The organism is Mesorhizobium sp. L103C119B0 (assembly GCF_000502235.1).
Lineage (GTDB): Bacteria > Pseudomonadota > Alphaproteobacteria > Rhizobiales > Rhizobiaceae > Mesorhizobium.
In genome coordinates this window covers 1-57,671 of the sequence record NZ_AYXE01000007.1, presented here as the reverse complement: position 1 = coordinate 57,671, position 57,671 = coordinate 1, and the positions used below count along the sequence as shown (strand labels likewise).

49 protein-coding genes and 3 pseudogenes (1 of these 52 running past the window's edge) are annotated in these 57,671 nt (G+C 63.1%); 27 read left to right on the top strand and 25 right to left on the bottom strand.

Annotated features, from left to right (window positions below; translation table 11 throughout):
- A protein-coding gene (locus X728_RS153230; protein ID WP_023682885.1) for an HlyD family type I secretion periplasmic adaptor subunit crosses the window boundary here: on the top strand, nucleotides 1–130 show its end. The gene continues 1,181 nt to the left of window position 1, outside the view; only the last 130 of its 1,311 coding nucleotides appear in the window; its start codon lies off the left edge, out of view; it ends in the stop codon at nucleotides 128–130.
- A 62-nt stretch (nucleotides 131–192) separates the two neighbouring features.
- On the opposite strand, the gene X728_RS153235 is transcribed toward X728_RS153230, so the two are convergent.
- From X728_RS153235 to X728_RS0135120, 3 genes are all read right to left on the bottom strand, one after another.
- Nucleotides 193–1,626, bottom strand: a complete 1,434-nt coding sequence (locus tag X728_RS153235; RefSeq protein ID WP_023682886.1) for an aldehyde dehydrogenase family protein — start codon at nucleotides 1,624–1,626, stop codon at nucleotides 193–195.
- A gap of 122 nt (nucleotides 1,627–1,748) precedes the next feature.
- Nucleotides 1,749–2,132 carry an ACT domain-containing protein gene (locus tag X728_RS153240; protein ID WP_023682887.1) on the bottom strand — a complete coding sequence of 128 codons (384 nt, stop codon included), beginning with the start codon at nucleotides 2,130–2,132 and terminating at the stop codon, nucleotides 1,749–1,751.
- Nucleotides 2,133–2,155: 23 nt separating this feature from the next.
- Nucleotides 2,156–2,551: a GNAT family N-acetyltransferase gene (locus X728_RS0135120; RefSeq protein WP_023682888.1), complete on the bottom strand. Its 396-nt coding sequence runs from the start codon at nucleotides 2,549–2,551 to the stop codon at nucleotides 2,156–2,158.
- A gap of 805 nt (nucleotides 2,552–3,356) precedes the next feature.
- Here X728_RS0135120 and X728_RS0135105 point away from each other — a divergent pair.
- Both X728_RS0135105 and X728_RS153245 read left to right on the top strand, forming a co-directional pair.
- The gene (locus X728_RS0135105) at nucleotides 3,357–6,083 is read left to right on the top strand and encodes an autotransporter domain-containing protein (protein ID WP_023831567.1); all 2,727 of its coding nucleotides are present in this window, start codon (nucleotides 3,357–3,359) and stop codon (nucleotides 6,081–6,083) included.
- Between the two features lie 205 nt (nucleotides 6,084–6,288).
- Nucleotides 6,289–7,365: a YeiH family protein gene (locus tag X728_RS153245; RefSeq protein WP_023698046.1), complete on the top strand. Its 1,077-nt coding sequence runs from the start codon at nucleotides 6,289–6,291 to the stop codon at nucleotides 7,363–7,365.
- On the opposite strand, the gene X728_RS153250 is transcribed toward X728_RS153245, so the two are convergent.
- Complete coding sequence (locus X728_RS153250; RefSeq protein ID WP_023698045.1) at nucleotides 7,362–7,859, bottom strand: GAF domain-containing protein; 498 nt, start codon at nucleotides 7,857–7,859, stop codon at nucleotides 7,362–7,364. The genes X728_RS153245 and X728_RS153250 overlap by 4 nt on opposite strands.
- A gap of 183 nt (nucleotides 7,860–8,042) precedes the next feature.
- Here X728_RS153250 and X728_RS01000000166740 point away from each other — a divergent pair.
- The 8 genes and pseudogenes from X728_RS01000000166740 to X728_RS153275 form a co-directional block, all read left to right on the top strand.
- Nucleotides 8,043–8,949, top strand: a pseudogene (locus X728_RS01000000166740) (GlxA family transcriptional regulator).
- Nucleotides 8,950–9,272: 323 nt separating this feature from the next.
- Nucleotides 9,273–10,577, top strand: a complete 1,305-nt coding sequence (locus tag X728_RS153255; RefSeq protein ID WP_023702277.1) for a Xaa-Pro peptidase family protein — start codon at nucleotides 9,273–9,275, stop codon at nucleotides 10,575–10,577.
- Nucleotides 10,578–10,959: 382 nt separating this feature from the next.
- Nucleotides 10,960–11,637 (top strand): isochorismatase family protein, encoded by a 678-nt coding sequence (locus X728_RS153260; protein ID WP_023682892.1) that lies wholly within the window; start codon nucleotides 10,960–10,962, stop codon nucleotides 11,635–11,637.
- A 3-nt stretch (nucleotides 11,638–11,640) separates the two neighbouring features.
- Nucleotides 11,641–12,699, top strand: a complete 1,059-nt coding sequence (locus tag X728_RS153265) for an alpha/beta hydrolase (protein WP_081732401.1) — start codon at nucleotides 11,641–11,643, stop codon at nucleotides 12,697–12,699.
- A 271-nt stretch (nucleotides 12,700–12,970) separates the two neighbouring features.
- The gene (locus X728_RS153270) at nucleotides 12,971–14,611 is read left to right on the top strand and encodes an ABC transporter substrate-binding protein (RefSeq protein WP_023831565.1); all 1,641 of its coding nucleotides are present in this window, start codon (nucleotides 12,971–12,973) and stop codon (nucleotides 14,609–14,611) included.
- A 129-nt stretch (nucleotides 14,612–14,740) separates the two neighbouring features.
- A complete protein-coding gene (locus X728_RS1000000171005) occupies nucleotides 14,741–15,013 on the top strand; it encodes a hypothetical protein (RefSeq protein WP_031195464.1) in 273 nt (90 codons plus the stop codon).
- Nucleotides 15,014–15,111: 98 nt separating this feature from the next.
- On the top strand, nucleotides 15,112–15,684 hold the full coding sequence (locus tag X728_RS1000000171000; RefSeq protein ID WP_050589903.1) for a hypothetical protein: 573 nt from the start codon (nucleotides 15,112–15,114) through the stop codon (nucleotides 15,682–15,684).
- Between the two features lie 53 nt (nucleotides 15,685–15,737).
- Nucleotides 15,738–16,022 (top strand): annotated as a pseudogene (locus X728_RS153275) (hypothetical protein); the annotation flags it as partial.
- Between the two features lie 107 nt (nucleotides 16,023–16,129).
- Here X728_RS153275 and X728_RS1000000171565 read toward each other — a convergent pair.
- From X728_RS1000000171565 to X728_RS0135070, 3 genes are all read right to left on the bottom strand, one after another.
- Nucleotides 16,130–16,573, bottom strand: a complete 444-nt coding sequence (locus X728_RS1000000171565) for a hypothetical protein (protein WP_245266140.1) — start codon at nucleotides 16,571–16,573, stop codon at nucleotides 16,130–16,132.
- A gap of 32 nt (nucleotides 16,574–16,605) precedes the next feature.
- Nucleotides 16,606–16,782: a hypothetical protein gene (locus tag X728_RS1000000171560; protein ID WP_245266139.1), complete on the bottom strand. Its 177-nt coding sequence runs from the start codon at nucleotides 16,780–16,782 to the stop codon at nucleotides 16,606–16,608.
- 277 nt (nucleotides 16,783–17,059) lie between these two features.
- Nucleotides 17,060–17,917, bottom strand: a complete 858-nt coding sequence (locus X728_RS0135070; RefSeq protein WP_031195461.1) for a hypothetical protein — start codon at nucleotides 17,915–17,917, stop codon at nucleotides 17,060–17,062.
- Nucleotides 17,918–17,986: 69 nt separating this feature from the next.
- Between X728_RS0135070 and X728_RS153280 the strand changes: the two genes are divergently transcribed.
- From X728_RS153280 to X728_RS1000000170310, 7 genes are read left to right on the top strand one after another with little or no spacing between them, the layout of a single operon-like run.
- Nucleotides 17,987–18,694 (top strand): DUF4129 domain-containing protein, encoded by a 708-nt coding sequence (locus X728_RS153280; RefSeq protein WP_245266138.1) that lies wholly within the window; start codon nucleotides 17,987–17,989, stop codon nucleotides 18,692–18,694.
- Nucleotides 18,691–19,896 (top strand): hypothetical protein, encoded by a 1,206-nt coding sequence (locus X728_RS153285; RefSeq protein ID WP_023831561.1) that lies wholly within the window; start codon nucleotides 18,691–18,693, stop codon nucleotides 19,894–19,896. Before X728_RS153280 ends, X728_RS153285 begins: the two co-directional genes overlap by 4 nt.
- Nucleotides 19,883–20,839 (top strand): MoxR family ATPase, encoded by a 957-nt coding sequence (locus X728_RS153290; RefSeq protein ID WP_023826104.1) that lies wholly within the window; start codon nucleotides 19,883–19,885, stop codon nucleotides 20,837–20,839. Before X728_RS153285 ends, X728_RS153290 begins: the two co-directional genes overlap by 14 nt.
- The gene (locus X728_RS153295; RefSeq protein ID WP_023826105.1) at nucleotides 20,836–22,146 is read left to right on the top strand and encodes a DUF58 domain-containing protein; all 1,311 of its coding nucleotides are present in this window, start codon (nucleotides 20,836–20,838) and stop codon (nucleotides 22,144–22,146) included. Before X728_RS153290 ends, X728_RS153295 begins: the two co-directional genes overlap by 4 nt.
- Complete coding sequence (locus X728_RS153300) at nucleotides 22,143–23,162, top strand: stage II sporulation protein M (RefSeq protein WP_023831560.1); 1,020 nt, start codon at nucleotides 22,143–22,145, stop codon at nucleotides 23,160–23,162. Before X728_RS153295 ends, X728_RS153300 begins: the two co-directional genes overlap by 4 nt.
- Entirely contained in the window at nucleotides 23,149–24,015 is an 867-nt protein-coding gene (locus X728_RS153305; protein WP_023831559.1) for an RDD family protein, read from the top strand. Before X728_RS153300 ends, X728_RS153305 begins: the two co-directional genes overlap by 14 nt.
- A 13-nt stretch (nucleotides 24,016–24,028) precedes the next feature.
- Nucleotides 24,029–24,382, top strand: a complete 354-nt coding sequence (locus X728_RS1000000170310; RefSeq protein ID WP_023702292.1) for a hypothetical protein — start codon at nucleotides 24,029–24,031, stop codon at nucleotides 24,380–24,382.
- 7 nt (nucleotides 24,383–24,389) lie between these two features.
- On the opposite strand, the gene X728_RS153310 is transcribed toward X728_RS1000000170310, so the two are convergent.
- Nucleotides 24,390–25,076: a D-lyxose/D-mannose family sugar isomerase gene (locus X728_RS153310; RefSeq protein ID WP_023694398.1), complete on the bottom strand. Its 687-nt coding sequence runs from the start codon at nucleotides 25,074–25,076 to the stop codon at nucleotides 24,390–24,392.
- A gap of 150 nt (nucleotides 25,077–25,226) precedes the next feature.
- On the opposite strand from X728_RS153310, the gene X728_RS153315 reads away from it, so the two are divergent.
- The 3 genes and pseudogenes from X728_RS153315 to X728_RS153320 all read left to right on the top strand — a co-directional run bounded on the left by X728_RS153315 (nucleotide 25,227) and on the right by X728_RS153320 (nucleotide 26,948).
- Nucleotides 25,227–26,285 (top strand): D-TA family PLP-dependent enzyme, encoded by a 1,059-nt coding sequence (locus tag X728_RS153315; protein WP_023831558.1) that lies wholly within the window; start codon nucleotides 25,227–25,229, stop codon nucleotides 26,283–26,285.
- 69 nt (nucleotides 26,286–26,354) lie between these two features.
- A pseudogene (locus tag X728_RS1000000168805) lies at nucleotides 26,355–26,659 on the top strand (type II toxin-antitoxin system RelE/ParE family toxin).
- The gene (locus X728_RS153320) at nucleotides 26,652–26,948 is read left to right on the top strand and encodes an addiction module antidote protein (RefSeq protein ID WP_023672893.1); all 297 of its coding nucleotides are present in this window, start codon (nucleotides 26,652–26,654) and stop codon (nucleotides 26,946–26,948) included. Before X728_RS1000000168805 ends, X728_RS153320 begins: the two are co-directional and overlap by 8 nt.
- 47 nt (nucleotides 26,949–26,995) lie before the next feature.
- Here the strand turns inward: X728_RS153320 and X728_RS153325 are convergent, their stop codons facing one another.
- From X728_RS153325 to hutI, 10 genes are all read right to left on the bottom strand, one after another.
- Nucleotides 26,996–28,627 carry a sulfotransferase gene (locus X728_RS153325; protein WP_031195458.1) on the bottom strand — a complete coding sequence of 544 codons (1,632 nt, stop codon included), beginning with the start codon at nucleotides 28,625–28,627 and terminating at the stop codon, nucleotides 26,996–26,998.
- A 35-nt stretch (nucleotides 28,628–28,662) separates the two neighbouring features.
- Nucleotides 28,663–29,334 (bottom strand): outer membrane beta-barrel protein, encoded by a 672-nt coding sequence (locus X728_RS153330; RefSeq protein WP_023742739.1) that lies wholly within the window; start codon nucleotides 29,332–29,334, stop codon nucleotides 28,663–28,665.
- 194 nt (nucleotides 29,335–29,528) lie between these two features.
- Nucleotides 29,529–30,281, bottom strand: a complete 753-nt coding sequence (locus tag X728_RS153335) for a heme ABC transporter permease (RefSeq protein ID WP_023682911.1) — start codon at nucleotides 30,279–30,281, stop codon at nucleotides 29,529–29,531.
- A 166-nt stretch (nucleotides 30,282–30,447) separates the two neighbouring features.
- A complete protein-coding gene (locus X728_RS153340; RefSeq protein WP_023672897.1) occupies nucleotides 30,448–32,220 on the bottom strand; it encodes a glucan ABC transporter ATP-binding protein/ permease in 1,773 nt (590 codons plus the stop codon).
- Between the two features lie 343 nt (nucleotides 32,221–32,563).
- On the bottom strand, nucleotides 32,564–41,131 hold the full coding sequence (locus X728_RS153345; protein ID WP_023831556.1) for a glucoamylase family protein: 8,568 nt from the start codon (nucleotides 41,129–41,131) through the stop codon (nucleotides 32,564–32,566).
- Nucleotides 41,132–41,444: 313 nt separating this feature from the next.
- Nucleotides 41,445–42,023: a HutD family protein gene (locus X728_RS153350; RefSeq protein WP_023831555.1), complete on the bottom strand. Its 579-nt coding sequence runs from the start codon at nucleotides 42,021–42,023 to the stop codon at nucleotides 41,445–41,447.
- A gap of 12 nt (nucleotides 42,024–42,035) precedes the next feature.
- Nucleotides 42,036–43,709 (bottom strand): urocanate hydratase, encoded by a 1,674-nt coding sequence (gene hutU / locus X728_RS153355; RefSeq protein ID WP_196815078.1) that lies wholly within the window; start codon nucleotides 43,707–43,709, stop codon nucleotides 42,036–42,038.
- Between the two features lie 25 nt (nucleotides 43,710–43,734).
- Nucleotides 43,735–44,547 carry an N-formylglutamate deformylase gene (gene hutG / locus X728_RS153360; RefSeq protein ID WP_023831554.1) on the bottom strand — a complete coding sequence of 271 codons (813 nt, stop codon included), beginning with the start codon at nucleotides 44,545–44,547 and terminating at the stop codon, nucleotides 43,735–43,737.
- A 1-nt stretch (nucleotide 44,548) separates the two neighbouring features.
- The gene (gene hutH, locus X728_RS153365; RefSeq protein WP_023689633.1) at nucleotides 44,549–46,087 is read right to left on the bottom strand and encodes a histidine ammonia-lyase; all 1,539 of its coding nucleotides are present in this window, start codon (nucleotides 46,085–46,087) and stop codon (nucleotides 44,549–44,551) included.
- Nucleotides 46,084–47,319, bottom strand: a complete 1,236-nt coding sequence (gene hutI, locus X728_RS153370) for an imidazolonepropionase (protein WP_023831553.1) — start codon at nucleotides 47,317–47,319, stop codon at nucleotides 46,084–46,086. Before hutI ends, hutH begins: the two co-directional genes overlap by 4 nt.
- Before the next feature lie 88 nt (nucleotides 47,320–47,407).
- On the opposite strand from hutI, the gene X728_RS153375 reads away from it, so the two are divergent.
- Nucleotides 47,408–48,760 carry a formimidoylglutamate deiminase gene (locus X728_RS153375; RefSeq protein ID WP_023831552.1) on the top strand — a complete coding sequence of 451 codons (1,353 nt, stop codon included), beginning with the start codon at nucleotides 47,408–47,410 and terminating at the stop codon, nucleotides 48,758–48,760.
- On the top strand, nucleotides 48,757–49,497 hold the full coding sequence (gene hutC / locus X728_RS153380) for a histidine utilization repressor (RefSeq protein WP_023831551.1): 741 nt from the start codon (nucleotides 48,757–48,759) through the stop codon (nucleotides 49,495–49,497). Before X728_RS153375 ends, hutC begins: the two co-directional genes overlap by 4 nt.
- A gap of 111 nt (nucleotides 49,498–49,608) precedes the next feature.
- Here the strand turns inward: hutC and X728_RS153385 are convergent, their stop codons facing one another.
- On the bottom strand, nucleotides 49,609–49,953 hold the full coding sequence (locus X728_RS153385) for a RidA family protein (protein WP_023682919.1): 345 nt from the start codon (nucleotides 49,951–49,953) through the stop codon (nucleotides 49,609–49,611).
- A gap of 207 nt (nucleotides 49,954–50,160) precedes the next feature.
- On the opposite strand from X728_RS153385, the gene X728_RS153390 reads away from it, so the two are divergent.
- On the top strand, nucleotides 50,161–50,499 hold the full coding sequence (locus X728_RS153390; RefSeq protein ID WP_023831550.1) for a TIGR01244 family sulfur transferase: 339 nt from the start codon (nucleotides 50,161–50,163) through the stop codon (nucleotides 50,497–50,499).
- Between the two features lie 221 nt (nucleotides 50,500–50,720).
- Here X728_RS153390 and X728_RS153395 read toward each other — a convergent pair whose 3' ends face one another.
- The gene (locus X728_RS153395; protein ID WP_023689628.1) at nucleotides 50,721–51,188 is read right to left on the bottom strand and encodes an Lrp/AsnC family transcriptional regulator; all 468 of its coding nucleotides are present in this window, start codon (nucleotides 51,186–51,188) and stop codon (nucleotides 50,721–50,723) included.
- Between the two features lie 135 nt (nucleotides 51,189–51,323).
- Between X728_RS153395 and hppD the strand changes: the two genes are divergently transcribed.
- Both hppD and X728_RS153405 read left to right on the top strand, forming a co-directional pair.
- The gene (hppD, locus tag X728_RS153400) at nucleotides 51,324–52,439 is read left to right on the top strand and encodes a 4-hydroxyphenylpyruvate dioxygenase (protein ID WP_023694412.1); all 1,116 of its coding nucleotides are present in this window, start codon (nucleotides 51,324–51,326) and stop codon (nucleotides 52,437–52,439) included.
- Nucleotides 52,440–52,496: 57 nt separating this feature from the next.
- Nucleotides 52,497–52,721: a type II toxin-antitoxin system prevent-host-death family antitoxin gene (locus X728_RS153405; RefSeq protein ID WP_023831549.1), complete on the top strand. Its 225-nt coding sequence runs from the start codon at nucleotides 52,497–52,499 to the stop codon at nucleotides 52,719–52,721.
- Between the two features lie 3 nt (nucleotides 52,722–52,724).
- On the opposite strand, the gene X728_RS153410 is transcribed toward X728_RS153405, so the two are convergent.
- Genes X728_RS153410 through hmgA form a run of 5 tightly spaced genes read right to left on the bottom strand, consistent with a single transcriptional unit; the run spans nucleotide 52,725 to nucleotide 56,789 of the window.
- Nucleotides 52,725–53,261, bottom strand: coding sequence for a DinB family protein (locus X728_RS153410; protein ID WP_023831548.1), 537 nt, complete (start codon nucleotides 53,259–53,261; stop codon nucleotides 52,725–52,727).
- Between the two features lie 4 nt (nucleotides 53,262–53,265).
- A complete protein-coding gene (locus X728_RS153415) occupies nucleotides 53,266–53,553 on the bottom strand; it encodes a hypothetical protein (protein WP_023831547.1) in 288 nt (95 codons plus the stop codon).
- Between the two features lie 14 nt (nucleotides 53,554–53,567).
- On the bottom strand, nucleotides 53,568–54,581 hold the full coding sequence (locus X728_RS153420; protein ID WP_023831546.1) for a fumarylacetoacetate hydrolase family protein: 1,014 nt from the start codon (nucleotides 54,579–54,581) through the stop codon (nucleotides 53,568–53,570).
- Nucleotides 54,578–55,465 (bottom strand): MBL fold metallo-hydrolase, encoded by an 888-nt coding sequence (locus X728_RS153425; protein ID WP_023831545.1) that lies wholly within the window; start codon nucleotides 55,463–55,465, stop codon nucleotides 54,578–54,580. Before X728_RS153425 ends, X728_RS153420 begins: the two co-directional genes overlap by 4 nt.
- Before the next feature lie 10 nt (nucleotides 55,466–55,475).
- Nucleotides 55,476–56,789, bottom strand: a complete 1,314-nt coding sequence (gene hmgA, locus X728_RS153430; protein WP_023831544.1) for a homogentisate 1,2-dioxygenase — start codon at nucleotides 56,787–56,789, stop codon at nucleotides 55,476–55,478.
- Nucleotides 56,790–56,913: 124 nt separating this feature from the next.
- Between hmgA and X728_RS153435 the strand changes: the two genes are divergently transcribed.
- A complete protein-coding gene (locus tag X728_RS153435) occupies nucleotides 56,914–57,348 on the top strand; it encodes a MarR family transcriptional regulator (protein ID WP_023831543.1) in 435 nt (144 codons plus the stop codon).
- Nucleotides 57,349–57,671: the final 323 nt, after the last annotated feature.

The following is a 57,671-nucleotide window of genomic DNA, read 5'->3' as shown; positions in this document are numbered from 1 at the left end:
GCTGCGGGGGCTGGCGCTGGCGCCGGGCATGCCGGCCGAGGTGTTCTTCCCGACGGGCGACCGGACGATGCTTTCCTATCTGGTGAAGCCGCTGTCGGATCAGATCCAGAAAGCCTTCCGCGAAGAATGAAGCCGCACCTTTAAGAGCTGAAGCCTCGAGACCGGCTGGTTGCCGGTCCCCAAGGGTTAGGCCTACTCCGCCGCCTCATAGCCGGCGATGCCCTTGATCTCGAGGAAATCCTCCAGCCCGTATTCGGCGTATTCGCGGCCGTTGCCGGATTGCTTGTAGCCGCCGAATGGCAGGCCGGCGTCCCATTGCGGATAGTTGATGTAGACATTGCCGGTGCGCATGCGGGCGGCGACTTCGCGGGCCTTCTCGATATCCTTGGCCTGGATGTAGGACGCCAGCCCATAGACAGTGTCGTTGGCGGTGCCGATCGCCTCTTCCACGGTGTCGTAAGGCATGATCGCCAGCACCGGCCCGAAGATTTCCTCGCGCGCGATGCGCATATCTGATGTGACGTCGGCGAACACGGTGGGGCGGACATAGTAGCCGCGGTTGAGCTCGGCCGGACGCCCCGGTCCACCCGCGACCAGCGTGGCGCCTTCATCTATGCCGGCCTGGATCAGGTCCTGGATCTTGTCGAACTGGATCTGGCTGACCACCGGGCCGAGCTTGGTGCCGGCCGCATCGGCCGGGCCGACGGTCAATTTTTCGGCCGCCGTCTTGGCGTAGCCGGTCGCCTCGTCGTGGCGGTCGCGCGGCACGAACATACGAGTCGGCGCATTGCAGGACTGGCCCGAGTTGCTGAAGCAGCCGGCGACGCCCTTGCTGACGGCCTTTTCGAGATCGACATCGGGAAACAGGATGTTGGCCGACTTGCCGCCAAGCTCCTGATGCACGCGCTTGACCGTGTCGGCGGCCGCCTTGGCGACCAGGATGCCGGCGCGGGTCGAACCGGTGAACGACATCATGTCGACATCGGGATGGCTGGACAGCGCCTGGCCGACGCCCGGGCCGTCGCCATTGACGAGGTTGAAGACGCCCTTGGGAACGCCGGCCTCGTCGATGATTTCGGCAAAGATGATGGCGTCGAGCGGCGCGATTTCCGAGGGCTTCAGCACCATGGTGCAGCCGGCGGCGAGCGCAGGACCGACCTTGCAGGTGATCTGGTTCAGCGGCCAGTTCCACGGCGTGATCAGGCCGACGACGCCGATCGGCTCCTTGACGATGAGCGACGAGCCCTTGACGTGGCGGAATTCGAACGACTTCAGCACCTCGGCCATCTTCTGCAGATGTGCCAGGCCAATGCCGACCTGGCTGTCGAGTGCCATCTGACGCGGCGCGCCCATCTCGCGCGATACGGCCAGCGCCAGATCGGCGCTGCGCTTCTTGTAGATCTCGATGACGCGCTTGAGGATATCGAGCCGCTCTTCGGCCGAGGTGAAGCCGAACGTGCCGAAGGCGCGCCTGGCGGCGGCGACCGCCTTGTCGACATCGGCCTTGGAGCCGAGCGAAATCTGCGCGAAGGCATCTTCGTTGGACGGGTCGATGACGTCGAGTGTGCTGGGCACGACAGGATCGACCCACACGCCGTCGATATAGAACTGCAGATTGTGTGACATGGGCTTCTCCTCGGGGGATTTCTGAATTGATGGGGGGCGATCGCCAGATCGTCGTATCGGTTCAGGGATAACGATGGGGCAAGAGCGATGTCAAACGCAAGGGCGGGCGATTGAGCCGACGGCTACAGAAGCGTGTGCCCCGCCGCGACCAGAAGCCCCCTTGCCGCGGCTTCATCCTTGGCTTTGACGAGCAGATGGTCGCCATCGAAGGTGGATACCAGAAAAATGCCGAGTTCGTTTTCCGACAATGGCTTTATTACCGACAGCACGATGCCGGTTTCGTCGAAGGCAAAGGGACCTTGGAGTTTCAGGGCGACCCAGTCCCTGTCATGCTTCACCCCGTCCGGCACCCGATCCTGCAGGCAGACAACCGAAAGCTCGTCGTCGGTCCTGGTAATGCTGACGAAGCCCGGCCCGTCCGCCCAGCCGGGAATGCTGTCTTTTGCTTCGAGGCGCGAAACCGCATACCGCCCCGTGAGCGGCTTCAACCGGACCCTGACTGCCATCCGATCCTCCCTGTTATCGGCCATCACCCCAGTTTCTTGCTCATATAGACCGTGATGCCGTTCATGAACGGCTCCTCCCGGTCGATCGTATAGCCATGCCGTTTGTACAACAACACATTAGCCATGAAGGCGCCATTGGTCAGCAGGCGCAGTTCGAAGCAGCCGGCCTCCAGCGCCTTCTGCTCCGCCCGTTCCAGCAACAGCCGGCCGATTCCCCTGCCCTGCGCCTGTGGCGCGACGCAGACATTCTCGATCCAGAGATGATCGTCGGCCGGCATGGTCTCGATCATGCCGACGATGCGGCCATTTTCGATGGCGAGATCGAACGGATGTTCGGCGACCGCCTTGTCATAGTCGGCGCGCATCGGCAGCGGCTCGCGGCCGATCAGAGGCACCCATTTGGCATAGGCGGCACGCACAATGTCCTTGATGGCGGCAGCGTCCGCTGATTGGGCCGGTCGAACAGGATGGAAGAATTGACATGGCAAAGGCTCCAGACATGAAAACCCCGCCGGCAGACGTCGCGGGCGGGGCTGGAACGAACGAACCGGAATTTTATTGGGCCGGTCCTTTTCGTCGCGCAAACAGCTTGCCGCGCTGCGTGGTGCAGGAACGGCGTCGCTTGGCGATGGCGAACGAGAAAACGAACATGACGCCACGCTGGAGCAGGAAGCGCGGCGCTGTCAAGATTTTGGCGTTGGCCCAGCCTCCGAGTTGACCCGCGCGGCTAGAGCGGGCGGCGCCGGCAAGGCCATAAGTGTACTGCCAGGCAACGCCAGTCTTCACCTTGCGCGGTGGTTGCTCGCCTAAACTGCTGCGCCGTCGAGTAGGGCTCTCGTACGCGTACAAAAAAACAGCAACAGCTAATATTGTTGGACATTCAACCTACCATTGTTTCAAATTTCTATTTGATCTAATCTTGGCATCATAATATAAGCGGAGAAGCACTGGACGGGCTGACGGGGGGGCGCCATGCATCGAGGGCTGGCAAAGCGTACAATCTCACGTTTGTTAGGCGCGATGACGGTCGTCTACGCGCTCGCGGGCACGACGTCAGCGCTCGGGCAGTCTTGTAGTCCCACACAGACAGCTCATGCTTTTAGCTTTACTGGCGGCGACCAGTCCATCTCGGTTCCTGGCAACACCCATTCCGCCACAGTATACCTCAAGGGAGCGCAAGGCGGGGTTGGCAAGAGCGGCGCCGGCACCATCGGGGGCAGCCCATTGAGCCCAGGCGGCGCCGGCGGGCTCGGCGGCCAGGTGAGCGGTTCCTTGACTGTCGCGCCGGGTGACATCCTTTCTGTCGGCGTTGGCGGCCGTGGCTCGCTCGCGGTCAATCCCGGTGGCGCGAGCGGTACTCCCGACGGCGGCAATGGTGGCGGGGCGACCGACCTGCGGCTGGGCGGAACCCGCCTGGCAATTGCTGGCGGCGGTGGCGGCGGTGGCAACGGGGGCTGGCACACTACAAATTCGATAGCTGGTGGCGCCGGTGGCAAGAGCGGGGGATCCGGCTCGGCAGGAACCGATGTTTCGGGCGGCCTTGGCCCCTTTGGCGGTGAAGGTGGCACTGTAGGTGCCGGTGGCGCGATCGGCGCTGGGTGCGATAGTTTTCCTGGCACGGCCGGTCAGACAAATGGCCAAGGCGGAACTGCACGAAATTTCTCAGGGTCTTTCCTGGGTGCCGGATATGCTGGTGGCGGCGGTGGCGGGGCTACTGTCGGCGGCGGTGGTGGCGGCGCAGGCGTCGGCACGACCTCGTGCCAGCAGAACTGGAACGGCGCCGGCGGCGGCGGCGGCGGCGGATCATCGGATGCCGGCTCGCTGCAATCGGCTGCGGTGGCGGATGGCGTCAATTCCGGCGATGGGTCCGCATTGATCTGTTTTGATGAGCCGCTCTATGTGATCAGTGGCACAGCGAGCGGTCAGACCGGGACGGTGAGTTTGAAATTGACATCAAGCTCGCCGGCAGGGACGCAAACCAGGGACGTGAATGTCGGCGATATCACCTTTGCCTTTGCGGATGGCCTGCTGACCGGCTCCAACTGGAGCGTTGAGGTTACTGCCAAGCCGGCCGACCAGACATGCACGGTCACGACGGCCTCGGGCACGGTGGCGGGAGCCGACGTGACCAATCTTGTCCTGTCCTGCACCACGGTCACGGTGGAGCTGTCGCCGGCAACATTGCCGAATGCGCATATTGGCACGCCGTACAGCCAGACCATCACGGCAAGCAGCCCCAATGGCGGCGCCGCACCCTATACCTTCACCGTGATTTCCGGCTCAGTGCCTCCCGGCCTCGCGCTCTCGCCTGGAGGTACGCTGGCTGGCACACCCACTGTCGCGGCCAATTACGATTTTACGGTGCGGGCCACGGACAGCAACGGCTTTACCGGCCAACGTGACTACACTGTGGTCGTCGAGATCCACTTGCCGTCGGCACAGGACCACACGCTGGACGTGATGGCCGGAACGACCGGGTCCCTCGACCTGACGCAAGGGGCTACGAATGGGCCGTTTACCAGCGCCACGATTGCCTCGCCGCCGCCGAGCGAAGCGGGCACGGCTTCCATTGTGCCCGATGGCGGCGCTTATATCCTGCAGTTTGCCGCGGCAGCCACCTTTGTCGGCACAACCAGCCTGACCTACACGCTCTCGAATGCCGACGGAACGTCACCTCCTGCAACCGTGACCATCAACGTCACGGCACGGCCCGACCCCTCCCGCGATCCGGAAGTGATCGGCCTGATTCGGGCACAGGTGGAGGCGGCAAAGCACTTCGCCGACATTCAGATCCAGGGATTTGGACAGAGGCTGGAACAGCTCCACAATGAGGGCGACCAGCGCCACAGTTCGATAGGCCTCAGCGTTGCCGTCCAGCAATCGTCGGACAATCCCGACGCATACGCTCAGCAGCAGAATGCGGCGAACGATCCGGCGCTCGCCGCAATCGCCACGGCATCGTCGCAGTCCACTTACGGAGCGCCCAATCCGGAGCGCATTCAGCCCAACGCCAACGCAAAGCAGGACAGGACTTCGACCGGCGCGTCGCCGATCAAGACCGGACAGTCTTCAACTGGCACGGACGTGGACACCCAGACGTCGTCACTGCCGGCCGAGAACCCATTTGGCGAACTGGCCTTCTGGAGCGGCGGCTACGTCAATTTCGGCACCGATGACGATGGAGCCATCAAGCTCGACCATACGCTGGTCGGCGTGAGCGTCGGTGCCGACTACCGCTTTTCCCCGACCTTCACCGCCGGTCTCGGGTTTGGCTATGGCCATGACGTCACCGACGTCGGGAGCAACGGCACCGAAAGCCGCGCCCATGCCATCTCGGTCGCCGCCTATAGCAGCTACCGCCCGGCGCCAAGTTTTTTTGTCGATGGCCTTGCCGGCTATGGCGCCCTCAATTTCGACAGTGAGCGCTATGTGACCGATACCGGCGATTTCGCGTCTGGAACGCGCGACGGAAGCCAGGTCTTCGGGTCGCTGACGGCGGGCTACGAATTTCGCCGGCCGGACTCTCTGATATCACCCTATGGACGTCTGTCGGGGTCCCACTCCACGCTTGACGGCTTCACCGAGACGGGTGGCGACATCTATAATCTGACCTTCGGCAAGCAGACCGTCGACACGCTGTCGGGCACCCTTGGCCTGCGCATCGAGAACAACATTCCTACCAGCTGGGGTCTGCTCACACCGCGCGCGCGCTTTGAGTATACGCACGACTTTGCCGGCTCCAGCCGCGTCAGCCTCGGCTATGCCGATATCGGCACCACGCCCTACGCGCTGGACGCAGATGCCTTTTCCAACGACTATTTGTCAATCGGGCTCGGCGTCGATGCGCAAATCGGCGGTATTGCCTTCGGGCTGAACTACAGCACCGCGGTCGGCAGCAACGGCGACAGCCAGGACCATACGATCGCCGCGCGAATTGGGATGAAATACTAGGGCATGATCCCAAAAAGTGGGGTTAGATCGTGAGGGAATTCATCATGATCTAGGGCGGCTCCAGGTTTCGCCCGGCCGCTCTTTCTCATTCTGACCTCGGCCGCCCTAAACGTTCACAAAAATCGATCATTTCAACAAAAACAATTCGTTGGAAAGATCGATTCTGGAATGACATTCTCCTGAGGTACTTGCGTGGAGAATTGCATTGTCTTCCGCCGCCCAGCTAGCGAACGATATTCCGATCAGCATGATTTCCGCCGATCTGGCCGTGGGCCGGAAGCGGCTCGGTTCCGTGTGGAATGGCGTCATCCCCGGGATCGTGCTGGTGGCGATGATCACGGGGGTGGCCTTCTCGGCCCATAATGTCTCCGGCTTCGCGCTGTTCAGCCCGATGATCCTCGCCGTCGTCGCCGGCATGATCTATTCCAACGTGCTCGGCACGCCCGCCCACGCCAAGGCCGGCATTGCATTCTCGCAGAAGCGCCTGCTGCGCTTTGCCATCGTGCTGCTCGGCTTTCAGCTGACGCTCGGCCAGGTTGTCTCCATCGGCGCCGGCGGCGTCGGCATCGTGGCGCTGACCCTTGGAGCGACCTTCGTCTTCACCATTACGCTTGGCCGGCTGATCGGCGTCGACGCCAAGCTGGCGCAGCTGATTGCCGCCGGCACCTCGATCTGCGGCGCTTCGGCGATCGTTGCCACCAACATCGTCACCGATGCGCGCGACGAGGACGTCACTTATGCCGTCGCCTCGATCACGCTGTTCGGCACCGTCGCCATGCTCGGCTTTCCGCTGCTGGCGCCGGTGCTCGGCCTCGACCAGCACGCATTCGGCCTGTGGGCCGGCGCCTCGATCCACGAGGTGGCACAGGTCATCGGCGCCGGCTTCCAGAACGGCGCCCAGTCCGGCGAGATCGCCACCGTCGCCAAGCTGACCCGCGTCGCCCTGCTGGCGCCGATGGTCATCGCGCTCGGCCTGATGGCGCGCCGCAAGAGCAATGGCGATCGCCCAAGCGACCAATCCGGTGCGCGGCCGCCGATGCCGTGGTTCGTCGCCGCTTTCATCGCCGTCGTGGCGCTGAACAGCCTGGTTGCCGTGCCGGCCGAAGTGAAGTCGGCCATGGCGTTCGCCACCACCATCATGCTGACCATGGGGCTCGCCGCCATGGGTCTGCAGGCCAACATTTCGCAGCTGCGCTCGCGCGGCCTTCGCCCGCTGGCGCTCGCCTCCTGCGCCTTCCTGTTCATCGGCTGCTTCAGCCTGATGCTGGTGAAGTTCGCTTAATCCTCGAACGAACTCGCCGCGACATAGATCGCGGCAAGCGCCTCGATGCCCGCCTGGTCGTCCTTGTCGAAGCGGCCGGGCGCCGGGCTGTCGAGGTCGATCAGGCCGAAGACGCCGTCATTGTCCCTCAGCAGCACGACGAGTTCCGAGCGCGAGTCGGCGTCGCAAGCGATGTGGCCGGCAAATTCATGCACATCCTTGACCAGCATCGACATTTCGAGATCGATGGCGGTGCCGCACACGCCCTTGCCGACGGCGATGCGCACGCAGGCCGGCTTGCCCTGGAACGGTCCGAGCACCAGCTCCTCGTCGGAGGCCAGGAAATAGAAGCCGGCCCAGTTGAGATCGGGCACCATCTGGAAGATCAGCGCCGATGTGTTGGCGGCGTTGGCGACGGAGTCGCTCTCGCCTTCCAGCAGCGCCTTCAACTGGGTGGCCAGTTCGCGGTAGAAGGCCGGCTTGTCGGTGCTGTCGATGGTCTGGGCCGCAAACATGGCGTCGTCTCCATTGCCGGCGGGCCAAAAAGCCCGTTACATTTCCTGTCTGCCACCAATGACGCTCCCAGGAAATACACAATTGTGAATACCGACCGTGCCAGCCAAACACACGACCGGGCGCAACCCGCAGCGAGCGAAGGTCCCCTCACCTTCGCTGTGCTGGTCTTTCCCGGCTTTCCGATGATGGCGTTCAGTTCGGTGATCGAGCCGCTGCGCGCCGCCAATGTGCTGGCCAAGCGCGATTGTTACCGCTGGGTGATCGTCGGCGCCGACCAGGGCACGGTCGAGGCGTCCAATGGGGTTGTCATACAACCGGGATTCTCAGCCTCGAGCGCACCGAAGGTCGACCGCATCGTCGTCTGCTCCGGCGGCAATGCGGACTTGCTTGTCGCGGACGATGCGGTTGCCTGGATCCGCAGGAGCCTGCGCGCCGGCGCCCATATCGGCGCGGTGGCCGACGCCGCCTTCTTCCTCGCCAGGGCCGGCTTGCTCGACGGCCATGCTTGCACCTTGCACTGGACCAGCCAGGCGGCCTTCACGGAGGCCTTCCCGGATATCGAGCTTCGGCGCGATCTCTATGTCATCGACCGCAAACGCTTCACCTCGGCCGGTGGCGTCGGCAGCCTCGACATGATGCTGGAGATCATCACCAACGATTATGGCGGCGAGCTCGCGGCGGGCGTTGCCGAATGGTTCGTGCACAGCCCCTTGCGTTCGAGCGTCGACCGCAAGCTGATGCCGCTCAGGCTGCGCACCGGCGTCCAGAACGAACTGGTGCTGTCGGCCATCGCCATCATGGAGGATGCGGTGGAAGAGCGGCTTGGCANGGCTTGGCATGACGGAGCTGGCGGCAAGGCTCGGTGTCTCCTCCGACAAGCTGGAGCGCAATTTCCGCACCGAGCTCAGCATTTCGCCCAACGGCTATTACCGGCGCCTCAGGCTACGGCGCGCCGCCGACCTGTTGGCCCATTCGACGCTGATGGTGCGAGACGTGGCGCTGGCCTGCGGCTTCGCGTCCATGTCAAGTTTTGCCCGAGCGTTTCGCGAGGAGCATGGGCACGCGCCGAAGGCGATGCGGCGGCATTAGAGGGCGCTGCGCGCTAACGCGGTGAGATGCTGGCGGGACAGCGCCCCCCTCTGTCCTGCCGGACATCTCCCCCACACGGGGGGAGATCAGATGTCGCCTCGGCTTTCGCCAATCACCAACGTTGCAGGGCGAGCGGGACGCGAAAGCTGCTAATCTCCCTCCTTGTGGGGGAGATGTCCGGCAGGACAGAGGGGGCGCGAAGGATCGCAACATTGCCCTTTGTATCCATGCCCTTCTTGCGGCATTTCGCACGACATCTGCGGATTCTCGCACAGACATTTTTCGGCGCATGGCTATGGTCTAGCCCTTCAGGAGGCGCACCCATGAGCATCGTCGTTTTCGACCCGGACAGCACCGAGGATGTGGATTTCAAGGACCGCATGCGCCACCCGGTCGCGGCTGACTCGGGCGGTGGCATGTGGCTGTCGGACACCGAGCCGTCCTTCATCGATGCCGACGCGCTGCGCAAGGGTCGGCTGGCGAAACTGCGCGGCTGGATGCGCGAGGCGGGCTATGGGGGCGTCGTTTTGTTCGACCCCTACAACCAGCGCTATGCCACCGGCTCGCGCAACATGTTCGGCTATTTCCTGCGCAACTCGACGCGGTATTTCTTCATCCCGACCGACGGGCCGATCGTGCTGTTCGAATACCCGCAGAGCTACCATGTCTCGATGGTGCTCGACACGATCGACGAGGCGCGCCCGTCCAAGCTGGTATGGTCTTCGGTGTCGGGCCGCGACGACGAAACCGCCGGCCCCTTCGCCGACGAGATCGCCGAGCTTTTGAAGAAACATGGCGGCGGCTCGATGAAGCTCGGGCTCGACCGCTGCAGCCATTTGCAGGCGCTGGCGCTGGAAAAGCGCGGCTGCGACGTCAGGGATTGTCAGGGCGAAATCCTGGCGGTGCGCGCGGTGAAAACACCCGAGGAAGTCAAATGCCTGCAGGTATCGATGGCTGGCGCGGAAGCCGCTGTTTATGCCGTGCGCGAGGCGATCAAGCCCGGCGTCTCCGAAAACGAGCTGTTCGCCATCATGTATGGCGAGGTGATCCGCCAGGGCGGCGAGTTCATCGAGACGCGGTTGCTCACCTCGGGCCAGCGCACCAATCCGTGGTTCAACGAGGCCAGCGGCCGCAAAATCCGGCCGGGCGAGCTTCTGGCGCTCGATACCGACACGATCGGCTGCTATGGCTATTATTCCGATTTTTCGCGCACCTTCCGCTGCGGGCCGGGCAAGCCGACCGACTATCAGAAATCGCTTTACCGCATGGCGCACGACCAGGTTCAGCACAACATTTCGATCGTCAGGCCGGGCATGGCGTTTCGCGAAATCGCCGAAAAGGCGTGGAAAATCCCGGACCGTTTCGTCGACCAGCGCTATACCTCGGTGATGCACGGCGTCGGCATGCATGGCGAGACGCCGTTCATAGCGCACGCCATGGACTATGAAACCTACGGCCGCGACGGTGTTGTCGTGCCCGGCATGGTGGTGAGCGTGGAAAGCTATATCGGCGAGAAAGGCGGCCGCGAGGGCGTCAAGCTGGAGGACGAGATCCTGATCACCGACACCGGCACCGAACTTCTGTCGCGCTTTCCCTACGAGGATGAGTTTCTGGAGAAGCAGGTTTGATGGTCGTTTCGCATCCCTTGGCAACCAGCGCGAACGCCAATCCCGTCGTCATCCTAGGGCGAAGCAAGGAGCGCAGCGACGCGGCGCAGACCCTAGGATCCATGCCGGGACTCATCCGCGCCGCAACGGTGCAAGTTCTGCTCCGCTGCATTCCTTGGCCAATGTCACGGCATGGACTCCAGAGCGCCGCAACGGTGCAGATCCTGCACAGTTGCACTGCACGGTCGACGTCACGGAATGGATCCCAGGGTCTCCGCGACGCCGCTGCGCGGCTGCTTCGCCCTGGGATGACGAAGTTCGGAGGACGACGACCAATCTCCATCGCTTGCGCTGCCCTTGCGAGAAGAGCGGCGGCGTTGGTCGCGAACCAAGGCCTATCCGCATGAAAAGCCGGATCTCGATCAAACGCGGCACGGTCGCCGCGGCGTTCATCGACCTCCAGGAAGAGCATCGGCAGGACAAGCGCTATCTGGTCGAAGGTTTTGGCGAGGTGCTTGCCAACGTCCAGCGCCTGCAGGCGGCGGCGCGGCGCAACTTCGTGCCGCTGTATCACTGGGCCTATATCGTCGATACCGCCAAGGCGCGTCCGTTCCATCCGCTCGACGCCGACGGCAAGTCCGCCTTTTCCGACAAGACCGATCCGCTGACGGAGATTTGCCATGAGGTGGCGCCCGCGGCCGGCGAGACGATGCTGGTCAAGACGCAGGCCAGCGCCTTCGGCGCCGGACCTGGCGCAACCGAACTCAAGGCGCGCGGCATCGAATGGCTGATCGTCGCCGGCGTCTGGACCGAGGCCTGCATCGACGCCACCGTGAAGGACGCGGTCGCATCCGGCTTTCGTGTGCTTCTGGTCAAGGATGCCTGCGGCAGCGGCAGTGCCGCCATGCACCAGACCGCCATCCTCAACCTTGCCAACCGGCTCTATGGCGGCGCCGTCACCAACACGATAGACGCGTGCCGGCTGATGGCGGGCGACACGGTCAGCGCCTGGCAGGTCGAGGGTTCGGTGCCGCTGCGATTCACCTTTGAAAACGCCGAACGGCTCTACGGCGAGCTCTGAGAGATGGGCACCGCCCACAAGCTCAAGACAGCCAGACGGGGCAAATACGCCACCCTGCTCGACCCGGCGCTGTGGGATTATATCGACCTGGTCAATGACTGGTTCCCGCCCGAAATCGCCGAACTTCCGATCGCCGAGCAAAGGTCGGTCTATGATGCGATGTGCCGCGCCTTCCATCAGGGTTATCCCAACGGGGTTTCGGCCAGCGACGGCATCATCGCCGCCGATGCAGGACACGCCATCCCGATCCGCTATTACCGGATGGCGGGCAAGCCCGTGCGCGCCGTCATCGTCTACTATCATGGCGGCGGCTTTGTCCTTGGCGGGCTCGACAGCCATGACGACATCTGCGCCGAAATCTGCGCCGGCACCGGTTTCGACGTTGTCTCGGCCGACTACCGGTTGGCGCCGGAACATCCCCACCCGGCCGCCTTCGACGACGCGCTGACCGTGTTCGAATGGGCGGCGGTGACAACGGACCTGCCGATCGTGCTCGTTGGCGAAAGCGCCGGCGGCAACCTTGCCGCCGCGGTCGCGCACGCGTCGCGCCGCCACCTGCGCCACGCGGTCGGCCAGGTGCTGATCTATCCCGGCCTCGGCGGCGACGAGAGTGCCGGCTCCTATGTCGAACATGCCGACGCACCGCTGCTGACGCTGCGCGACATCGCGTTCTACCGCACCATTCGCGCTGCCCCGGCACAGTCGCCCGACGACCCGACTTTTTCGCCGCTGAGCGACAATGACTTCTCCGGCCTGCCGCCGACTGTCATCATCACCGCCCAATGCGATCCGCTGTCATCGGACGGCGAGACCTATCGCGACCGCATCGTTGCGGCAGGTGGCCGCGCCTGGTGGTATGAGGAGCCGCGGCTGGTGCACAGTTTTCTGCGCGCCCGCAAAAGTGTTCAGCGCGCCGGCGAGGCGTTCGTGTGCACGCTTGCAGCCATCGCCGCCGTCGCCGTGCTCGGCAAGAACGACGAAGCGCTGATCTCCCCCCTAGTGGGGGAGATGGCCGGCAGGCCAGAGGGGGGTGCGAAGGATCGCGGCCCTTCAATATCCTGAGTTAACGCAACGATTGTCTGCAAGGACACTCCAGTCAACTGAAGGGCCGGCAGGACAGCGCCCCCTCTGTCCTGCCGGACATCTCCCACACAACAAGGGGAGAGATTGGCTAACCGCGACTGCGGAGCAGCGCACAAGAATTGCGGAAAAGCGAACATTTCCCGGTGTCGGCCCGCTTTATCATCACCTGCTCAGGCAACGGCGCCCGATGATCGCATCCGCCCCCAGCGGAGGCGGACCGTCGGGGCGCCCAACAAAAGAGGGAACGACGATGAAATTCATGCTGACCGACCGCAATTTGCACCCGCAGGCCAAACCCGTTGCCGATGATTTCAGGAAAGGCGGCGTCAACCGGCGCGAATATCTCACCATCATGGCTGGCTTCGGCGTCAGCGCGGCCGGAGCACTGGCATTGGGCGGCCTCAGCGCGTCGCCCGCCCGGGCCGAGGAGCCGAAGCGCGGCGGCACCTTGCGCGTCGCCATGAACGTCAAGGGCTTCAAGGATCCACGTACTTTCGACGGCGTCGAAATGTCCAATGTAGCGCGCCATTGCAACGAATATCTGGTGCGCTGGAACCGCGACTTCACCTTCGAGCCGTGGCTGCTCGAAAGCTGGGAAACCAGCGACGACGCCAGGACGCTGACGCTGCATGTGCGCAAGGGCATCGCCTGGTCGAACGGCGACACCTTCAACGCCGACGACGTCATCCACAATCTCACCCGCTGGTGCGATGCTTCCGTCGCCGGCAATTCGGTCGCCGCGCGCATGGGCGCGCTGGTCAATGCCGACACCAAGACGCCGGTCGATGGCGGCATCGAGAAGGTCGACGATTTCACCGTAAAGCTCAATCTGCCGAAACCCGACATTTCGCTGATCGCAGGGATGGCCGACTATCCCGCGCTGATCATGCACCGCTCCTATGAGGGCGGCGACGATCCGATGAAGGCGCTCGCAGTCACCACCGGCCCTTGCGAACTGGTCAGCTGGAATGCCGAGACCAGTGCGGAGGTGAAGCGCAAGGACAAGCCCTGGTGGAAGGGCGACTTCTACCTCGACGGCATCAAATGGGTCGATTACGGCTCCGACCCCAACGCGATGCTGTCGGCGTTCGAATCCGGCGAGATCGACACCGACCATGAGACCGCGTCCGACGCCGTGTCGCAGACCGAGCAGATGGGCTTGTTGAATTCCGAGATCGCCACCGGCTCGACCATCGTTGCCCGCTTCAATGTCGGCAACGCGCCCTATGACGACGTCAAGGTGCGCCGCGCCGCCCAGCTTGCGGTCGACAATTCGGCCGTGCTGGCGCTCGGCCTCGGCGGCCGCGGGAAGCCTGCCGACAATCACCATGTCGGCCCGATGCACCCGGAATTTGCCGATATCGGCCCGGCCAAGCGCGACACGGAACAGGCCAAGAAATTACTCGCCGAGGCCGGCAAGACGGACCACGAATTCGAGCTGATCTCGGTCGACGTCGAATGGCAAAAGAGCACCGGCGATGCGATCGCCGCGCAAATGCGTGAGGCCGGCCTGAAGATCAAGCGAACCGTGCTGCCCGCCGCGACCTTCTGGAACGACTGGAGCAAATACCCCTTCTCCACCACCGAATGGCTGGGACGCCCGCTCGGCGTCCAGGTGCTGGCGCTGGCCTATAAATCGGGCGCCGCCTGGAACGAAAGCGCCTATGCCGACAAGGAATTCGACACGCTTCTCGACAAGGCGCTGGCAACGCCGGACGCCGCCCAGCGCAAGGAGATCATGGCCAGGATCGAGCAGAATCTGCGCGATTCCGGCATCATCATCCAGCCCTATTGGCGCTCCGTCTACCGCACCTACCGCAAGGGCGTGCAAGGCTGCGAGCAGCACCAGTCGCTTGAGCAGCACTTTGAGAAGGTGTGGCTGGAAGCATGATCCGTAAAAGCATTGGATACGATCCCGAAACGAACCAAGAACCAATACCGGTGAATTATTCGCCCCAAGCCTTGTCAGGCCTTCGGAAAATCGGCATTGCCTCTGAGCGGTTGCTAGCGTGGGTGGCACATGGCGATTTTCGACACCTTTTTCAAACGCCAGAAAAAGTTGCGTGGGGACGTTCCAGACGTTTTCACATACGACACTTTGCCCCCCGCCCTGCGCGTCCAGATCGTCCAGATTATGCATGAAATCCTGGGTGACCAATCCGCTTACGACGACTTCTACGGCAGAGGCGATTGGGTTCAAGAATCTTACAAAATTGTCACAACTATACTTAGAAAAGAAATGGGAGTATTTAAACTCCCTGTCAGCGAACAAAAACGACAACAATTACCTTAATGAAGTGACAATCTTTGTATTAAGCGAAACGGACACTGAGCAGTTCTTGAGCGCTATAGAAATAGTCTGTCGTTTGATCGAGAATAGAGCAAGCAAATATGACTATAGACATTTTTCCGAAAGAATTTCTTGCAAAATCGGCCATAGAAGAAATTAACGCCAGATTTAAAGAGCATGGCATTGGCTATGAGTACGATGGCGAGATTTTGCGAATAGACTCGCAACTCATCCATAGCGAAGCTGTCAAACCGGCGCTTTCCCTTTTGCAGGAAGCTCACTACGCAGGAGCCCAAGACGAATTCCTGAAGGCGCATTCGCATTACCGCAAAGGCGCCAGCAAGGAAGCAATGAACGAAGCGCTCAAGGCGCTGGAAAGTGTCATGAAAGCCATCTGTGAAAAGCGCAAATGGGCCTTTCAAAAAACGGACACAGCGGCAAAGCTTTTGCAGGTTCTGCTGGATCAAGGATTGATTCCGGCATTTTGGCAGTCGCATTTCAGTGCGCTGCGAACGACATTGGAAGCTGGCGTGCCGACGGGCAGGAACAAACTTAGCGGTCACGGGCAAGGTACATCGCAAACCGAGGTTCCGGATCACCTCGCCGGATACATTCTGAATATGACTGCGTCAGCGATAGTCTTTCTGGCAAAATCAGAGCAAGCATTGCCCTAATTGAGGACTAGGCTAGCGGCTTGTTGATTACGGCTCGCTATCTAGCATCACACATGGATCATTTCGACCTCGGCACCTATCGCCGCCCTATCTCCACCGCCTCGGCCGAGACGCAGCGCTGGTTCGATATCGGGCTGAACTGGTGCTACGGCTTCAACCATGAGGAAGGCATAAAATGCTTCGAGAAGGCGCTGGAGACCGATCCTGATTGCCCTTTCGTCCATTGGGGCATCGCCTATGCCGCCGGGCCTTTTTACAACCTCACCTGGAACGAGCACGGCAAGGACGAGGCAGACCGTGCGGCCAAACGCTGCTTCGACCATGTCCAGCTCGCGCGGGATGTGGCGATCACCTCGTCGTGCCTGTGTCGGACGAGCGCGGAGGCGGGGCCAAGCTGTTGTCACTGAAATCCCCGCCGCCCGACCAGCCGAGTTGGCTTCGCCTTCTAAGAGAAAATCTCCGCCAGTTCGTCTACGCTGGTGCCTTCCCTAACCTGGCGCAGTTCAACATGGGCGACCGCAATGGCCACCGATGCCACCGTGGACACGACCGTCGCGATAAGGACGCTTCCGATAGCGCCGAAAATCAGGGCGACCGTCGAGAGGCCGCTGAAGAAAGCGAAAATCAGGCCGATCAGCAAGGCAAACATCATCTGGAAGGCAAGCGCCGCCAAAAACAGGATCAGAAAGACACCGAACATCGGCCAGCGGCTGCCCTTTGTCAGAGCACGGCTGCGCGACATCGCGCCAAACATGCCAAGCCGCTCCTGCATCAGCACCGGCACGGAAACCGATATGCCGAGCAGCCACCTGATGCCGGCAACGAGCAACACCACGAAGGCAATGATCGCTCCGAAGATCGGCACCAACATTCCGGCGATGCCCATCACGATGAGGCCAAGGATCATGGCCAAAAAGACAATCAGCCCCACCCCAGCGTCGGGAATATGCTGCGCAAGGCTATCTGGATGCAGTCGCCGATCGCCGGGCGCTTGCCGTTCAGGTCCTCTATCGTCGCTTGCACCAGCGAGGACTGGAACAACAGCGCGCAAACGAAATAGATCAGGCTTAAAACGAGCGATAAGAACGAGCTGCTCATAATGACCCACTTCGCGCCGAGTGGAGGTGTGGCGATGTAGCCGTTGGGGCCGCCATTATTGAGCGCAACTGGGGGAGGACCAGGAAAAGCGCCGCCAAAGCAATCATCAGACCGGGATTGCGGTCGATCACGGCGAAGGTGTTGTTGAAAACCCTGCCGATCTGGAACTTCTCAAGCCGCGCCGACGCCGTCGATGCCACGATTACCCCTTCCGGCCCGAGCTAGATCCCGGCCAATCGCGCCAACATGACTGGCTGTTCTCGGGCCAAAACCTTCGTTACGAGAAGATCTCCGCCAGTTCGTCGACGCTGGTGCCTTCCCTGACCTGGCGCAGCTCGACATAGGTGACGGCAATCGCCACCGAAATCACCGCCGAAACGATTGTCGACAGCAGGCTGCTTCCGATGGCGGCGGCAATGAGTCCGGTCGTGCTGATCCCGCCGCTCGCAATAGCAGCCTGAAACAGCAAGGTGAAAACCACTTGTAGCCCTATCGCAACAATGCCGAGGACCAGAAACAGCGCGAATATCCGCCAGCGGCTTCCCTTCGTCAGCGTCCTGCTTCGCGAAATCGAGGCGAAGACGCCAGGCCTTTCCTGAACTGCGACGGGCACAGCCACCGATATGCTGATCAGCCACATGGCTATGGGGATGAGCGACAGAAGTGCAATCACACCGCCGACGATGGGGATGGCCATGGTGATGACCGTTAATATCATCGCCACCAGAAACATTGCCACGATGATCACAAGACCAATTCCGAGCGTGGGGAGGAAGCTGCGCAGGGCTATCTGAATGCAATCGCCAATCGACGGGCGCTTGCCGTTCAAATCTTCGATTGTCGCTCGTACCAGCGCCGCCTGCGCCAGAAAGGCCAAGATCAGGAGCACCAGGCCGGCAATCATCGAAACGGCACCATAGCCCGCCATAGCCGATTGCTCGAAGCTCGCCCCAGGTACTGCTATCTTTGCAATCTGTCTAAAGCTCCAGATGTTGTACAGCAGCGCAGGCAGCGTCGAAAAAAGGCCGACGATGGCGGCAAGTGGGACGAAGCTGCGTCCGATTACCGAAAACGTATTGCTGAAAGCCCTGCCGACGCTGAACCGTTCCGGCCGCTCGCTCGCGATTGACGTCATGTTACATTCCCCCCGACTAATGGATACCCGAAATCAGAAAGTATAAATCACCGATATTGATACTTGCGGTTGCCGCCGCTTGCAATTGCCTTGGCGTATTGCCAGTGTCGGCCCGCGAACCGCAGGTTGCATGGGGGCGAAAAGGTGACTGCTGCACAGCCGGACGCTGCGCAAGCCGAATGGCTGGCCAAACTGCACAAGCAGTTGCTGTCAGACGATTCGATCCAGTTCGACCTGCCGGCCTACAGACCACCCGAGACACCCGAATGGCTGAAACCGCTGGGCGAGTTCCTGAAATGGCTCGGCCCGTACATGATCTACCTGTTCTGGGGCGCGGTGATCACAGGTGCCGCGATCATTCTGCTGCTGATTGTCCTTGAAGTGAAAGGCGTCGCCTGGCGCCTGCCCTGGTGGCGCAAAAAGAGCGTGACCGAGGCGGAAGGGATATGGCACCCCGACGTTGGCGCCGCGCAGATCCTGTTGTCGGAAGCCGATGCGCTCGCCGCCCGGGGCGAGTATGACGAGGCGGTGCATCTCCTGCTGCGCCGCAGCGTTGCCGACATTGCCGGCCGCCTGCCCGACTTTCTGCGCCCGTCGCTGACCGCGCGCGATATCGCGGGAGCGGCGTCGCTGCCAATGCGGGCGCGTGGCGCCTTTACCCAGATCGCGCGCATCGTCGAGGCCGCTCTGTTCGCGCGCCGGCCGGTCGGGCCCGAGGGCTGGCAGGAGGCGCGCAGCGCCTATGAGCGATTCGTCTTCAGGGATGCCTGGACGTGAGCGACGCGACAGCCGACATCGCCCAGCAGGAACCGTTCAGCCGCAGGACGCTGTTCTGGGGCATTTTTGCCAGCCTGCTCGCGGCGGCGGGCTTCTTCCTTTTGTCCACCTATGCGCCCGACTTCCGCCAGCCGAGCGTCGGCGGCGCAACGCCGTTGTCGAAGAGCGGCATTGGCTATGCCGGTCTGGCGCAATGGCTGAAGCTGACCGGCGAGCCGCCCTTGATGGCGCGGTCCGACAGCGATCTCGAGACCGAGATGCTGCTGATCGTCACCATTTCGCCCGACAGCGACCCGGATGCGCTTGCCAACATCATCAAGCTTCGCAAGGGCATGGATACGCTGTTCGTGCTGCCCAAATGGGCAACCTTGCCGCTGTTCCAGCACGAGGGCTGGGAGATGAAGATCCAGCGGCTGCCGGACGTCGTGGTCAACGACTGGCTCGCCCGGATCGCCAAGGCCAAGCTCGGCGAAGGTGAGACCACGGTCAAGCAACTCGACGTCTCAGGGCAAATGGTCAGCGTTCCCGACCAGTTGCAATGGGTGGCCGACGAACACCCGCTGATTGCCGCCGGCAACGGCAAGGCCGTGCTGACCGAGGTCGAAGACGAGCGGTTCTACATTCTGACGGACCCCGATCTCATCAATAACGCCGGCTTGAAAGATCCCGACAAGGCGGCGGCGGCGCTCAAGCTGATCGAGCTCCTGCAGCCCGAAGAGGGTGCTGTCATGTTCGACCTGACGCTGCATGGCGTCGGGCGAAAATACGATCTCGCCAAGCTTCTGGTCGAGCCGCCCTTCCTGGCGCTGACGCTGACCATCCTGGCGGCGGCGGCACTTGCCTTCCTGCATGGCCTTGGCCGGTTCGGGCCGCCACGGGCCGATCAGCGCGCCATCGCCTTCGGCAAACGCGCGCTGGTCGACACCACGGCGATGCTGTTGCGCCGCGCCGGCCGGCTGGAGGAACTGGGCGACCGCTATGGAGCACTGGCACGCGTACGCGCCGGCGCGCTGCTCGGCGCGCCGCACGGTTTGCAGGGCGAAGCGCTCGACCGCTGGCTCGATTCCCGCGATAAGGACGAAGCCGGCGGGTTCACGACCCGCCTGCAAGCTGCGAACGCGGCAAAGACCCTGACACAAATGCATGATGCAGCCGAAAAGCTGCACGACTGGACGGCAAGGAGGCTCGGTGAACGTCGATGATGTGAAGGCCCTGGCGACACAGATCAGGGAAGAGGTGGCCAAGGCCATCACCGGGCAACACGATACGGTCGATCTGATGCTCACGGCATTGTTCGCCGGCGGGCATATATTGATCGAGGGACCGCCGGGCACGGCCAAGACGATGACGGCGCGCTGCTTTGCCCAGGCGCTGGGCGTCGCCTATGGCCGCATCCAGTTCACACCCGACCTGATGCCCGGCGATATCGTCGGTTCCAACATCTACAATTTCCAGACCGGGCAGTTCACGCTGACGCGCGGCCCGATCTTCTGCGATCTGCTGCTCGCCGACGAGATCAACCGAACGCCGCCGAAGACCCAGGCAGCCCTGCTGGAGGCGATGCAGGAGCATGCCGTCACCTTCGACGGCACCACCCATGCGCTCGGCCCGAACTTCATGGTGGTGGCGACGCAGAACCCAATCGAGCACCAGGGCGTCTATCCTCTGCCCGAAGCCCAGCTCGACCGTTTCCTGTTCAAGCACCGGGTGAGCTACCCCGGCCCGGAAGAGGAAAAGGCGATCATCATCCACCATGGCGGCGGCACCGCCTCGCACGACATCAAGCAGTACGGCATCAAGGCCCAGGCCGACCGCAAGACGCTGGAAAAGGCGTTGGCGACCGTCGGCGGGGTCACGCTTGTCGACGACGTCGTGGACTATATCGCAAGGCTGGTGCGGGCCACGCGCGCCAGCCCCGATCTGGAAGTCGGCGCCAGCCCGCGTGCGGGCGCCATGCTGGCGAGAGCCGCACGCGCCCGGGCAGCGCTCGACGGGCGCGCCTATGTCATCCCCGACGACGTCAAGGCGCTTGCCGTGCCGGCGCTGCGCCATCGCGTTATCCTGTCGCCGGCGGCGCAGATCGACGGCCGCCTGGTCGAGCAGATCGTCACCGACCTTGTCGACCAGACGGAAGCGCCACGTTGATCTATCCGAGCGGCCGGGCAGTTTGGGGAGGTGCGGCAGGTGCAATACCGGCCTTCCTGATCGCGCTCGCACTGCCGTCTCTGTGGTATCTCGGCCTGTTGTGGATTTGCGTGCTGCTTGCTTTCCTGGCCGTGGACGCCGCCGCCGGACGCGGACGGGCTTCGCTGGATGCCAGCATCAATGCCCCGCCACAGGTCAGCGTCGGCGGCCAGTTCACCGTCCATGTCACCGCCGGGCTCAGCGGACGGCCGCGCGCCGTGCAGGCTCGTCTTGGCCATGACGAGCGGCTGGAACCGGTGGGCGGCACCGGCGGCGCATCGACCGCCGAGGCCGGCAGCGCATCGCTCGATCTCAGATTTCAGGCGCTGCGGCGCGGCATTGCCAGGTTCGATCGCCTGTGGGTGCGCTGGCGCGGGCCGTTCGGGCTGGTCTGGAACCAGGTGGTGCTGCCGATGGACGGCAAGGTGGCGGTGCTGCCCAACGTCAGCAGCGCCCGCGACGAGGCAATCACGCTTCTACAGCGCCAGTCGCTGCCCGACGGCCATGCGCAACGCCGCGCCGGCCAGGGCCGCGAGTTCGAGGCGCTGAAGGACTACCAGCCCGGCATGGGCCGGCGGATGATCGACTGGAAGCGCAGCGCCCGCCACGGCAGGCTTCTGGCGCGCGAGTTCCGCATCGAGGAGAACAACAACATCGTGCTGGCCATCGATAGCGGCCGGCTGATGTGCGAGCCCGTCGACGGCGTGCCGAAGGTCGACCGCGCCGTCACCGCCGCCTTGCTGTCGGCGTTCATCGCACTGAAGGGCGGCGACATGGTTTCCCTGTTCGGCTTCGACGCGAGGCCGCGCGTTTCCAGCGGCGCCGTGCGCGGCTCCGCCAGCTTCGCCATGATCCAGAAGCGGGCGGCGGAAATCGACTATTCCACGGAAGAGACCAATTTCACCCTGGCGCTGACGACCCTTGCAGCAAAGCTCGACCGGCGTTCGCTGGTGATCATCTTCACCGACTTCGTCGATCCGATCAGCGCCGAACTGATGCTGCGCACCGTCGGCCGGCTCACCGAACGGCATCTGGTGCTGTTCATGATGATGAAGGATGTCGAACTGGAGACACTGGCCGACATGCCGCCGGACGCACCGGAGGATGTGGCGCGCTCCGTCGTCGCCGGCGGGCTGCTGCGCGAAAGGCAGGTCGTCATCGGCAGGCTCAGGCTGCTCGGCGCGCATGTCATCGAAGCCGACCATCAGAGGCTCGGGCCGGCACTGGTCGAGCGCTATCTCGAGCTCAAGCGAGAGGATCTGTTGTGAACGCGCTGGTCGGCAAGGATGCGGTGCGCCAGTCGCTGGCGAGCTTCCGTTCGGAGCGCGAGGCCGACTGGAAGGCGTTCGAGGCGCTGCTTGCCCGGGTCGAGAAACGTGCGCCACGCACGCTGTCGGAAGACGAACTGCTGTCGCTGCCACTGCTCTACCGCTCGGCGCTGTCCTCGCTTTCGGTGGCGCGGGCGACGTCGCTCGACAATGCGCTGGTCAGCTATCTCGAAGCGCTTTGCCTGCGCGGCTACTTCTACCTCTATGGCGCACGTCGCGGCCTGCGGCAGCGCATCGGCGACTTCTTCCTGCATGACTGGCCACACGCCATTCGCGATTTGTGGCGCGAGACCTTGCTGTCGGTCGTCCTGACCTTTGTCGGCGCCGGCGCCGGCTACTGGCTGGTGGCCAAAGACAAGGGCTGGTTCGACGCCATCATTCCGCCGAGCCTGGCCGGCGGGCGCAACCCGGATGCCTCGGCCGAAGTGCTGCGGCAGGTGCTTTATGACGGCACCGAGAATAATTTCCTGTCGGGCTTCGCCGCCTATCTGTTCACGCACAATGTCCAGGTGGCGATCCTGGCCTTCGCGCTGGGCTTTGCCTTCGCGGTGCCGAGCGTGCTCTTGATCCTGATGAATGGCTGCCTGCTTGGCGCGATGTTCCAGATCTACGTCGCCAAGGATCTCGGCCTGGAGTTGGGCGGATGGCTGTCCATCCATGGCACCACCGAGATGTTCGCGATCGCCTTGGCGGGCGCCGCCGGCATGCGCATCGGCACGCGCTTCGCCTTCCCCGGCGAACTGACGCGGATGACGGCTGCTGCCGATGCCGGGCGCGTGGCCGCCACCACCATGGTCGGCGTGACGATCATGCTTTTGTTTGCCGGCCTGCTCGAAGGCATCGGTCGGCAGGTGATCACCAGCGACGTGACACGCTACGCCATTGGCGGCGGCATGCTGACGCTGTGGCTCTGTTATTTCTATGTGTTCAGGGTGGTGCGGCATGGCGACCGCTAGGCGTGCTACCGTCTCGACGATACGGCCGCTGATCACGCCGGAAGGGGTCGATCTCCGGATCAAGCTCGCCGATGCCGGCACCCGCGCCGCCGCCTTCCTGCTCGACTTTGTCATCATCATCGTCACGGCGATCGTGATCTCGATCATTGCACTGTTCGGGCTGGCCGGCCTCAAAGGCGAAGGCGCGCAGCCGCTGTTCATCGTCTGGATCATCCTGATCTTCTTCCTGCGCAACGCCTATTTCATCGTCTTCGAAGCCGGCCGCCGCGCCGCCACACCCGGCAAACGGATGCTCGGCATCCGGGTGGCATCGCGCAGCGGCGCCGGCCTGTCGATCGATCAGGTCATTGCCCGCAACCTGATGCGCGAGATCGAGATCTTCCTGCCGCTGTCGATCATCCTAGGCCGCAGCCAGATGGGGCTCGCCGACACGCTGTCGACGATCTTCGGGCTGGTGTGGACGCTGCTGTTTGCGCTCTTCCCGCTGTTCAACCGCGACCGCATGCGCATCGGCGACCTGCTGGCCGGAACCTGGGTGGTGGAGGCGCCCAAGCTGGCGCTGGTCGAAGACCTGTCGCAACGCCAGGATACCACCACCCGCGCCTTCCGCTTCACCCAGGCGCAGCTCGATGCCTATGGCATCGCCGAACTGCACAAGCTGGAAGAGGTGCTGCGCCGCGACGACTATTTCGCGCTGAAAGCCGTGGCCGAAACGATCGGGCGCAAGATCGGCATGACGATCGAGCCGGTCGATTCCAGGGCCTTCCTCACCGCCTATTATGGCGAGCTGCGGGCACAGCTTGAGCGCAAGCTTTTGCTGGGGACGCGTAAGGCGGATAAGTACCAGCGGTAGATCGGAGTTCGGGATGCCGGCTCAAGTTAGCGAAGCGGAAAAAGCCAGAATAGAACGCGCCATTCAGGCGGCAGTCTCCGGATCCTGGAAGGAATTTGCAGAACTCACCGACGAACCGTTTCCAAACGATGCATCGATGAGGGAGCAATTCGGAGATACTTCTTCCCGACTTCAGCAAGCCGACGGAAATTGGGAAATGACCTCAGGCATAGGTATCGTGCCTGACGGCAGCGCGCGCCTGATCACAGTCTTGATCAAGGCGCCGCCCACCGTGGATATTGTCCTGACGCTGCACAGCACGAGCGATCGGGATGACAGCACGATCAGCATCTGGACGTTCTTTCAGCAGGTGAATTGGGGCGATTAGGCATCGCCTACCCCACCCACTTCTCATAGTCGGACACCAAAAGGTGCACCGGCGCGACATCCTCGTCGATGTTGGAGAAGCGGCCGATCGGTTCGCGGAAGACGTTGTCGGTGAGATCGTCATTGACGGTCGATACTTCGCCGATCAGCACATCCTTGCCCTCGGCCCAGAAGGCGTGCCAGACGCCGGGCAGCAGGGTCACGCTCTGGCCCGGGTCGAGCTTCAACAGCCCGCCTGCCGGCAGCCTGTGGATGGTGCCGTCGACCGGCACCGTCACTTCGGCCTTCGGATCGATGCCGCCGTCGCGATCATGCATGAACAGTTCCAGCACGAGCTTGCCGCCGCCGCGGTTGATGATGTCCTCGGCCTTGATGTTGTGGCGATGCATCGGCGACAGCTGATCCTTGCGCGAGATCATGATCTTCTCGGCATAAAGCATGCCCATGCCCTTCTTCATGTCGGCATAGACGCCGTTGCGAACGGTGAACAGGAACAGGCCGAGTTCGTCGAATTTTTCCTGGCCGTAATCGGTGATGTCCCAACCGAGCCGCGAGGTGAAAATGGCGGCGGAGTCGGCCTTGCGCGCCTTCATCTCTTCCGGGCTCCAGTAGGCGAAGGGCGGCATGATGTAGCCGAACGAGCGGATGAAGGCGTCTGCATCGCGGATGATGTCGTTGACGGTGGAGCGTTTCATGATCGTGATCCCTTCGCGTCGCGTTCCCTGGAGTTATCTGAAGCGCATAGCCGAACAGCGCTGCGGTGTCGACGCAAACTGCGTGCTGGCCCCATGACATCCGTGCGGATCGGGGCCATAAGTCAGCCAGATTTCCCAGGGTGATATTTCATGCAAGGCATAGACGACCTCGACACGCCGGCGATCCTCATCGACGCAGCCCGCGCCGAAGCCAACATCACACGAGCGCAGGCGCATGCCGACCGCCACGGGCTGAAACTCAGGCCGCACATCAAGACGCACAAGCTGCCTTATTGGGCGAAGAAGCAGGTGGCGGCAGGTGCGGTCGGCATCACCTGCCAGAAGATCGGCGAAGCCGAGGTGATGGCCGATGCCGGGCTGACCGATATTTTTCTGCCCTACAACATCCTTGGCCGCGCCAAGCTGGAGCGCCTCAAGGCGCTGCATGGCCGTGTGACACTGTCAGTGACGGCCGACAGCCGCGAAACGCTGGAAGGGCTCGCCGCCACCTTCACCGATGCAGAGCACCCCCTGCCCGTCCTGGTCGAATGCGACACCGGCATGGGCCGTTGTGGTGTGCAAAGCGCCGCCGAGGCGCTGGCACTGGCGAAGTTGATCGACCAAGCCAAGGGGCTCACCTTCGGCGGGCTGATGACCTACCCCGCGGCCGGCCGCGCCGCCGAGGCTGAATCCTGGCTGGCCGGCGCCAAACAAACGCTCGCGGCCTCGGGTCTCGCCTGTGACCGCATCTCCAGCGGCGGCACGCCTGACATGTGGCGCTCGGGCGAGGACAGCGCGGTGACCGAATACCGCCCCGGCACCTACATCTACCTCGACCGTTACCAGGTCGCCAAAGGCGTCGGCACGCTCGACGATTGTGCGCTGACGGTGCTCGCCACAGTGGTCAGCCATCCGACGCCGGCCCGCGCCATCCTCGACAGCGGCAGCAAGGCGCTGTCCAGCGACACGCTGGGGCTCGCCGATTTTGGCGAGCTGCTCGGCATGCCCGGCGCCCGCGTCACCAGCTTGAGCGAGGAACATGGCACGGTCACGCTTGGAAATGGTGCGAAGCTTCGCATTGGCGAGCGCGTGCGCGTGGTGCCTGATCATTGCTGCGTCGTGACCAACCTGTTCGACCAGGTGCATCTGATCGACGGTGACAAGGTGCTGGAAACGCTGAAGGTGGAAGCGCGTGGGCGGATGGGGTGAGGCTTTTCGTTTTGGAGGCTCGCCCTATTTCGACATTGACGAATTGTAATTTATAACTTACTAGTCACCATGGCAATCCTGAAGCAGACAGCCACCTTTCGGAGGTGGCACCAAAAGCTGAAAGACGGAAGAGCCAAGGCGGCAATTGCCGTTCGGCTGCAACGTTTGATTGTAGGAAATCCCGGCGACGGGCCCCAGTGGGTGAAGGCATCAGTGAATTGCGCATTCACTATGGGCCCGGCTATCGCGTTTATTTTCACAAGCGCGGTGAAACGGTCATCCTGCTCCTGTGCGGCGGGGATAAAAGTTCACAAGAAACCGACATACGGACAGCAAAGCGCCTGGCCGTAGAATGGAGTGACGACAATGGTTGAAAAAATCTATGATTTCGATCCCGCCGAAATGCTCGATTCCGATACGGCAATCGAGGCGTTTCTGGCAGAGGCAATGGAAACCGGAGACGCCAAATTCGTCGCGTCCGCCCTCGGTGTCGTTGCCCGCGCCAAGGGGATGAGCAACATTGCCAGAAAGACCGGCTTGGCTCGCGAGCATCTTTATACCTCGCTCAGCGAAAACGGTAATCCTACGCTGGAAACCACACTGGCGGTCATGAAAGCATTCGGCTTTCATTTGGCCCCAAAGCACGATGCAACTCAGGTCTAATCTACGCCAGCGCGCGTCGAGCGCGAGGTTGTTCGGGCCAACTGAAATCAGGACGGATAAACCGGACCCAGCGCCGCCTTCAGCGGATCCAGCGCGTCGCCATACAGCTTCCAGCGCTCGACCGAGGATGAATAGATCGGCTGGCGCACCTGCCAGCGGCTCGGCGTCCGCACGGTGCGCTCGGTCTCGTTGAAACGCAGGCAGGCATCGTCCCACTCAACGCCGAGGAATCCGATCAATCCACGGGCGCGATTTTCGAAATCGGCGACCGTTTCTTCGTAGGGCATGTCGTGGATATTCAGCGGGATGACCTTGGTCCAATGGCGCATCAGGCGGTCATACTGCCGGTAATACTGCCCAAGCTTGGTAAGATCGGCATTATAGCCGTGCGCCTCGGAAAAATTATGCATGAAACAGGACGCGCAATTGTCCATCGGGTCACGCCGGCAATGGATGATGCGGGCATTCGGCAAGATCAGGCTGATGAAGGCCAGCAGCTCGAAATTGTGCGGCATCTTGTCGACGACAAGCCGCACCGTGTTGTTGCGCTTTTTGAGATCGTCGAGATATTTCGATCCAAGCTCCTTGGCCTTGGCTGCAGTGAGCGCCGCCATGGCCTTGGTGAAAATGGCTGGGTCGAGCTTGTCGAACCCAAGTTCGCCGGCAAGTGAACGAATGGTCGACAACTCCCCGGCGCCATGGATATCGCGATGACTGGCGCATATCTGCTCGGTCAGCGTCGTTCCCGACCGTGGCATGCCGACGATGAAGACCGGGCGTCTGGATGGATTTCCCAAATTGGCTCGCGCCTCGAAGAAGCCGGCGTCGAAAGTGTCGATGAAGCTGTCGTAAAGCTGGGTGTGCCGGTCGATGTCGAAATCATTGCCGGAAATCGCCTTGGCCCTCGCGAAATGGCGGATGGCCGGGCTATACTCGCGCTGATCATTGAGCATCTTGCCGGCGGCGTGGTGCAGCACTACCCGCTCGCGATCGGTGGTTGTCGGCAATTCCAGGCGTTTCAGCACCAAAGGCAACGTCGGATCGTCCTTGACCGCCCGGCGCGCAAGCGCCATTCCAGCCAGCGCCTCGACATGGCCCGGGTCGATGGCAAGGGCCTTGCTGAAGCATTCGACCGCCTCGGCCGGCCGGCCAATGTCGGTGAGCAAATCGCCCATACCGGCAAGTGCCATCACCGACTGGCCGTCGATAGCCAGCGCCTGGCGATAGAACCCTTCGGCAATGTCGCCCTCGAGCTGGCTGCGGTAGGAGCGGCCGAGATTGCACAGCGCTTCGATGAGCCCTCCGTCGAGCTCGATCGCCTTTCTCAGATGTCTGCGCGCCTTGTCGACGTTGCCGGTGACATTGTAGGCATTGCCGAGATTGTTGCGGAAGATGGCGTTGTCCGGTTCGAGCTTGACCGCCCTTTCCATATAGGCAATGGCGGCGTCATGATGCTCGGCCTCGATGGCGAGCGTGCCCATCAGGTTCAGCGCCATGGCATTTTTGGGCTGCGTGCGAAGCACCGTCTGGTAGCAGAACTCGGCCTCGCGAAAACGCTTGCGCCGTTGCAGGTCGATGCCGCGCTGCAATGTCATTTCCGCCGGCTCACCGGCGGTCGGCAGCGAGGCTGGGATCATTGCCGGCAGGCCCAGGGGTTGCCGGCGTGGCAAGAGCGGCATCCGTCAAATCCCGGTCGCGGCCTGCGACGAACCAATCAGAACTTCAGGGTTACGCCAAGCTGGAGATTGTGGGAGTACAATTTGGCGTTCTCGTATGTGCCGCCGCCATCATTGTCGTCTAGATCCACGCTTGTCACGGCCTTAAAGCGGTAACCGAAATCGAGGTCGACATTCTGCGTTACCGCGTAGGTAACACCGGCGCCCACTTGGCCGGCGAAACCCCAGCCGCCAGGCCCGTATCCAAAGGCGTGGCCATCAAAGTGAGTATCGGCGGTAACATAGGCCGCGCCGACACCGCCGCCGACATAGAGTTTGGCATCACCAAAATGCGCAACATCGGCCCAGACGTTGGCGAGAAGATAGGTGGCCGACAGATTGCCGGAAGCCGGATAGTTGCCGACGCCCGTGTAGCTGTATTCGCTTGCCTTGTAGCGCGCGTAGGACAGTTCGCCTTCGACACGAAACACATCGTTGATGCGCCGACCGACAGCGCCGCCGATTACGAACCCGGTATCAAGATCGACTGAATAGCCAGTACCATTGTAGTCCGTTTTCACATGGTTCGGGAAACTGGCGCCGCCGAAGAGCGTGACGTACCAGAGATCCTCCGCCCTCGGAACGTCGACAATCGCGTCGGCGGCGTAGGCCGAACTCCAACCAAGCGCCAATGCAAATGTCGAGACGCCAGCCAACAAGCGCAGTTTCATCGCCGATTCCCTCGCTACAACTAGTGACTGGTATCACTCTTGCTTCGCGGCCGAGCTGTCAAGAAAGCAAACGAGATCAAGGAGCCAAGCGAAGTCGGGAACAATCTTTTGAGAATTCTTGTTGCTGCACCGCAACATAGCAGCACATGCTAATGTTTGGCGGCAGGCGTATGGCTTCGGTTTTGAAAATCGCGCTAGTCGGCCTGCCGTGCTGCCACCCTGCGCATGGCGATCACTCGCCGACGGCGGATCTCGGTGCGCATCGCCGTCAGGTGCAGCGCGAAGAACAGCACGGTGAAGCCGAGCGCCATCACCAGCAGCGGCCATAGCAGGCTGGGATCGATCGTCGGTCCGCCGAGCCGGAACACCGAGGCCGGCTGGTGCAGCGTGTTCCACCAGTCGACCGAGAATTTGATGATCGGGATGTTGATGAAGCCGACGAGCGTGATGATGGCGGCGGCCCAGGCGGCACGGCTGGCGTCGTCGAGCGCACGCGTCAGCGCGATGATGCCGAGATACATAAGAAAGAGGATGAAGACCGAGGTCAGACGCGCGTCCCAGACCCACCAGGTGCCCCACATCGGCTTGCCCCAGATGGAGCCGGTGACCAGCGCAAGCGCGGTGAAGGTGGCGCCGATCGGGGCTGCCGATTTCAGGGCGACATCGGCCAAGGGATGGCGCCAGACCAGCGTACCGAGCGCGGCGACCGCCATCACCGTGTAGCACATCATGGCGAGCCAGGCGAAAGGCACGTGGATATACATGATGCGCACCGTGATGCCTTGCTGGAAATCCTCAGGCGCGGCAAAGCTCATATAGAGACCGATGGCGAGCAGGATCGCGGCGATCGACGCCAGCCACGGCACCAGCCTGTCGGCCAGCCCGACAAAGCGCGTCGGGTTGGCGAGGTCGGTCCAGCCGGCGAGGCGTGAGGAGGTGTCGCTCATAAGGTCTAGATAGACCGGCGGCGCGTTCGGGGCAATCGAGCGGTTGTCGCAGTGCTTACCCTCCCCCTTGTGGGGAGGGTCGCTGCAAAGCAGCGGGGTGGGGTGGCGGGCACTACCCCACCCGGACCTTCGGTCCGACCTCCCCACAAGGGGGAGGTAAAAAAGCTTACGCAGCTTCGATATTCACCGTGCGGCTGAGACGGCGGACTTCCTCGTCGTTGAGCAGGCCGCCGGCGCGCAGCAGGCTGGCGAAACGGCCATTGCGCAGCGACAGTTCGGCGAAGCCGCCCATCTCGACCACCTTGCCCTTGTCCATGAACACGACCAGGTCGGCGTCGCGGACGGTGGTCAGGCGGTGGGCGATGATGAAGGTGGTGCGGTTGCGCCTCAGTTCGTCGATGGCTTCCTTGACGCGGTCCTCGGTCTCGACATCGAGCGCGCTCGTTGCCTCGTCGAGCACCAGGATCGGTGCGTCCTTGAGCACGGCGCGGGCAATGGCGATGCGCTGACGCTCGCCGCCCGAAAGCTGGCCGCCGCGCTCGCCAACGACGGTGTCGTAACCGGCGCTCTTGGCAAGGATGAAATCCTGCGCGGCAGCCGCGTTGGCGGCGGCGTGAACCTCGTCATAAGTCGCCTCGGCACGACCGACGCGGATGTTGTCCTCGATCGAGCGGTTGAGCAGGCCGGCATCCTGGAAGACGGTGGCGATCGAATGACGCAGCGACTTGCGGGTCACCGTGCGGGTGTCGATGCCGTCGATCAGGATACGGCCATGAGACGGCGAGAAGACGCGCTGCAAGAGGTTGATCAGCGTCGTCTTGCCGGCGCCGGTCGGGCCGACGATGGCAACCGTCTGCCCGGCCTGGACCTCGAAGGAGACGTCGTCGACGCCCTGCCGCGAATTGGCAAACTCGAAGCCGACATTCTCGAAGCGGACATGGCCGGTGACGTTGGTGAGGTCGCGCAAGCCGTCCGGCTCGGCGGAGTCGGCGGCCGAATCCTCGAGGTGATAGAAGTCCTCGAGCTTGGCGCGGGCTTCGGAAATCTGGTTGGCGAAAGCCGACATCTGGTCGAGGCGGGCAATCAGCAGCGTGGCAAAGCCGGTGAAGGCGATGACGTCGCCGATCTTGAGCTGGCCATGGGTGACCAGATAGGCGCCGATCAAAAGCACAACCATCATCGAAATGGTCGACGACAGGCGGTGCAGCGCATTGGCCATCGCCCACCAGTCGAGCACCGGGTTCTGCGCGTCGAGCAGGTTCTTGACATAGCGGCGCAGCGTATCGGCCTCGTGGCCGAGACGGTTGTAGCTCTGCAGCACGGCGACATTGCTGACCGAGTCGGTCACATGCGCGAACACCTGATGGTAGTGGCGCTCGACCGCGGCCTGGCCCGCCTTGGTGCGCTTCATCACAAGCCGGCCGATGCCGACATAGAGAACGCCCAGCGCCATCAGCACCAGCGACATGCGAAGATCCATGCTTATCGCGGTCGGAATCAGCAGAGCCAGCGCAACAGCCGTCGACAGATGCTGGCGCATGAATTCAAGCCACAGGCTGAACAGCGTCTCGACGGCGCGCAGCAGCGTGTGCAGCGCGTTGGAGGTGCCGCGCTGGTGGTGCCAGGCGAGCGGCATGGTGATCACGCGCTCGAACGACTGGCACAGCACCTCGCTGCGCCGCTTGTGGGCAAAACGGTCGGCGCCGCGCGCCACCAGCACGAAGGCGACGATGTTAAAGGCGCCGAGACCGGCCCACAGCGCCAGCGTCGAAAACACCGAACCCTTATCGGAGATGGCGTCGATTACCCGGCCGAACATGATCGGCTCGAGGATGGCGATAATGGCGAGCGCGACATTCGCACCGCAGATAAACGCAACGCGCTTCCTGTCGGCTGCGAGATAACCCAGCGCTCTCCAGTAGATTTGCAGAAGTGACACTTCAGCTACTCCGCCCAAAACATTATTGTGCACCGCACCATTTCTTGACACGTACCGGTTAACGGGTCGCAAAACAATGCCCGTCTACCTCTTCCGTTCCCATTCTGCGAACAAAAGATGACGACGTTGCGAAATCTGCCGTGATCACCTAACGGTTTGAGATAAAAGGTGAAATGTCAGTCTTGCGGCAAAATCATGGCAGCAGCTGGCCCTGCCACATTTTTAGTCACTGCACGCTTGGACCGCCGTTATCGGGAAGGCACGCCGTTCTGCGCCAGGAGCATGCCGAAGTAGAAAACGCGCGCCTCGAAAGGCGCGCGTCAATAACCTGAAGCCTTTGATTTTACGAGGGTATCTTGACGACCACCTCGGTCTTGTCGCCGGCTTTCGGCTGAAAACCGGAAGATTTTGTCTTGGTTCCATTGACTTCGAGCGAGATGGATTTGGCCTTTTTGTCGCGGATGACGCGAACCTTGATCTCCGACCCCAGCATCTTCAGCGTGGCAGAATAGCCGTCCCAATGGCTGGGCAGTTTCGGCCGGAACGTGATCTGCTTGCCCCGCCGCTCAATGCCCAGAATGCCTTCGACCGCAGCACGGTAGAGCCATCCCGCTGAGCCCGTATACCAGGTCCAGCCGCCGCGACCGCCCTTGTCCTCACCGGAATAGATGTCGGCGGCGACGACGTACGGCTCGACGCGATAATGCTCGGCCGATGCATCGTCGAGCGCATGGTTGACCGGGTTCAGCATCGAGAAGCAGCGATAGGCATCGTCGGTGCGGCCCATTTCGGCGAGCGCGATCACGAACCAGGTCGCCGCATGGGTGTACTGGCCGCCGTTCTCGCGCACGCCCGGCGGATAACTCTTGATGTAACCAGGGTCCTTTCTCGTGTTCTGGAAGGCCGGGGTAAACAGTTTGACGATCTTGAGCTTGTCGTCGACCAGCAGGTTCGTCGCCTGCTGCATCGCCGTGGTCGAGCGCGCGGGGTCGCCCTCGCCGGAGAGCACGCTCCACGACTGCGCGATGGAGTCGATCTTGCACTCGTCCGAATTGTGCGAGCCAAGCGGCGTGCCGTCATCGTAGCTGCCGCGGCGATACCACTGGCCGTCCCAGGCGGTGCTTTCCAGCGCCCGCTTCAGCACATCGGCGTGTTTTGTCCAGGCCTGCGCCCGCTTGGTGTCGCCCTGCCCCTTGGCCACGGTGGTAAAGTCGCCCAGCGTCTTCAAAAGGAACCAGCCGAGCCAGACACTCTCCCCCTTGCCGGCTTCGCCGACGCGGTTCATGCCGTCGTTCCAGTCGCCGCCGAGGATCAGCGGCAGCCCGGCCGGGCTGCTGCGCTTGACCGCAAGGTCGAGCGCGCGCGCGCAATGGTCGTAAAGCGAAGCGCTCGTCTTGGAGATTTCCGGCGTGAAGAAGGCGTCGTGCTCGCCCTCGCCCAACACCTGCCCGTCGATGAAAGGCAGCTGCTCCTTCAGGATCCCTGTATCGCCGGTCACCTCGATGTAGCGATTGGTGGCATGCGCCAGCCAGACCACATCGTCGGAGATCATGGTGCGCACGCCGGCGTCGGTGCGCGGCAACCACCAATGCTGGACATCGCCTTCGGGGAACTGCCGGCGCGCCGCATTGAGGATCTGGTCGCGCGCCAATTTCGGATCATGCGCAAGCAGGGCCAGCGTGTCCTGCAGCTGGTCGCGGAAGCCGAAGGCGCCGCTTGCCTGATAAAAGGCCGAGCGGGCGCGGATGCGGCAGGCCAGGCTCTGATAGGGCAGCCAGTGATTGACCATGGCGTCGAGCGCCTTGTCGGGCGTCTCGACCTGGATGGTGTCGAGGAAGCCGCGCCAGACGCGTTCATTGTCGGCCAGCCGCTGGTCGAAATCCTTGCCCGAATGGGTCTGCACCAACGCGCTCGCCTCGGCTGATGTGGCGGCGTCGCCAAGCAGCCAGACCAGCGTGACGTCGCCGCCGGCGGGGATGTCGATGTCGCTGGCGACAGCTGCGCACGGATCGTCGCCGGCCTCGACGCGGCCCGACAGGCCGGCGCCGCTGACGACAGCGTGCGGGAAGGCGCTGGTGCCATGCCTACCGATGAACTCGCCACGATCGGCTGTCACCGAATGCACCGGACCGGTGGCGGCCAGGAAGGCCACCCGGTCGCCGAAATCGAGACCGTAGGGGTTTTGCGCCAGAAGCGCGCCGGTCGCTGGATCCCTGGACGGGATGATGGTCGCAGCCGTGCTCGAGCGATGGCTGCCGAGAACCCATTCGGCATAGGCATAGATGCGCAGCCGCGCCGGCGCCGAGCCCGAGTTCTGGATGCGCAGCCGCGTGATCTTCACTGGATCGACGGGATCGACGACGTGCGTCAGATCCATTGACAGCGGGCCGCGTTTGGATCGGAAGGTCGAGAAGCCCTGGCCGTGCCATGTCTCATAGGTCATCGAGGGATCGCGGACCACGGCAGCCAGCGGCGAGAATGCCTTGCCGCTGGCCTGATCGTAGATGTAGATGCCCTCGCCCGGCCGGTTGGTGACCGGATCGTTCGACCATGGCGTCAGTTGGTAATCGCGGCTGTTGCGGCTCCAGGTGAAGGCAGCGCCTTCGGCCGAGACATGGAATCCGAACGAGGCGTTCGAGACGACGTTGATCCAGGGCTGCGGAGTCGTGCGCCGGCCGGTGAGACGCGTGACATAGTGACGGCCATCGCCTTCGAAACCGCCGAAGCCGTTCCACTGGCTGAGGCCGCTGCCGTCGGACGCGGCATGGTATGCAGGCGCCGCCGGCACCGGCAGAGACGGCTCGCGCAGTGACGCGGGGGCCGCCGGCTGCAGGCCATCGCGTGCTTGCAAGGCTGCCGCCTCGGCGCGTTCGATCTGGTCGAAGATGGTGCCGTTGCGCGTGTGCAGAACCACGCGGGCAACCGCCAGCAGCGTCTTGTACGTCGCCTCGTCCATCAGGTCGCGGCGCACGGCGAAGATGTGCTGGCGCGGCCCGAGTTCCTTGCCGCGCAGGCGGCTGTTTTCGCACAGCGTTTCGACCGCGCGCTGCAGGTCCTGGACATAGGACGATGCCTGCTCGTTGACGACCACGAAGTCGATCATCATGCCGCGGGCGCGCATATACTCCTGGAAGCGCAGCGCCTGGGCGACAATTTCGAGGTCGGCCACGTCGCCGATGCGGACCAGGAAGATCGGGAAATCGCCCGAAATGCTGGTCGGCCACAGGCTGGACTGCTTGCCCAGCCCCGAAGCGATGGATTCGCCGGGCAGGCGCAGGAACGGATCGGGATAGATCAGGAAGCGCGCCAGCTTCTGCACGTTGGCGGCGTCGGTCAGGCTGAGACCAAGATGGCGGGTCTGCACCTGCGAACGCGTCCAGGCAAGCATCGCCTGGCGAGCAAAACTTTCGGGATGGTCGAGCCTGGCGATGGCCTCGTCCAGTTCGGCGCGGTTGGCGCCGACGGCGGTCCAGAAGGTCAGCGATATCTTCTTGTTGGCCGGCACCCGCACCTGGCGGCGCAGGGCCGCTACCGGATCGAGGGTGAAGCCGTGGTGACCGCCAAGCTTGGCGCCGGGATCGAAGGCCGCCGCTTCCGCGATGGTACGGCCACGGCCGATGAAGGCACGGCGATCGGTTTCGGCCTCGGCATCGCGCGCCAATCCGGAGGGATCGGTGACGAAATGCACCATGGTGACGTCAGGCTCGTTCTTGTCGCGCTTGCGCCTGGTGGCAAAGATGGCACCGTTGTTGGCAGCGATCTCGGTCTCGATAAACATTTTCGAGAACGCAGGATGGGCATTGTCGGAGGCTTCGTTGCCCAGCACCAGCTCGGCAAAGGAGGTCACCTCGATATGCCGGTCAGTGGCGCCGTCATTGTAGAGCGTGACGCGCCGTCCCTCGCCATTGCCTTCCGAGATGACGATGCATTCGACCTCCGAACGCAGCGAGCCCACTGTTTTGACGAAGCTCGCCTTGTCGTCGGAAAACAGCGTCTGCACTCTCTCGCCGGTCGCCTGCTTCGGCTCCGCGGTGGCCGACCACCAGTCGCCGCTGCCGGCGTCGCGCAGGAAGATGTAGGAGCCGAGCCGGTCTTCGGTCGGGTCGGGCTGCCAACGGGTGACGGCGAGTTCGCCCCAGCGGCTGTAACCGGAACCGGTGGCCGAGACCATGACGGAGTAGCGGCCATTGGACATGACGCTGGTGGCGCGCAACGCCCTCAGCGGGTCGAGGACGATGCGCGAATCCGGGCTCTCGACCTCGGTCTCGTCCTTCGAGCGCTCGTCGGCTTCGGTCCTGACCGTGGCGGTCGGGATGTCGCGCGGCGCCCTCTCCTGCAGCAGGAGTTCGGCAGACTCGATCACCGGATCGCTGTGGAAGCGGTCGCGCAGCCGGCCCTCGAAGATGGCGTCGGCAACGGCGGCGATCGACATGCCGGAGTGATGCGCCATGTAGTTCAGGACAACAGCGTGGTCGGTGCCTTCCGGCACGCGCTGCGGCGTGAAGTCGACGGCGTCGTAAAAGCCATGCCGGCCGAGAGCGCCGATGGAGCGCAGCCTGGCCAGATTCTGGACGGATTCGCGCGGTGTGAACTGCGCCGCGAGGATCGTGGCGTAAGGGGCGATCACCGTGTTCTGGCCAAGGCCGCGCTTGAGGCCAAGTCCGGGCACGCCGAAATTGGTATACTGGTAGGTCAGTTCGCGGTCGCGGGCATTGTAGGCCGCTTCCGAAATGCCCCAGGGCACGTTCTTCGAACGCGCGTACTGGATCTGGCGCTTGATGATCAGCTTGCTGGTCTGGTTGAGGATCGACCCCTGCGGCTCCTTCATTACCAAAGGCGGCATCAGATACTCGAACATCGAGCCCGACCAGGACATCAGCGCACCCTGGAAGCCGATCTCGACGATCGGCCTTCCAAGCCGGAACCAATGCTCCGTCGGCAGGTCACCCTTGGCGATGGCGAACAGGCTGGTCAGCCGCGCCTCGGAGGCGAGCAGATCGTAGCAGCTCTCATCGAGCTGGTGCTCCTCGACCCGGTAGCCGATCGAGAGCAGTTTGCGCTCCTGACGCATCAGGAAAGAGAAATCCATCTCGAAGGCATAGCGGCGGCAGCGTTCGCGCAGCGCCAGCAGCTTGGCGCGCAAGGCTTCGACGGCGTTTTCGTCGCTGTGCGAGTCATGCACATGCGCCTCGCAGGTCGCTTCCAGCCGTGCCGCCCAGTCGGCGATAATGTCGCTGCGCTGCGATCCGGCCTCGGTGTGGATGGCGGTGGCGAGCTTGCGGATCTCGCCGGCAAGCACGGCCAGGTTAATGGTGCGGATCGAGGCCATCTCCGGCTGCGCCTTGATGGTCATGACGGCGCGCCGCATGCCATCGAGGCGATCGGCCAGACGCTGGCGCAACGGCCGCAGTTGCCGGCGGTCGTCAGGCAATTCCTCGAGGCTCTCGTCGAGGATACTCACCGTGTCGAGGACGCCTTCGAAATCGCCCTGCAGGTGAACGGACGGGGCTTCCGCCCATTCGGCGCAGGCAGCCGCCACCGCGACCAGATGTCCGGCGAGATTGCCGCTGTCGACGGCGGAGATGTAGAGCGGATAGAGCGGTTTGAGCGTCGTGGTGTCGTACCAGTTGAAGAGGTGGCCACGGTTGCGCGGCATGCTCTCGATGGTCGTCATCGTGGCGTCGATCCGGGTGATGGCGTCGGAGAGCGCAATCCAGCCGAAATCGCGTGCCGACACCACCGACAGCAGGTAGACGCCGATATTGGTCGGCGACGTCCGCGGCGCTACAACGGGCGCCGGGCTTTCCTGGAAATTGTCGGGCGGCAGATTGTGGTGCTCGGCCGTGACGAAGGTTTCGAAATAATGCCAGGTGCGGCGCGCCACGGTGCGCAGCGCGTGGATGTCGGCCTGCGATATGCGCAGGCGGTCCTCGGTCTCGGCCGAGCGGCTGATCCAGCAGGCAACCGCCGGCGAACCGATCCAGAACAGAGCGAAGAAGAAGGCGACGAAGGCACCGGTGGAATCGGCCAGCACGGGGATAGCGAGACCGACGACGCCGATGATCACGGCGCCATACATCATGCTGTAATAGGAGCCGATATCGTTGTCGCCGCCCTTGTGCGCCTGCGACGCGGTGCGCCATTCCAGCAGGTTCTGGCGGCTGACGAACAGGCGGTAGAGCGTGCGCACGATGGCGTCGCCCATCATCCAGGCATTGTGCGCCATCAACAGCACTTTCAGCGCCACAAGGGCCGTGCCGAAGACGGTGTCGTGCGCCAGCGCGGAGAAATGGCCGCGCGGCGTCTGGTCGCCGCTCTTGGGCAGGATGGCGTTGACGACATCGAAGGTCGGCGCCATGAACAGCGACAGGATCAGCAGCGCCTGCCACTGCGCGGCCTGCGTGAAGGGCAGCAGCGTCCAGCCGGCGATCGCCGCCATCACCCAGAAGATCGGGGTCAGCGAGCGGCGCAGATTGTCGACCATCTTCCAGCGCGACAGCGCCGGCACGCCGGAACGCGGCGAGAAGATGAAGCGCAGCAGCTGCCAGTCGCCGCGCGCCCAGCGGTGGTGGCGCGAGGCGTCGACCGAGTAGCGGGTAGGATAGTCCTCGACCAGTTCGACGTCGGTGACAAGTGCTGCGCGCGCCAGCGCACCTTCGAGCAGATCGTGGCTGAGGACGGTGTTTTCCTCGATGCGGCCCTGCAGCGCCGCCTCGAAAGCGTCGACGTGATAAAGGCCCTTGCCGGTGAAGGAGCCGTCGCTGAAGACGTCCTGGTAGAGATCCGAGACGGCAAAGACGTAAGGATCGAGACCGCTGTTGGACGAGAAGACGCGCTGGAAGAAAGAAGCGTCGTCGCCGCTGGTGAGCGAGGCTGTGATGCGCGGCTGCAGAATGGTGTAGCCGGCGGTAACGACGCGCTTTGTCGCGTCGAAATGCGGGCGGTTGAGCGGATGGGCGAGCTTGCCGACCAGTGACGACACGGCGTCGCGCGTGGTGCGCGTGTCGGCGTCGAGCGTCATGACATAGACGACCTTTTCCGGCAGCGGCACGTCGAGCGGCAGGAAGGTGGTGTCGCTGTCGCCGCGCAAGAGAAGGTTCAGCTCATGCAGCTTGCCGCGCTTGCGCTCCCAGCCCATCCAGGCGCCCTGCGCCTGGTTGTAGAGCCGGCGGCGATGCAGGATATAGAAACGCGGCGCGCCTTCCGAGGGATAACGGGCATTGAGCCTGGCGATCTCGTCGCGCGCATATTGCAGGATCTCGATGTCGGCGGCGTCGATCTCGGTCTTGGAATCCGGCCAGTCGGACAGCAGCGCGAAATGGATTTCTTCGGCCGTGTTGGCGAGGTGATGCACCTCGATGTTGCGGATGTTTTCCTCGACATCATCGCGCGAGCCGATCAGCGACGGCACCACGACCAAGGTGCGTGATGCCGCTGGAATGCCGTGCTTGTAATCATAGCCGACGAGCCGCGTCGGCTTCAGGAACAGTGAAACAACGGTGTTGAAGAAGGCGAGCGCGCCTTCGCTGGCAGGCACCGCAAACAGCGCCAGCATCAGCGTGATGGATTCCACCGACAGGCCAAGATGGGCAAGCGCATTGCCGGAGACAACCAGCAGTAGCACCGTAAGCAGGAAGACCGGCACAACGATGCCGAGCCAGCCCGTGGCGGTGAAGGCGCGCTTGAAGGTCACATGGAAGGGCGGCCGGTAGCCGATCGCCTCTTCCAGATCCGGCCGGCGCGGGCCGACCAGGAAGAAGCCGACATCGGTATGCATGGCCGGATCGGCTGATGCATCCGGCACGCCGGAGGCATCGGTGACGCCGGGGACATGGCTGGCCAGTTCGATGGCCTTTTCGGCGACACGGAATTCGGACAGGTCGGAGCGGCGCGCCAGTTGCTCGATCGACGTGCGGTACTGGTCGCGCGAAAAGAAATCGAGCGCGGCGAAATCGGTGCGCTCGCGCAAGAGCGTGTCGATGCGGCTGACGCCCTCGAACCACACCGTCCAGTCGACGTCGTTGATGAGGCGCAGGCCGCGGATGATGTTGCCGGTGGTGACATTGCCGCTGGACAGCGTGCGATGCTCGGAAATGATGATTTCCTCGGCGTCGGAGCCGGTTTTCTCGAGCTCGACCTCCAGCCATTCCAGCGCCCTGCCGGCATTCTGCGAGCCGTCGCGCAGGCGGTAGAGCAACTGGGTGGCGAAGGTGGTGTCCTGCGCATGCGCGCCGTAGCCCGACAGGATCTTCCGGCGGTCTGCATTGTCGTCGGTCGCCAGCACGCGGTCGGCGACCTCGTTGGCGATATGGCGCATCTGCCTGGTGCGGTCGACGCGCACGGCGATGCGGCGCAGATTCTCGATCAAAACGAAGCGCAGCAGCGACGGCAGCGCCCAGAGCTCGCCGATCTTGAGCGGCTCGACCGACTGAAAACCCTCGACGATGGATTTGAACATGGTCGCCGAAACCGAACTGTCGGAATGGGCAACATAGCTCCAGGCCAAGGCCAGCGCGCGCGGCACTGCGGCGCGATCGGCCACTTCCAGGGTCGGCAACTGCCGGTAGAAACGGCGCGGCAGGTCGCGCTTCACCTGAAAAATGGTCTCCTCGACGAGATAATTGTTGTCGAGCAGCCATTGCGCGGCAGGCGTGATGGTTTCGCCCTTGGCCTGGGCGGCATTGGTCGAGCGGTAGACTTCGAGGATTTTCTTTGCGCTGTCGCGGATGCGGGCCTGGAAATCGAACTGCGTCAGGCCGAACAGGTCCTTGATGTCGCCCTTGGCGAGGCTTTCGCCCAGCGCGCGCAGCCGCTCTTCGGGCAGGAAATTGGAGCGTATCGGCTCTTCGGTGATGACCGGGAAGCCGGCGCTGGACTTTTCGATATGGGCAGGATTTGTCTGGATATTCATTGAAAATTCCGCATGGGGGACGCGATGCGGCGCCACCGCCACGGCAATGTCCCTAAAACCGATTCAAATGCAATTGGTTGCATGATTACACTGGCCGAAAGTTTTGCTTCGCACCACGCCAGAGGCGTTATCCCTTCGACATTTTAAGTGGGGCTTTCGACAACTTAAGGACGAGCACCCCTGCCCTCCCGTCCGCCTTGGAACGACGGAAGGATTCGGGCTTTTTCGTGATCCAGACAACAGCTTACGCCAGATTTCTCCGGCGTGCGATCATGTTTGGCAACAGGCGTTAATCGTTGTGCTGGCGGTGCGGCTAGCCCAGGCTGGCTATACGGACGACGAACACGATCGTCGGCCGCACCGGTTCAAGCCGCAGTTTCGCGGCCTGCGGTCCGAGCAACAGCGTGTCGCGAGGTCCAAGGCGCGACGATGTCGCGCCCGTCACGCCGACCTCACCGTCGAACGGCAGGATCAGGGTCATAGCGCTGGTCGGCCGGATATCGGTCGGAACCGAAACCATCAGACGCTGGACCGAGTGCGTTGCCCGCCCGCGGCGGGTCATGACGTTGAGGTCGGTGATCGGACCGGAGATCAGCGCGGCCGTAGTCGGCACATCGGCCGGAAAGGACAGCGGGGCGGAAGCCGCCGTCACTTCGGCCGGCCGCCGGCCAGCAATGTCGAGGACGATGCCCTCGCCTTCCAGCACGGCCAGCGTGCGGTCGACGCCGGCAAAGCCCGAGAACGGCCCGCTATCCTCGACTCGCGCCATCGAAACGCGCCAGTCGAAATCGTCCAGCCCGGCGCCGTCCGGCGAGACGGCGATCTCGGTGGTCGTGCCGCCGCCATTCTTCCACGGCATGACCCGGTAGTCGGCGGCCCATAGGATGCGCATCATTTAAGCCAATCAGCCTAGAATACCGGGCAGATTGAGCTGGTGCTCCTTCGCGCACTCGATGGCGATGTCGTAGCCGGCATCGGCGTGGCGCATGACGCCGGTCGCCGGATCGTTCCACAACACGCGCTCCAGGCGCCTTGCGGCGTCCGGCGTGCCGTCGGCGACGATGACCATGCCGGCATGCTGCGAGAAGCCCATGCCGACGCCGCCGCCATGATGCAGCGACACCCAGGTCGCGCCCGACGCGGTGTTGAGCAACGCATTGAGCAGCGGCCAGTCGGAGACGGCGTCGGAGCCGTCCTTCATCGCTTCCGTCTCGCGGTTCGGCGAAGCGACCGAGCCGGAATCGAGGTGATCGCGGCCGATGACGACGGGCGCCTTCAGTTCGCCCCTGGCCACCATTTCGTTGAAGGCGAGGCCCAGCCTGTGGCGGTCGCCGAGGCCGACCCAGCAGATGCGCGCCGGCAGGCCCTGGAAGGCGATGCGCTCACGTGCCATGTCCAGCCAGTTGTGCAGATGGGTGTTGCCGGGGGTGAGTTCGCGCACCTTGGCGTCCGTCTTGTAGATATCCTCGGGATCGCCCGAAAGAGCAGCCCAGCGGAACGGGCCGATGCCACGGCAGAACAGCGGCCTTATATAGGCCGGCACGAAACCCGGGAAGGCAAAGGCGTTCTCGAAGCCTTCGTCCTTGGCGACCTGGCGGATGTTGTTGCCATAGTCGAGCGTCGGCACGCCGGCATTCCAGAACGCGACCATCGCCTCGACATGCTCGCGCATTGAGGCGCGGGCGGCCTTCTCGACAGCCTTGGGATCGGAGACGCGCTTCTCGCGCCACTCAGCTATCGTCCAGCCCTTGGGCAGATAGCCGTTAATCGGGTCATGCGCCGAGGTCTGGTCGGTGACCATGTCGGGGCGGATGCCCCGCTTGAACATTTCCGGCACGATGTCGGCCGCATTGCCGAGCAGGCCGACCGACTTCGCCTCGCCGGCCTTGGTCCAGCGCTCGATCATTTCCATCGCTTCGTCGAGCGTCTCGGCCTTCTCGTCGACATAGCGGGTGCGCAGCCGGAAATCGATCGAGTCCGGATTGCATTCGATGGCGAGGCAGCAGGCGCCGGCCATGACGGCGGCAAGCGGCTGGGCGCCGCCCATGCCGCCGAGGCCGCCGGTCAGGATCCATTTGCCCGTAAGGTTGCCATTGTAGTGCTGGCGGCCGGCCTCGACGAAGGTCTCGTAGGTGCCCTGCACGATGCCTTGCGTGCCGATATAGATCCAGGAGCCGGCCGTCATCTGGCCGTACATCATCAGGCCTTTTTTATCGAGTTCGTTGAATTTGTCCCAGGTCGCCCAATGCGGCACGATGTTGGAGTTGGCGATCAGCACGCGCGGCGCATCGGTGTGCGTCCGGAAGACGCCGACCGGCTTGCCGGACTGGACCAGCAGCGTCTCGTCTTCATTGAGGGTCTTCAACGAGGCGACGATGCTGTCGAAATCGTTCCAGGTGCGCGCGGCCCGGCCGATGCCGCCATAGACGACGAGCTCATTGGGGTTTTCGGCGACATCGGGATCGAGGTTGTTCATCAGCATGCGCAGCGGCGCTTCGGTCGTCCAGTATTTGGCGTTGAGCTTGTCGCCGCGGGGCGCGCGCACTTCGCGGATGTTGTGGCGAGGATTGTTCATCATTGTCCCTTTGGAGTAAGGCGGCGTCTCAGCGCCCGGCCCAGTCAATGGCGGATTCGAGGATTTTCGTCAGTGTGGCGCGCATCGGCGCGGCGAACTCGGCATCATAAGGCACCGGCCAATTGTCCGGTTCGCCCTTGCCCTCGGGCTCGCGCAAATAGCCGCGATCGGCAAGTTCCATCTGCAGCGCATGGTAGCCGCCTTGCGGATTGCCGAAATAGCGGGTGATCCAGCCACCCTTGAAACGGCCGTTGATGACATTGCTTTCACCGCTCTCGGCCATGATCTGGCCAACCAGCGCCTGCAGCGTAGGATCCGCGGTCTGGCCGTCATTGGTGCCGAGATTGAACACCGGCAGCGTGCCGTAGAACAGGCGCGGCAGCACCGACCGGATCGAGTGGCAATCGTAAATGACGACCTTCTCATGCAGGCCGCGCAGCCTGACGGACTGAGCCGCCAGCATTTCATGGTAGGGCACGAAATACGCTATGCGGCGCTGGTCTATCTCCGATGGCGTCGGTTCCGCGCCGGGCAGATACAGCGGATCGCCGTCGAAGGTCTCGGTCGGGCATAGCGTCGTTGTCGTCTGCCCGGGATAGAGCGAGGCGCCGGAAGGATCGCGGTTGACATCGATGACGGTGCGCGAGATCGACGTGTGCACGACAGTCGCGCCAAGGCCGGCGGCAAAATCGTAGAGATTGTCGATCCACCAGTCGCAATCGCGGCGGCCGAGCCAGGGCGAGACCAGCCGATTGTCGATGCCGGCGAGATCGATACCCGTGTGCGGGATGGACACCAACAGGGGTGCCGTGCCTTCCGTCACTGTCAGCCAGTCGGTCATGTCAGACTCCCGAGATCGAAGGCAATGTCACCGCGCTCGCAGCCTTGATGGCAGCGCCGCTGCGCACCATGGCGATGGCTTTTTCCATGTCAGGGTGGAAATGCCGGTCATTGTCGAGATGCGGCACCTCGGCGCGGACCAGCTTACGAACCGCTTCCAGAGCTGCACTCGACGCCAGCGGCGCATGGAAATCGCAGCCTTGCGCGGCGGCCAGGAGTTCGATGCCGATGACGGCCGTGGCGTTTTCGATCATGCCGATCAGCCGGCGAGCGCCGTGTGCGGCCATCGAGACATGGTCTTCCTGGTTGGCCGAGGTCGGGATGGAATCGACACTTGCCGGATAGGCCTTCTGCTTGTTCTCAGAGACGAGCGCCGCCGCCGTCACCTGCGGGATCATGAAGCCGGAGTTCAGGCCGGGCTTCGGCGTCAGGAAGGCCGGCATGCCGGACAGCGCGGGGTCTACCAGCATGGCGATGCGGCGCTCCGACAGCGAGCCGATCTCGCAGACGGCAAGCGCGATCATGTCGGCAGCGAAAGCCACCGGCTCGGCGTGGAAATTGCCGCCGGACAGCGCAGTATCGTCCTCGGCGAAGATCAGCGGATTGTCGGTGACGCCATTGGCCTCGGTGCCGAGCGTATCGGCGGCCTGGCGCAGCACGTTGAGCGCCGCACCCATCACCTGCGGCTGGCAGCGCAGGCAGTACGGATCCTGCACGCGCTCATCGCCGACGCGGTGCGATTCACGAATGGCGCTGCCGGCCATCAGGTTGCGCAGCGCTTCCGCCGTCTCGATCTGGCCGGGATGTTTGCGCAGGAGATGGATGCGCCGATCGAAGGGCGCGTCCGAGCCCTTGGCAGCGTCGGTCGACAGCGCCCCGGCGACCAGCGCCGACTGATACAGCACTTCGGCCTCGAACAGAGCGGCCAGCGCGTAGGCGGTGGAAAACTGCGTGCCGTTGAGCAGCGCCAGACCTTCCTTGGCGCCGAGCGTCACGGGCTCCAGGCCGTGCGAGACGAAAGCGACCTTGGCCGGGAAGCGGCCATGCGGTGTAAAGCATTCGCCGACGCCGATCATCACCGCCGTCATGTGCGACAGCGGCGCGAGATCGCCGGAGGCGCCGACCGAGCCCTGCGCCGGCACCATGGGGATGACGTCGTTGGCCAGCATCGATTCCAGCAACTCGATGGTTTGCGGCCGTACGCCCGACGCGCCCTGCGCAAGGCTGGCGAGCTTCAGCGCCATCATCAGCCGAACCACCGAAACCGGCATCGGCTCGCCGACACCGGCGGCATGCGACAAAACGATGTTGCGTTGCAGGGTCTCTAGATCCTCGGCCGGAATGCGGACGCTGGCCAGTTTGCCGAAGCCGGTGTTGATGCCGTAGACCGGCTCACCCTTGGCGACGATGCGGGCGACTGCCTCGGCGCTGGCCTTGATTTTTGGCCGGCAGGAGGCGTCGAGCTTCGGCATGGCGCCACGATAGATAGCGCGCCAGTCGGCCAGCGTCGCATTGCCGGGCTTCAGGTTAAGTTCGGTCATTGTCCTCTCCAGATGCGGGCATGGAGCGGGTTGAAGCCCATGCGGTAGACGAGTTCGGCCGGACGCTCGATGTCCCAGATCGCCAGGTCGGCGGATTTTCCTGCCTCAAGCGTGCCGGTCTTGCCAAGCAGCCCAAGCGCGCGGGCAGCCTCGCGAGTGGTGCCGGCCAGGCATTCCTCGACGGTCAGGCCGAAAAGCGTCGCTGCCATGTTCATGGTCAGCAACAGCGAGGTCAGCGGCGACGTCCCGGGATTGTTGTCGGTGGCGACCGCCATCTTGACGCCGTGCTGGCGGAACAGGCCGACCGGCGGCTTCCTGGTTTCGCGGATGAAATAGTAGGCGCCGGGCAGGATGGTCGCCACGGTGCCGGCCTTGGCCATCGCTGCGGCGCCGGCCTCGTCGGTGTATTCGAGATGGTCGGCCGACAGCGCGCCATAGCGGGCGGCGAGTTCGGCGCCATGCAGGTTGGACAACTGGTCGGCATGGAGTTTGACCGGCAGGCCAAGCGCCTTGGCCTTGTCGAAGACGCGGGCAATCTGTTCCGGCGAAAAGGCAATGCCCTCGCAAAAGCCGTCGACGGCGTCAGCCAGGCCCTCGGCGGCGATTCCGGGGAGGATGGTGTTGGCGACGAGATCGACAAAAGCGTCCTTGTCGCCTTTTGCTTCCGGCGGCAGCGCATGCGCGCCGAGGAAGGTGGTGCGGACCGTGACCGGGCGTTGCTTGTCCAGCTGCCGCGCGGCGCGAAGCGACTTCTGTTCATGTTCGAGATCGAGCCCGTAACCCGACTTTACCTCTACCGTGGTGACGCCCTCGGCCATCAGCGCATCGAGGCGTGGCAGCGTCTGCGCAACCAGTGCGTCTTCGCTCGCGGCACGCAGGGATTTGACCGAGGAGACGATGCCGCCGCCGGCACGGGCGACTTCTTCATAGGTGGCGCCGGCCAGCCGCATCTCGAACTCGTTGGCACGGTTGCCGGCATGGACGAGATGGGTGTGGCAGTCGATCAGGCCGGGCGTGATCCAGCGGCCTTCGCAATCGGTAGTCTCGCCGCCCTGAGCCAACGCTGACGGCATGTCGGCTTCCGGGCCGGCATAGACGATGATGCCGTCACGGGAGACGATCGCGCCCTTTTCGACGATGCCAAGTCCGGCAACGCCTTCGGCCATGGTTGCCAGGCGCGCATCACGCCAAAGCTGAAGGCCCCCTGCCCGGCTTTTGTCTTGTGCCGCCATCATCTTTTTCCGTTGCTTGGATGGCGATTATGTATATACATATTGAAACGCGCTGCAAGTGCATTGTTTATGGAATTCGGAGAAAAACGTGACGGCGATCTTTGCGGAACAGGCGCTGCTGACCGATGGCTGGCATGACAAGGTGCGGATCGTCGTCACGGACGGTCGCATCGCAACCGTCGAAGTCGACACGTCGCCGCGGAGCGGTGACGAACGCCACGCCATTCTGGTCCCCGGCATGCCGAACCTGCACAGCCACGCCTTCCAGCGCGGCATGGCCGGGCTTGCCGAACTGCGCGGTCCCTCCGCCGACAGCTTCTGGAGCTGGCGCGAGGTGATGTACCGCTTCGCGCTGTCGATGACGCCGGATCAGGTCGAGGCGGTCGCCGCCCAGCTTTATGTCGAAATGCTGGAGGCCGGGTTCTCACGCGTTGGCGAGTTCCACTATCTCCATCACGATCGTGACGGAAAACCCTACGCCAACCTTGCCGAGATGGCCGAGCGCATTGCCGCCGCGGCTGGCGAGACCGGTATCGGCCTGACGCTGCTGCCGGTGTTTTATGCCCATTCTTCCTTCGGCGGCGCTGCGCCCAACGAAGGCCAGCGGCGATTCATCAACGATGTGAATCGGTTCGAGCGCTTGCTTGAGAAAAGCCGCGAATCGGTTCGTGCGTTGAATCAGGCTGTCGTCGGCGTCGCCCCGCACAGCCTGCGCGCCGCGGCGCCGGAGGAACTCAGCGCTGTTGCCGCCATTGCGCCGGACGGACCGATCCACATCCATGTCGCCGAGCAGGTGAAGGAGGTCGAGGATTGCCTGGCGTGGTCGGGTGCGCGACCGGTCGAATGGCTGCTCGCCAATGCCGGGATCGACAAGCGTTGGTGCCTGATTCACGCCACCCACATGACCGAGGCTGAGACAACCGGCATGGCCAGAAGCGGCGCCATTGCCGGGCTTTGCCCGATCACCGAGGCCAATCTCGGCGACGGCACCTTTTCAGCACCTCTGTTCATCGAACATGGCGGCCGCTTCGGCGTCGGCTCGGATTCCAACGTGCTGATCGGCCTGCCGGATGAATTGCGCCAGCTCGAATATTCGCAGCGCCTCGCACACCGCGCCCGCAATGTGCTGGCGGTGGCCGGCGGCTCGACCGGGCGGGCTCTGTTCGACGCCGCCCTCGATGGCGGCAGCACCGCACTCGGCGCCGGCCCGTCGCGGATCGCCGCCGGCGCCGCGGCTGATTTCGTCTCCCTCGACGAAAACCATCCTTCGCTGGCCGGAAAAAGTGGCGATGCGATCCTCGACGCCTGGATCTTTGCCAATGGCGGCAAGGTCGATTGCGTCTGGGTGCACGGAAAAAAACAGGTCAGCGGCGGCCGGCATGCAGCGCGTGAGACGATCGCCGAGCGCTTTCGCCATGTGATGACGGCGCTTTCGGCATGAGCATATCAGAGACAGCGGCGGTGGAAGGCGGCGGTTCGCTGCACCAGCGCATCCTGTCCGACATCAGCGAGAAAATAATGTCCGGCGCCTGGGCGCCGGGTCACCGCATCCCGTTCGAGCACGAGTTGACGGGCGAATACAATTGCTCGCGCATGACGGTGAACAAGGCGCTGTCGCAACTGGCCAAGGCCGGGCTGATAGAGCGCCGCCGCCGTTCGGGCAGCTTTGTCCGCCAGCCGCAGTCGCAGGCCGCGGTGCTGGAAATTCACGACATCAGGATCGAGGTCGAAGCGCTTGGGCTGGCCTATCGCTATGAGCGCATGGCGCGGCAGAAAAGGCGCAGCAGCGCCGAGGATCGCGCCTTGCTGGAATTGGGAGCGGCTGGACAGGTGCTGGCGCTGGAATGCCGGCATTTTGCCGGCAAGCGGCCGTTCGCGCACGAACAGCGGCTGATCAATCTGGCCGCCGTCGCGGAAGCCGCCGAGGAGGAGTTTCTCGACATTGCCCCCGGCCCTTGGCTGATCGGGCGCGTGCCGTGGAGCGAGGCAGAGCACCGTATCCGCGCGGTCGCGGCCGACAGGCACATTGCCGAATCGCTCGACATCGCCGCCGGCGCGCCCTGCCTGGTGGTCGAGCGCCGGACCTGGGGCGCCGAGCACCCGGTGACGCAGGTGAGGTTCACCTACGCCGCGGAGAGCCACACGCTGGTGGCGCGGTTCAGGCCTTCGCAGGGGTAGCTTATTTACCCTCCCCCTTGTGGGGAGGGTCGCTGCGAAGCAGCGGGGTGGGGGNCCCCACCCGGACCTTCGGTCCGACCTCCCCACAAGGGGGAGGTAGAAGGCTGCACTTTAAATCGCAGCCGTAACAATAATCTCGACCACATATTCCGGCCCTGCAAGCTTGGCCTCACCCGTGGCGCGGGCGGGCGTGTTGCCTTGCGGGACCCACTTGTCCCATTCCTTGTTCATCTCGGCGAAGGTGCCCATATCGGCCAGCCAGATGATCGCCTGCAGGATCTTGGTCTTGTCGGTGCCGGCCTTGGCCAGCAGTTCGTCGATAGATGCGAGGATCGACCTCGTCTGTTCGCCAACGCTGGCGCCGGGCGTTCCGACCTGGCCGGCGAGATAGACGGTGTTGCCGTGGATGACGATCTGGCTCATGCGCGGGCCAACATCGATGCGACGAATGCTCATGGGATGGTTCCTTCGTTTGTCGGTGCGCCTGTTTAGAGTCGCTGCCGGCTTCGGGCAAGGCCAACAGCGCGAAACCTCTTGAGCCTGGGTTGGATCTTGGACCGCAAATGTCTATCTGCGCCGAGGTATTTCTTTCCGGCGCGGATTGCCGACCTCGTGTGAGAGTGGCAAGACTTCGCGCCAAACCAGGTTGAGAGGATGAGAGCCATGGAACATCGAGAAATCAGCGAGGACTATTCGGTCTCGGGCCAGATCCAGCCCGAAGATGCCGCCGCCATCAAGGAAGCCGGTTTCAAGAGCGTGATCTGCAACCGGCCGGATGACGAGCAGCCCGACCAGCCTTCGGCCGACAGCGTCAAGGCGGCGGTCGAAGCCGCGGGGCTGGCCTTCCGCTACATCCCGGTAATCAGCGGCCAGATCACGGCCGAGAATGTCGAGGACCAGGCCGAAGCGCTCGACGCGCTCGAAGGCCCGGTGTTTGCCTATTGCCGCTCCGGCGCGCGCTGCACCAATCTCTACGGGCTGATCCAGCAGTCCAAGGGGTGAGCATCCTGAGGCGCTGGCGATCCCTCACACCCCCTCTGTCCTGCCGGACATCTCCCCCGCAAGGGGGGAGATCGGATGTCGCCTTCGCTTTTCGCCAATCGCCGACGTTGCAGGATGAGCGCTATCGACAAAGCTGCTGATCTCCCTCCTTGCGGGAGAGATGGCCGGCAGGCCAGAGGGGGGTGCTGTCCCGCCGACGTATCAACTGAAACTCTCTCAAACTAGATCGGCAGCGCCCCGGTCTCCTTCAGCGTCTCCAGCACGATCGCGGTCTTTACATGCTGCACGGAGTCGTGCGGCAACAGCACGCCGTTGACGAATTCCGACAGCGATTTCAGATCGGGGGTCACCACTTTCAAGATGTAGTCCATCTCACCGGTCAGCGCGTGCGCCTCCTGCACTTCCGGCAGCCGCGCCAGCAATTCGCCGAAGCGCCGCGCATTGTCGCGGTTGTGGGTGGCCAATGTCACCGAGATGACATTGACCAGCGAGAAGCCGAGCTTGTCGCGATCGAGCACCGCCCGGTAGCCCTTGATATAGCCGTCCTCTTCCAACCGCTGGCGGCGGCGCGAGCATTGGGAGGCGGAGAGGTTCACCCGCTCCGACAGGTCGTTGTTGGTCAGCCGCGCATCGCCCTGCAGAAGTGCCATTATCTTGCGGTCGAACTGATCGATGCGCGTCTCATTCATGATCTTTGGCCCGTTTGTGCACAATTCACGCACGATCTGATCATTTCAAGCGTTTGAATGCAAGCACCGTGCAGCCGCTCCGCGTTATGATTGCACGTGGTCCGCTGCGGCCACCGCCAGTTTTGGAGCAATGCCATGGGTCCCTTTCCGCACGACGCCCCGCCCGCCAAGATCAGCAAGGAAAACCCCGCCGGCACCGACGGTTTCGAGTTCGTCGAGTTCGCCCATGCGGAGCCGCAGAAGCTCGCCGAGCTGTTCACCCGCATGGGCTATGTCGCGGTGGCCAAGCACCGCACGAAGGACATCACCGTCTGGCGCCAGGGCGATATCAACTATGTCGTCAATGCCGAACCGGGCTCGCATGCGATGAAGTTCGTCGACAAGCACGGCCCTTGCGCCGCCTCGATGGCCTGGCGTGTTGTCGATGCCAAGCACGCATTCGAGCATGCGGTATCGAAAGGCGCCACGCCCTACGACGGCAACGACAAGGCGCTCGACGTGCCGGCCATTGTCGGCATTGGCGGCTCGCTGCTCTATTTCATCGAAGCCTATGGCAAGAAGGGCTCGGCCTATGATGCCGAGTTCGAGTGGCTGGGCGAACGCGACCCGCGGCCGCAAGGCGTCGGCTTCTATTTCCTCGACCACCTCACCCACAATGTCTATCGCGGCCAGATGGACAAATGGTGGGACTTTTATCGCGAATTGTTCGGCTTCAAGCAGATCCATTTCTTCGACATCGACGGCAAGATCACCGGCCTCGTCAGCCGCGCCATCACCTCGCCCTGCGGCAAGATCCGCATTCCGCTAAATGAATCCAAGGACGACACCAGCCAGATCGCCGAATACCTGAAGAAGTACAATGGCGAAGGCATCCAGCATATCGCCGTCGGGACCGACGACATCTACGCCGCCACCGACAAGCTTGCCGACAATGGGCTGAAGTTCATGCCCGGTCCGCCGGAGACCTACTACGACATGTCGTACAACAGGGTGAACGGGCATGACGAGCCGATCGAGCGGATGAAGAAGCACGGCATCCTGATCGACGGCGAAGGCGTGGTCGACGGCGGCATGACCAAGATCCTGCTGCAGATATTCTCCAAAACCGTGATCGGCCCGATCTTCTTCGAATTCATCCAGAGGAAGGGCGACGAAGGTTTTGGCGAAGGCAATTTCCGCGCGCTGTTCGAGTCGATCGAGCAGGACCAGATCAAGCGCGGCGTGATCAAGGTCGACGGCAAGGCGGCCTGAACCCCCGTTTGCGGCTCGATCGGCCTTGATCTAAGTTTCGATAAAAAGGCTCAAGCCGTGAACGTCTCCATAGCCGAAGCAAAGGCCAAACTAACGGAACTCGTCGGCCGCGCGGAGGCCGGCGAGGAGATAGTCATCACTCGTCACGGCAAGATCGCGGCGCGGCTCGTGCCACCAGTTCGAGAAGACTTGTTGTCGCGCATAGGTGCCCTGAAGGGCAAGATTTGGATTTCTGACGATTTCGACAAACTCGGCCCTGAATGGAACGAGTACACTAGATAAAGGTCAGAGGCCCAACCGCTCGACCTCTTCTTTCCTCACCTTCAAATCATAATCGAGCAAAAACTCGTCCAGCTGCGGCGGCGCGACCGAGCTGCCCGAGAGCATCGCGTGCACCTGGCCGCGATGATGGATATCGTGCAGGAAGACATGGGCGAGAATGTCGCCGATTTTTTCGGGGATCATGCCGTCCTCGCGCCGGTCGGTGATGACCTGACGGCCGAGATCCGCCTCCGACAGCTTCTCGCAAAAGTCGATTAGGCGTCGATCTGCTGCGACCTGGGCGGCAAACAGCGCCTGCGGCACATCGAACGGCACGTAGTCGTCATAAGCGGCCGCACCGACGCCGCCTTCTTCGAGAAAATCGAGATAGAGATGATCGACCGCAAGGATGTGGTTGAGCGTTGCCTTGATCGACGGGAAGAAGCTGGTGCGTTCGGCTTCGAATTCGCCGGGCTTTAGCTGCAGCACGGCGCGATAGAGCCGGTCGTTCGACCAGAGATTGTTGCCGGCCATGCGGCTGAAATGCTCGAGCAGGGTCACGCGTTCATTGTCTGATCAGGCCAATGCCAGCCGCCATCACCGCGAAGCCGGCGACAACGATCAGCAAAAGCCGGTTCATGCGCCGCCGCATCGCCTGCGTCTCCTCGTCCCGCGCCACATTGGTGTTGGTGATGGTGTGGAACATCATCGCCTTGCGCGGGTAGCCGCTGCGGTTGGTCAGATCGGGCGAGCGCGCCTCGATGCGGTAGCTCAGCCGGATCGCCTGGATGAAGACCATCAGAATGGCCGACGCCCAGACGCCGGCCAGCAGGTAGAACGCCACGCCCGTCATTGCATTGCCCCCTCTTATGCTTGGGACTTCTCGACCTTCTGCTCGATGGCGCCGAAGATCGAGTTTCCGCTTTTATTCTTCATCTCGATACGCACCGTATCGCCAAAGCGCAGGAACGGCGTCTTGGGCTCGCCAGACTCAATGGTCTCGATCATGCGCAGTTCAGCGATGCAGGAATAGCCGGCGCCGCCGGCCGCCACCGGTTTGCCCGGCCCGCCATCCAGCTTGTTGGAGACGGTGCCGGAGCCGATGATGGTGCCGGCAACCAGCGGCCGTGTCTTTGCGGCATGGGCAATCAGCGCCGGGAAGTCGAAGGTCATGTCGACGCCGGCATTGGCACGGCCGAACGGCTTGCCGTTGACGTCGGCGAGCAGAGGCAGGTTGACCTTGCCGCCATCCCAGGCGTCGCCGAGTTCGTCCGGCGTCACCGCCACCGGCGAAAAAGCCGAGGACGGCTTCGACTGGAAGAAGCCAAACCCCTTGGCGAGTTCGGAGCCGGTCAACGCGCGCAGCGTCACATCGTTGACCAGCATGACCAGCCGGATGGCGGCCCGCGCCTGGTCGAGGCTGGCGCCCATCGGCACGTCGTCGACGATGACGGCGACTTCCGCCTCCATGTCGACGCCGAAGGCTTCGTCCGCCGCGCGGATCGGATCGCGCGGCGCGATAAAGGAATCCGAGCCGCCCTGGTAGATCAGTGGATCGGTCCAGAAGCTTGCCGGCATCTCGGCGCCGCGAGCTTTGCGCACCAGCTCGACGTGGTTCACATAGGCAGAACCATCGGCCCATTGATAGGCGCGCGGCAGCGGCGAATGGGCGTCATGCTCATGGAAGCGTGCCGACGGCACCGCATTGTTCTCCAGCGATTCGGCGATCGTCGCCAGGTGCGGCGAAATCCGCTGCCAGTCGTCGAGTGCGGCCTGCAGCGTGCGCGCCAGGAACGAGGCGTCGGTGAAGCGCGTCAGGTCGCGCGAGACGACGACAAGCTTTCCGTCGCGCGTCCCGTCCCTCAATGTGGCAAGCTTCATGCGGTTTCCTCTCCTGATGCGGCTTTGGCGCCGTCTAAGTTCACAACAAGGCCGTCGCGGGCAGTCGTCAAGTCACCCACCCACGATTTCCTGACAGCAGCCTCCCAGTCGGCCTCGCCGATCTCGGGATCATCGGCCGGAATGAGGTGGTTGAGCACCAGCCTCTTCACCCCGGCATCGCTGGCGATGCGGCCTGCCTGCTCGGCAAATGAGTGGCTGGCAAGCAGATGCTCTTTCAGCCGCGCGCCATTGCCGGTCCTGGCGACCAGCCGCTCGATGCCTTCTTCCAGCATGGCCTCATGGACGAGAATGTCGGCATTTCGGGCAAAGCCTGCGAGCGGCGGAAAGAAGGCTGTGTCGGCCGAGAACACGACGCTATTCGCACCATGCTCGAACCGCAGCGCGAAACAGTCGGTTACCGGTGGATGGTCGACGCGCAGTGCCGAGACCTTCAGGCCGCGTTGTGCGAAAACCTGGCCTTCGCCGAATTCAACGATCGAAACCAGTTCGCGGATGTCCGGCCTGCCTTCGTAGACGATTCGGATCTCGATGTCGAACTCCATCGCCTGGCAGAAGCGCCGCCAGTAATGGCCGGTGCCGGGCGGTCCGAACAACGTCACCGGATTGGCCAGACCGGCGGTCCAGGCGGTGTGGAGCAGCGCCCCCAGTTCCAGCATATGATCGGAATGCAGATGGGTGACGAAGATCAGGTCGAGCGCCTTCAGGCTGACGCCGGCATCGACCAGGCCACGCGTGACACCCAGCCCGCAATCGACGACGATGGTCCGCCCGCCAAGCTCCAGCAGCGACGAACTCGGCCACGGCCCGCCCGGCCGCAGCGCAGGGCCGCCCTTGGAGCCGAGAAGCACCAGCCGGTCGTTCATTGGGCTGATCTCAAGACCAGTCGCCCTCCGGCGTGCCGTTGAAACGCTTCTTCAGATCGGTCCAGCAATCGATGTAATTGTCCTGCCTTGTTTCAAGCTCGGCGCCGTAGCGGGTCAGCATTTGCGGGAATCGGGTCTCGAACATGAAGGCCATCGTGTTGTCGAGCTTGACCGGTTTCAGCTCCGAGCGCGAGGCCTTTTCGAAGCCAGGTGCGTCGGGGCCGTGGGCCAGCATCAGATTGTGCAGGCTGATGCCTCCGGGCACGAAGCCTTCTTCCTTGGCGTCGTACTGGCCATGGATCAGGCCCATGAACTCGCTCATGATGTTGCGGTGGTACCAGGGCGGCCGGAACGTGTCTTCCGCCACCAGCCAGCGCGGCGGGAAGATGACGAAGTCGATATTGGCGGTGCCCTCCTCGCCGCTCGGCGCCGTCAGCACGGTGAAGATCGACGGATCGGGATGGTCGAACAGGATGGCGCCGACCGGCGAAAACGTCGCCAGATCATATTTGTAGGGCGCATAGTTGCCGTGCCAGGCGACGACGTCGAGCGGCGAATGGCCGATCTCGGTGACGTTGAAATTGCCGCACCATTTCACCGTCAGCCGGCACGGCGTCTCCTTCTCCTCGAACCAGGCGCTGGGCGTCTTGAAGTCGCGTGGGTTGGCCAGGCAGTTGGCGCCGATCGGGCCGCGGTCGGGCAGCGTCAGCTTGGCGCCGTAATTCTCGCAGACATAGCCGCGCACTTCCTTGTCGGCGAGCTCGACCTTGAACACCAGACCGCGCGGCAGCACGGCGATCTCGCCGGGCCGAAGCTCGATGACGCCCATCTCGGTGACAAAGCGCAAGGCACCGACCTGGGGGACAATCAGCAACTCGCCGTCGGCGTTGAAGAAATGGTCGTCGACCATCGAGCGGTTGGCGACATAGACATGCGCCGCCATGCCGCTTTGGCCCAGCACGTCGCCGGCGGTGGTGATGGTGCGCATCCCTTGAATGAAATCGGTCGGCTCCTTCGGCATCGGCACCGGGTTCCAGCGGTACTGGCCGAGCGCCAGTTCGTGGTCGCCGACATTGGGGGCGGTCTTCCACAAGGGATAGCTCACCGCCTTGAAGCGGCCGGTGTGTTTTACGCTCGGCCGGATGCGGTAGAGCCAGGAGCGCTCATTGGTGCCGCGCGGGGCGGTGAAGGGCGAGCCCGAGAGCTGCTCGGCATAAAGTCCGTAAGCCGGCCGCTGCGGGGAATTGCGCCCTTGCGGCAGCGAGCCGGGCAGCGTTTCGGTCTCAAAATCATTGCCGAAGCCCGGCATGTAGGAAAATTCCATCCGATCCTCCCTAATCCCGACCGCCGCGAAGCGCGGCCTGCCGGCGATGTTGACCAAACTGGTTTCATTTGTAACCATCGAAAATGTAACTATCAACGGCTGATGCCGCATCCACGGTGCGCATATGGAAACCCTCGAACTCGAAAATTTCCTGCCCTACCGGCTTTACCGGCTGGCCGACGCTGTCAGCCGAGAATTTTCAAAAATCTACCGCGACCGTCACGGCCTGACGCGGCCGGAATGGCGCACGCTGTCAGGGCTCGGACAGCGCGGCACGATGACGGCGACAGCGCTTGGCGAACAGGCGGCCATGCACAAGACCAAGGTGTCGCGCGCCGTGGCCGAGCTCGAGCGGCGACGCTGGCTGGTACGCACAACCGACGAGAACGATCGACGTGTAGAGCATCTGGCGCTGACGAAGGCGGGGCTGGCGGCCTATGGCGAAATGGTGCCGCTGGCGAAGGCGTTTGAACGGGAGTTGCTGGAGAGGCTGAGCACAGAGGAGCGGACAGCGATTGTGAGCGGCGTGGCGGCGCTGGAGGGAGCGTTGGGTGAATAAAGAATCTGCTCCGCCGTGATCCTTCACACCCCCCTCTGTCCTGCCGGACATCTCCCCCGCAAGGGGTGAGATCAGATGTCGCGAAGGCTTTCGCCAATCTCCAATGTTGCGGAGGTGGCGAGGCGTCAAAGCTGCCAATCTCCCTCCTTGCGGGGGAGATGGCCGGCGGTAGTGTGCTGAGAGTTCTGCAAATTCGCTGAGAGAGGGCGGTCATGGCAGGCTGGTGATGTTCAACGTCACCGATTCCCTGGAAGGAACGCCACCATGACCAAGACAGAAGGTAAATCGACCAGCGCTGCCGTCAAAGACATTCTGCTTTCGAA

Excerpts from the sequence above, each read along its gene's own strand:
- X728_RS153420 (WP_023831546.1), bottom strand. The coding sequence starts at position 54,581 with ATGAAGCTTGCCACATTGAGGGACGGGACGCGCGACGGAAAGCTTGTC.
- X728_RS153330 (WP_023742739.1), bottom strand. The coding sequence starts at position 29,334 with ATGAAACTGCGCTTGTTGGCTGGCGTCTCGACATTTGCATTGGCGCTT.
- X728_RS1000000171005 (WP_031195464.1), top strand. The coding sequence starts at position 14,741 with ATGGCGATTTTCGACACCTTTTTCAAACGCCAGAAAAAGTTGCGTGGG.
- X728_RS0135070 (WP_031195461.1), bottom strand. The coding sequence starts at position 17,917 with ATGACGTCAATCGCGAGCGAGCGGCCGGAACGGTTCAGCGTCGGCAGG.
- hmgA (WP_023831544.1), bottom strand. The coding sequence starts at position 56,789 with ATGGAATTTTCCTACATGCCGGGCTTCGGCAATGATTTTGAGACCGAA.
- X728_RS153435 (WP_023831543.1), top strand. The coding sequence starts at position 56,914 with ATGGAAACCCTCGAACTCGAAAATTTCCTGCCCTACCGGCTTTACCGG.
- X728_RS1000000170310 (WP_023702292.1), top strand. The coding sequence starts at position 24,029 with ATGCCGGCTCAAGTTAGCGAAGCGGAAAAAGCCAGAATAGAACGCGCC.
- X728_RS153305 (WP_023831559.1), top strand. The coding sequence starts at position 23,149 with ATGGCGACCGCTAGGCGTGCTACCGTCTCGACGATACGGCCGCTGATC.
- X728_RS153270 (WP_023831565.1), top strand. The coding sequence starts at position 12,971 with ATGAAATTCATGCTGACCGACCGCAATTTGCACCCGCAGGCCAAACCC.
- X728_RS153425 (WP_023831545.1), bottom strand. The coding sequence starts at position 55,465 with ATGAACGACCGGCTGGTGCTTCTCGGCTCCAAGGGCGGCCCTGCGCTG.
- hutG (WP_023831554.1), bottom strand. The coding sequence starts at position 44,547 with ATGACCGACTGGCTGACAGTGACGGAAGGCACGGCACCCCTGTTGGTG.
- hppD (WP_023694412.1), top strand. The coding sequence starts at position 51,324 with ATGGGTCCCTTTCCGCACGACGCCCCGCCCGCCAAGATCAGCAAGGAA.
- X728_RS153260 (WP_023682892.1), top strand. The coding sequence starts at position 10,960 with ATGAAAAGCCGGATCTCGATCAAACGCGGCACGGTCGCCGCGGCGTTC.
- hutC (WP_023831551.1), top strand. The coding sequence starts at position 48,757 with ATGAGCATATCAGAGACAGCGGCGGTGGAAGGCGGCGGTTCGCTGCAC.
- X728_RS153325 (WP_031195458.1), bottom strand. The coding sequence starts at position 28,627 with ATGCCGCTCTTGCCACGCCGGCAACCCCTGGGCCTGCCGGCAATGATC.
- hutU (WP_196815078.1), bottom strand. The coding sequence starts at position 43,709 with ATGATGAACAATCCTCGCCACAACATCCGCGAAGTGCGCGCGCCCCGC.
- X728_RS153240 (WP_023682887.1), bottom strand. The coding sequence starts at position 2,132 with ATGGCAGTCAGGGTCCGGTTGAAGCCGCTCACGGGGCGGTATGCGGTT.
- X728_RS153320 (WP_023672893.1), top strand. The coding sequence starts at position 26,652 with ATGGTTGAAAAAATCTATGATTTCGATCCCGCCGAAATGCTCGATTCC.
- X728_RS153350 (WP_023831555.1), bottom strand. The coding sequence starts at position 42,023 with ATGCGCATCCTATGGGCCGCCGACTACCGGGTCATGCCGTGGAAGAAT.
- X728_RS153255 (WP_023702277.1), top strand. The coding sequence starts at position 9,273 with ATGAGCATCGTCGTTTTCGACCCGGACAGCACCGAGGATGTGGATTTC.
- X728_RS153310 (WP_023694398.1), bottom strand. The coding sequence starts at position 25,076 with ATGAAACGCTCCACCGTCAACGACATCATCCGCGATGCAGACGCCTTC.
- X728_RS153250 (WP_023698045.1), bottom strand. The coding sequence starts at position 7,859 with ATGTTTGCGGCCCAGACCATCGACAGCACCGACAAGCCGGCCTTCTAC.
- X728_RS153335 (WP_023682911.1), bottom strand. The coding sequence starts at position 30,281 with ATGAGCGACACCTCCTCACGCCTCGCCGGCTGGACCGACCTCGCCAAC.
- hutH (WP_023689633.1), bottom strand. The coding sequence starts at position 46,087 with ATGACCGAACTTAACCTGAAGCCCGGCAATGCGACGCTGGCCGACTGG.
- X728_RS153265 (WP_081732401.1), top strand. The coding sequence starts at position 11,641 with ATGGGCACCGCCCACAAGCTCAAGACAGCCAGACGGGGCAAATACGCC.
- X728_RS153235 (WP_023682886.1), bottom strand. The coding sequence starts at position 1,626 with ATGTCACACAATCTGCAGTTCTATATCGACGGCGTGTGGGTCGATCCT.
- X728_RS1000000171560 (WP_245266139.1), bottom strand. The coding sequence starts at position 16,782 with ATGAGCAGCTCGTTCTTATCGCTCGTTTTAAGCCTGATCTATTTCGTT.
- X728_RS1000000171000 (WP_050589903.1), top strand. The coding sequence starts at position 15,112 with ATGACTATAGACATTTTTCCGAAAGAATTTCTTGCAAAATCGGCCATA.
- X728_RS153395 (WP_023689628.1), bottom strand. The coding sequence starts at position 51,188 with ATGAATGAGACGCGCATCGATCAGTTCGACCGCAAGATAATGGCACTT.
- X728_RS153385 (WP_023682919.1), bottom strand. The coding sequence starts at position 49,953 with ATGAGCATTCGTCGCATCGATGTTGGCCCGCGCATGAGCCAGATCGTC.
- X728_RS153345 (WP_023831556.1), bottom strand. The coding sequence starts at position 41,131 with ATGAATATCCAGACAAATCCTGCCCATATCGAAAAGTCCAGCGCCGGC.
- hutI (WP_023831553.1), bottom strand. The coding sequence starts at position 47,319 with ATGGCGGCACAAGACAAAAGCCGGGCAGGGGGCCTTCAGCTTTGGCGT.
- X728_RS153315 (WP_023831558.1), top strand. The coding sequence starts at position 25,227 with ATGCAAGGCATAGACGACCTCGACACGCCGGCGATCCTCATCGACGCA.
- X728_RS153415 (WP_023831547.1), bottom strand. The coding sequence starts at position 53,553 with ATGACGGGCGTGGCGTTCTACCTGCTGGCCGGCGTCTGGGCGTCGGCC.
- X728_RS153390 (WP_023831550.1), top strand. The coding sequence starts at position 50,161 with ATGGAACATCGAGAAATCAGCGAGGACTATTCGGTCTCGGGCCAGATC.